The sequence below is a fragment of the Allofranklinella schreckenbergeri genome (assembly GCF_003703475.1).
Classification (GTDB): Bacteria; Pseudomonadota; Gammaproteobacteria; order Burkholderiales; family Burkholderiaceae_C; genus Lampropedia; species Lampropedia schreckenbergeri.
Map to the genome: position 1 here is coordinate 113580 of NZ_RDQM01000008.1, position 46436 is coordinate 160015.

Below are 46436 nucleotides of genomic sequence, written 5' to 3' on the forward strand. Positions count from 1 at the left end.
TCTGGAGCCTGGGCGAGATGCGCAAGATCACCGAGGAAGGCGTGCACTTTGCCAGCCCCGTCAATGGCGACAAGCTGTTCATGTCGCCCGAGATCAGCATGCAAATCCAGACAGCGCTGAACTCGGACATCGTCATGCAGCTCGACGAATGCACGCCCTACGAAACCAAGGGCCACATCACCACTGAGGCCGAGGCGCGCAAATCCATGGAGATGAGCCTGCGCTGGGCGCGCCGCAGCCAGGAAGAATTCGCCCGCCTGAACAACCCCAATGCGCTGTTTGGCATCGTGCAAGGCGGCATGTTCGAGCACCTGCGCCAGGAATCGCTGGAGCAACTGGTGGCGATGGACTTTCCCGGCTACGCCGTGGGCGGCGTCAGCGTGGGCGAGCCCAAGGAGGAGATGCGCCGCATCATGGCCCACACGCCGCACCGCCTGCCCGCACACAAGCCGCGCTATCTGATGGGCGTGGGCACGCCCGAGGATTTGGTCGAGGGCGTGGCCTGCGGCGTGGACATGTTCGACTGCGTCATGCCCACGCGCAACGCGCGCAACGGCACCATCTTCACCCGCTATGGCGACTTGAAGATCCGCAACGCGCGCCACAAGGCCGACCACCAACCGCTGGACCCTTCCTGCACCTGCCACGCCTGCGCAGGCAGCAGCGGCGTGAGCTGGGAAAACGGCGGGCGCGAAGGCTTCTCGCGCGCCTACCTGCACCACCTGGACCGCTGCGGCGAAATGCTCGGCCCCATGCTCACCACCATCCACAACCTGCACTACTACTTGAACCTGATGCGCGAAGTGCGCGAGGCGCTGGAGCAGGGCCGCTTTGCCGCCTTCCGCCAGCAATTTGCCACCGACCGCGCACGCGGGGTTTGAGCAAACAATGGCACAAAAAAAGGCCGCCTGAAATCAGGCGGCCTCCAATCACCAGTCAATCCCCATCAATAGCGGGTGATCACGGCCATGCCGAAATCCGGATTGACGCTGGCCATGCTCTCGTTATTCACGAAACGGACGCGGCCGTTATTGGCAAGGACTTTCTCGATGATTTCATCGACGATGTCCTCATAAGCGTTGTTGTCCTTGGAGGGTGCGGCCAATTCCGCCGACTCCAGCAGCTTGAGCTGGCGGCCATCCTCGCTAACTTCTGCGGGGATGCTCAAATCTTCCTCCACGACCAACACCTCGACACGGCCATCGATCGCTGCCTGCCAGACTTCATTGAGGCCGCCGACGAATAGATGGTTGCTCTTGGCGCTTTCCAGCTCGGTAAAGATTTTCTGACGCTCTTCATCCAGAGCCTCCTTGATTTGCGGCCAGATTTTCTTGGCCAGCTGATGCGCATCCTCATCGTGGTGGCCGCTGTGGATGTAGAGCATGACGTCATCGCTGTTGCGCGCGCCGTCACGGAAATGGCCAATATTGCGATCCACACCCACGACCACAACCGGAGCGGGCGTGTCTTTCTGGGCTGCGGCAATCGCTTCACCGACCTCGCGCATGTTGTCGGTCACGATTTGATCGCGCACATGGCTGATGTCCTGGCTGGGGTTGGCATTTGCCACGCTGCTTTTCAGGCTGAACGGGAAGCCATAATCGTTAATTTCGTTGAGATAATCCTTGCGACCAATAAAAAGGCGTGTGCCGTTCTCGCTCAAAACCACCAGCAGATACAGTGGACTGCGATTCATGGCATAAACCAGATCGCGGGTCAGGAAGTTATCCTCAATGCTCACCCGCTCAGGCAGGCGGAAAGGCAGCTTGAAGGATTGGGCATATTCAGCACTGGCAAAAATCACCAGACCATCCAAGTTGTGCTCGTGATCGACTTCATCGGCCATGCGCCGGATGGCATCTGCAATCTCCAAGGTTTCGCGCTTGCCAAATTGCGACTCCAATTGCTCAATGGCTTGGCTCACCAGGTTTTTCAAGCGGATGGGATCCTTGTCGTTGTCGGGCGAGGTACGGTAAGTAGGCAGCGTAATCGTGACGCTGGGGTTGGATCGCTTGGACTGGATCTCTTTAATAGTATTCAAATTCATGTAATTCCTTTCAAATTCAAGAATAAAAGAAAATTAAATGGATTTCGAAAAGCACAACCAACCCTATTGAGTTATCAGGATGCCAAAAATCCAATTAATCATGCCTTGCACGTTAACAGAAAAATAAACATCAGTCAATAAAATCCACTCAATTATCAAAAAAATTCATCAATCAAAACATAAAAAATCAATACTTTACACTTTATTTTCATTCAGAAATAAAACCGAATTTTCCCCTTATAAGAAGCTCCCCACCGTCTTTTCACGAACCAAACCACACATTGAGTGGCAGCAAGGCTGAGTAATCAGACAGAAAGCGGGGCTCCCGTGGGGCTTGCCCCGCTCAGATACAAACGTGCTTGGGGTTCCAACCACCACGTGGACGTGGCGGTCATCAGCCTTGCCCAAGCACTGCCTCTGAAAAGCTGGATCAACCCTTGAGAAACTCCTCCAGCGCGCTGCGGGCGATGCGGGTAGCGTTGCCGAGCTTGCGCGCTTTCAAATCGCCTGCAGCGATGGCGGCCATCACATCTTCCACGGATACGCTCAAAAGCTGCGCGGCTTGCTCGGGCGTGAGCACTTCCAACCCCGCCGCGCTCGCGCTGGCAGCCGGCGCGGCGGCGGGCGCCACGGCTGCCGATGCACCTGCTGGCGCAGCGCCCGGCGCACCCTGCATGCTGCGCATCATTTCCTGCGCCATGCCAAAGCCCATGGCCATTTGCGCAGGCATGGTGGCAGCAGCGCCAGCCTCGCCTCCCTGGCCCATGGCAACACCCATTTGGTATTTGACGTAGTCGTTGAGGTTGCCAATCACGCTCATGCTGGAGCGTTTGTCGATGGCCTGCTCGACTTCGGGCGGCAGGGATACGTTTTCCAGAATAAAACTGCTGATTTCCAGCCCGTATTTGTCGCGCACCGCCGGGTTGATGATGGGCAACAGCGCATCGCCCAGCTCGCTGTAGCGTTGGGCGATGTCCAGCGCGGGCACGTGGGCGCGCGCCAGCGCTTCGGTAAAAACGCTGACGATGCGCGAGCGCATGGTGTCGTTGAATTCATCGAGGCGGAAGTTCTGGTCCGTGCCAGCCACTTCCTTGAGGAATTTGGGCGCATCGACGATGCGGAAATCGTAGGTGCCAAAAGCACGCAGGCGCACCACGCCAAAGTCCTGGTCGCGCATCATCACGGGGTTGGAGGTGCCCCATTTGTTGCCGGTGAACAGACGCGTGTTGAGGTAGTACACATCGCACTTGAAGGGCGATTGAAAGCCGTACTTCCAGCCCAGGATGGTGGAGAGGATGGGGATGTTCTCGGTGGTCAGCGTGTGCTTGCCGGGGCCGAAATGGTCGGCAAACTGCCCGGCGGCGACGAATTGCACCTGCTGCGATTCGCGCACGATGAGCTGAGCGCCGTTTTTGATTTCCTTGTCTTCGTCGGGCCAGCGAAACGACAGGGTATCGCGTGAATCGTCCGTCCATTCGATGACGTCGATGAACTGGCTGCGGATGTAATTCATGATCATGGCAAGCTCTCCTTTCAATGAGATAGGCAAGGCAAATGGGAATGCGGGTTTGTTGGCAGCGGCCGCGCTCAGCGCTCGGCCTGCTCTTGCAGCACTTCGCGCAATAGCGGGATGGTCAGCGCCCGCTGGGTGCGCAGGGCGTGCACGTCCAGCCGCGTCAGCAAGGCGCTGAGGCTGCTGAGATCGCGCGCAAAACGGTTGAGCAGATATTGCGCCGCCTCATCGCTCAGGTGCAGGCCGCGCTCTTGCGCCTGGCTTTGCAGCACTTGCTGGCGCTGGGCGTCGCTCAAGGGTTGCAGCTCAAAGCTCAGGCCCGAGCCCAGGCGCGTGCGCAAATCCTCGCGCAAGGGCAAATCCACCGGCGGCAGGCTGCCCGCGGCGACGACCCAGCACGGCGCCTCGCCGCTGCTGCGATGGCGCGCATTGATCCACCAGTTGAAGGCGCGCTGCTGGCGCTGGCTGTCGTAAGCCTGCACATCGTCGAGCAGCACCGCGCGCCAGTGGGGGGAGAATTCCTCGCCGCCGCTGGCGGCATCAGCGCCCAGCCAGCCCACCGCCTGGCCCTGGGCCTGCAAGGCGCGCGCCACCGCATGCAGCAAATGGGTTTTGCCCGTGCCGGGGCTTCCCCACAGATAAACCGGCAGCAACGCATCGGACTGAGCCGCCGCCAACGCCGCCACGCCTTGTTGCAAGCATTGCACGGCAGCCTCATTGCCGGCGGGCAGAAAGCGGGCAAAGCTAGGCTCGGGGGCCAGACCGATGTCCAGAACCAATTGCATGATGGTGAGCGCGAGAAGACGTGGAAAGAAAGTGCCAACAAGCCCCCTTACGGGCATTGCCGCAACGGCATAATGCCGCGCATTCTAGTGACAAGACCATGCTGCCCCACGAGGGCGCATGGTCGTTTTTTCCCCCTTTTTCTGTTTGCCATGAGCACCACCACCCCCATTACGTACAAAGACGCTGGCGTTGATATCGATGCTGGCGATGCCTTGGTCGATCGCATCAAGCCGCTGGCGCGCAAAACGCTGCGCGAGGGCGTGCTCGGCGGCATTGGCGGCTTTGGCGCTTTGTTTGAAGTTCCCAAACGCTACCAGGAGCCGGTGCTGGTCTCGGGCACCGATGGCGTGGGCACCAAGCTCAAACTCGCCTTTGAGTGGAACATGCACGACACCGTGGGCATTGACCTGGTGGCCATGAGCGTGAACGACGTACTGGTGCAAGGCGCCGAGCCGCTGTTCTTCCTGGATTACTTTGCCTGCGGCAAGCTGCATGTGGATACCGCAGCGGCCGTCGTGGGCGGCATTGCGCGCGGCTGCGAGCTGTCGGGCTGCGCGCTCATCGGCGGCGAAACAGCGGAAATGCCCGGCATGTACCCCGATGGCGAGTACGACCTGGCTGGCTTTGCCGTCGGAGTGGTGGAGAAATCGCGCATCCTTGATGGCACGCGCATCACCGAAGGCGACGTGCTGCTGGGCCTGGCCAGCAGCGGCGTGCATTCCAACGGCTTTTCGCTGGTGCGCAAATGCATTGAGCGCGCTGGCAGCCAGTTGCCGCAAACGCTCGATGGCAAGCCGTTTCGCGAAGCCATCATGGCCCCCACGCGGCTGTACGTCAAAAGCGTGTTGGCAGCGTTGGCACAGCACCCCGTCAAAGGGCTGGCGCACATCACCGGCGGCGGGCTGCTGGAGAACATCCCCCGCATCCTGCCCGCCCACCTGGGCGCGCACCTGCAAGCGGGCAGTTGGCCGCAAAGCGAGCTGTTCGCCTGGCTGCAAGCCACGGCAGGCATTGACGCGCAGGAGATGAATCGCACCTTCAACAACGGCATCGGCATGGTCGTCATCGTCGCCGCCGATGAGGCCGAAGCCACCGCCCAAACCCTGCGCGCGCAGGGCGAGACGGTGTACCGCATCGGCGCCATCGGCGCACGCGGCGCCCAAGCCGTACAAATCGCCTGAACAATGGCCTCAAGTGTGTTGCCAGTCTTGACGCAAGTGGACGAAAAGGCCTCCGGGCGCGAGCGGCGCTGGCACGTGCTTGCCGCGCCGCGCACCGCCCAAGCAGCGATTGCGAACCGCCATTCAGAGAGCGCAAGCCGCCTCCCACCACCGCTTGAGCAACTTTGCGCATTGACACACTGACGCCCCGCCGCGCGAACGCCCCCCCCATGCCCGCTGCCGACGATCCCGCCGCCCCCATCCGCCTTGGCCCGGAAGTGGCCCAACTCGCCCCGCCCGAAGCCGCGCCCGATGCGCACGTTTCCCTGTCCGTGCGCATCAGCAGCTACTTGCTGATGGCCGCAGGGCTGCTGCTGGTGATGTTTGTCGGGCTGCTGCCGGGGCTGCTGGCCGCCTGCCTGGGTTTTTTGCTCACGCGCTGGATCAATGCCGTGGCCGTGTATGTGTTGCGCCTGCGCTGGAAAAACCCGCCGCACGCCGTGCTGCGCTGGCTGCCCGCCCTGGCGGCCACGCTGGTGGTGTTTGGCCCCATCGTCGCCCTCAGCATCACCTTCAGCCATTACCGCAGCGTATTGCTCACCGCCCCGCACCAATTCAGCGAGTTGACCGATTACGTCGCCCGCACCGTGCTGGAGTTCAAAGACCGGCTGCCGCCCGATCTGGCCGCCATGCTGCCCGCCGAGGCGGAGGAGGTGCAGCGCAGCGTTGCGTTTTATCTGCTCTCCAAGGCCACGGCCATGGCCAATGCCGGGCGGATCTGGCTGGTGGGCTTTTTGTACGCCTACATCGGCCTGCTCATCGGCTCGCTGGCTGCCGTGCGCGCGCAGCACAAATGGAATGCACCGCTGACCGATGCGCTCAAAGTGCGCGTGGCCCGCTTTGGCGATGCGTTTCGGCAAATCGTGGCCGCGCAGTTCTGGATTGCCACGTTCAACACCTTGCTCACCGCCATCTTTTTGTTGGTGGCGCTGCCGCTGTTTCAGCTCAAGCTGCCCTACACGCCCGCGCTGATTACGCTGACGTTTGTGGCCGGGCTGATTCCCATCGTGGGCAACCTGCTGTGCAACGTCGTCATCACCATCGTGGGCCTGTCCGTCTCGCCCATGACGGCGGCCGTCTGCCTGGGCTTTCTGGTGCTCATCCACAAAGCCGAATACTTCATCAACGCCAAAGTGGTGGGCGAAAAAACCCATATCGCCGTTTGGGAGCTGCTCTCCGTAATGTTCCTCAGCGAAGCCGTATTCGGCCCCGCCGGGCTGGTGGCCGCCCCGCTGTTCTACGCTTACCTCAAGAAAGAGCTGGAGGCCGCCCGGCTGGTTTGATTTGCAGTTCAAAAGAAATAAAATCGCCTTATTTCGGCAATATAGGATTAAAGTGATTCTTACTTTGGATTGTAAAATATATTCCAACCCACGCTCACGCCCTGTACCCGCGCGCAGCCAAGCATCACGCCTCATACCGCCCCTCGTGCCCGGCTGCGCCTTGCCCCCTTCCCCTGCATGCCCACACACACCTTGATCGCCCCCTCACCCTGGACGCCGCTGGCCTGGTGGCTTCTGGCCGCCTTCGCCGCCGGCCTCGCGCTGCATCTGCTGCTCACCCTCTGGCTGGCCGCGCGCCAGGCCCGGCACGTCCAGCGCCACCGCGCCAGCGTGCCCGCAGCCTTTGCCAGCGCCATCAGCTTGCAGGCCCACCAGCGCGCGGCCGACTACACCACCGACAGCCTGCGCCTGGGCATGCTGGAGGCCACCTTCTCCACCCTGGTACTGCTGGGCTGGACCTTGCTTGGCGGGCTGGACGCCCTCAACCACACCTTGCTGCACTGGCTGGGCGCAGGCTTTGCGCAGCAATTGGCGCTGCTGCTGGCCTTTGGCGCCATTTCCGCCCTGCTGGGCCTGCCCTGGAGCCTGTACAAAACCTTCGTCATCGAACAACGCCACGGCTTCAACCGCATGAGCCTGCGCCTGTGGCTGGCCGATGCCTGCCGCGGCGCGCTCATCGCGCTGGCGCTGGGCGTGCCACTGCTGGCCGCCGTGCTGGCGCTGATGCAAGCCGCAGGCAATTTGTGGTGGCTGTGGGCCTGGGCGCTGTGGATGGGCTTTCAGTTGCTGATGATGTGGCTGGCGCCCACCGTCATCGCCCCGCTGTTCAACCGCTTCGAGCCACTGACTGACGAAGCCGTCAAAACCCGCATCCTGGCGCTGATGCAGCGCAGCGGCTTTACCGTGCAAGGCCTGTTCGTGATGGATGGCAGCCGCCGCAGCGCCCACGCCAACGCCTATTTCACCGGCCTGGGCGCCGCCAAACGCGTGGTGTTTTTCGACACCTTGCTGGGCAAGCTCACCGCTGGCGAGATTGAAGCCGTGCTGGCCCACGAGCTGGGCCACTTCAAGCGCCGCCACATCGCCAAGCGCCTGGCCGCCTTCAGCGCGCTCAGCCTGCTAGGCTTTGCGCTGCTGGGCTGGCTGATGCAGCAAAGCGGCTTTTACCTGGCGCTGGGCGTGCAGCCCGCGCTGGATACCGCCAGCGGCGCGCTCGATCCCCGCGCCAACAGCGCCCTGGCCCTGGTGCTGTTTGGCCTGCTGGCCGAAGTCTTTGGCGGCCTGCTGCAACCGCTGTGGGCACAGCTCTCGCGCCGCCAGGAGTTTGAAGCCGATGCCTACGCCGCCGAACAAGCCAACGCGCAAGAGCTGGCCTCGGCGCTGCTCAAGCTGTATGAGGACAACGCCTCCACCCTCACGCCCGATCCGCTGTACGCGCGCTTTTACTACTCCCACCCGCCCGCCGCCGAGCGCCTGGCGCGCATGCAAACCCTGCCTGCGGGCGCAGCCAGCTAACGCCATGCGCCGCACTCGCCCCACCCCACCCGCAGCCCCCTTGTCAGATGGCTTGCACGAGGGCCTGATCGTCACCAGCCACGGCCGCCACTACATCGTTGAAAGCGCGGGCGGCCAGCGCCACCTCTGCCACCCGCGCGGCAAAAAAAGCCAAGCCGTTGTGGGCGACCGGGTGCAATGGCAAGCCCCCCGGCCCGGCCAGGGCGACGAAGGCAGCATCGAGCACATCGCCCCCCGGCGCAACCTGTTTTACCGACAGGACGAAATGCGCACCAAGGCCTTTGCCGCCAACATCGACCAAATCCTCATCCTCATCGCCGCCGAGCCGGTGTTCTCCGAGCGGCAACTGGCCAAAGCCCTGATCGCCGCAGAAGCTGCGGGCATCCCCGCGCTCATCGGCCTGAACAAGCAGGATTTAGGCCCAGCCTACGCCAGCGCCTGGCAGCGCCTGGCCGCATACCGCCAAATCCTCCCCGCTGGCGACAGCGCGCACAGCCCGGCCCCGCTCTACCCCGTGCTGCGCCTGCAACTGGACGCCGCGCACGGCGGCGACGACTTCCCCCAATTGCAGGCCCTGCTGCAAGGGCGCGCCACCTTGGTGCTAGGGCCATCGGGCGTGGGCAAAAGCACGCTCATCAACCGCCTCATCCCCGATGCCCAGGCGCAAACCGCCGAAATCTCCCGCGCGCTCAACAGCGGCCGCCACACCACCACCACCACCACCTGGTATTGGCTGGAGTGCGCACGCGGCAGCGCCGTGCTCGACTCGCCGGGCTTTCAGGAATTTGGCCTGCACCACATCGACCGCCAGGCGCTGGCGCGCTGGATGCCCGACATCGCCCGCCACGCCACGGGCTGCCGCTTCCACAACTGCACGCACATCCACGAGCCGCATTGCGTGGTGCGCGCCGCCGTGCTGCCCGAGGAGCCTACGGAGGCAGCACCCAATGCCGCCGAAGCCCCCGGCATCGCCCCATCGCGCTACGCGCTTTACAAGCACATTTTTGAGGAGCTGCCACAAGGGCGCGCCTGAATTTCCAAATCAAAAAACCGATTCCTGCAACACCATCATGCCGAAATCGGTTTTTTTCATGTGTTTTGATTTGTAATTTTCATGTTTCCATCCAGCGCTGGTAGGCCTGGCGCGTGCTGGGACTGACCGAGTCCAGGGCTTTTTCGCGTGTGACCTGATGGCGGAGCACCAGGCGGGCATCGGCCGTATTGCGGGACTTGCAAAACCAATGGCAACTGTGCTGAAACAGCAGCCATTCGGCCATCAGGCAATAGGCGCGATCTTTGGGGCCCAGGTTTTGCACGTTGTCCACCGCTTGGCGAATGCCCTCGGCGTGCAGCTTCAGCAGGGCGCGAAAGTCGCGCGTTGTGCCGGGCACCCAGCTTTCAATGCAGGGGAAATCCAGCGCCAGACGTCCCATGCGGGTTTGCTCGGCTGGCACGCGCGCCAGCGCGCGCGCCAAGTGCTCGGTTTGCGCTGCCAAAGCGCGCTCTGTGGCGGCAAAGGTCGGCCAGATTTGTTCCTGGCGCGCCAAGTCCGGCTCGTGAATGGCGCGCAAATAGCCGGTGGTGAGGGTTTGCATGTGCTGCTCGATTTGCAGGCCGGACAAATTTTCGGCCAGCAGCCGAATGCGTCGCGCCTGGCTGCGCCCGCGCACGACCAGCCACAAGACCAGGATGAGCAAGAGAAGCGAAGCGATATTCATATCTTCTTCAACGCGCTGAGGGGAAACGGAAACTGGAGCCAAAGGGGCGGCGCTGGCAGTGCCGCCGGCCTGAATGTGCGTGCCGCAAAGGCGTATGGGCAAGCGGCTAATGCGGCAGTGCGAACCGCTCGCCCGCCACCATCGCAAAGCCGCTGAGGAATGGCCCGGCTTGCAAACGCTTGCCGCCCGCGCGTTGCAGTTCCGTCAAGCACAGCGCGCCTTGGCCGCAGGCCACCACAATGCCTTGCTTGCGGTCCACCGACAGGATTTGCCCGGGCTGCGCGCCCGCAGCAGCCGCTGCCGCCGCCTCGGGCGCGATGGCGTGGGCGCGCCAGATTTTCAGGGTTTCGCCACGGGCGCTGGTCTCGCCACCTTGTTCTTGCGCGTGCAATGCCCCCAGAAACTCTGCCTGCGCGGCCGGAAAGGGGTTGAAGGCGCGGATTTGGCGGGCCAGGGCCTCGGCGCTGCGGCGCCAATCCAGGGCGCTTTCCGCGCGGCTGATTTTGTGGGCGTAGCTCACGCCCGCTTCGGGCTGCGGCGTGGCGGCCCAGCGCACGCGCACGCCCGTGGGGCCTGTCGGGCATTGCTGCAACACGCGCACGATGCATTGGCCGCCCAGCGTGGCCAGGCGGTCGTGCAGTTCGGCGGTGGTTTCGTCCGCGCCGATGGCCAGGGGCGTCATCTCGATCGTGTCGCCGGTATCCAGCCCTTCATCCATTTGCATGATGCTGATGCCCGTCTGGGTGTCGCCCGCCTCAATGGCGCGGTGGATGGGGGCGGCGCCGCGCCAGCGCGGCAGCAAGCTGGCGTGGATGTTCAGGCAACCCAGGCGGGGCAACTCCAGCACCCAGGCGGGCAGGATGAGGCCGTAGGCCGCGACCACCATCACGTCCAGATCCAGCGCGGCCAGCTCGGCTTGCGCGGCCCGGGCATCTTCGGCAAAGCGGCCATCCAGGCGCAGGCTGCGCGGTTGCAGCACGGGGATGCCGTGGGCTTGCGCCAATTGTTTGACGGGCGAGGGCTGTTCACGCATACCGCGCCCGGCTGGGCGATCGGGCTGGGTGAGCACCACTGCGGGCGTTAACCCGGCCTGCAACAGGGCGGCGAGGGCGGTTTGGGCAAATTCAGGGGTTCCAGCAAAAGCAAGGCGCATGGGGCAAAAATTTTTTCAGTTAATTTTTATTTCAAATCAAAAGAAATATCAATTCATATCAGTTATGCCGAAACAAGTTTATTTATTTTCTTTTGATTTGTAATTAGAAGGAGTTTTGTGGCATGTCTTCCTGGATGTTGACGGCCGTCACCCTTCCGTTCTCGACGGTGAGCACGACGGCGTAGTAGCGCGTGTGCTCCCGAAAGCCATACAGCCAGTGTTTGGCTTGGGCCGTCGCTGGCGGGCGGCTGGCCCGCAAGCGCTCTTGGAGCGCATCGTCGCGCTCTTGCAAGATGGAGCTGCGCGGCGCTTCTTGCCGGATTGGCGGGCCAAAGTGGTGCAGCACCTGCTGGCTATCCCAGCCCGGCTGGACTTGCGCAAAGGCCGCCCGGCTCCATGCAGAGCCTTGCTGCTGCACGCGACCTTGAGCGTCAAACACGATGCGCTGGCGCTGCAACGTCCGCACGCCCGTGTCGTAAAACCAGATGCTGCCTTGTTTGCTGGCATAGACGGCCAGCGGTTCGCCCCAAAGGCTACGCGCTTCGGCCTGGCTGGCGCCCATTGCCAGGCCGGAAGCCGTCGGGGGCTGGTTGGCGCAAGCGGCCAAAGCGGCGGCCACCAGAAAGGCGATGGCACAAGAGCGAGGGGAGTGCATGCAAAAGCCTGATGGGAGCGGAGTTGAACAACGGAGCGAGGCAGGCGCGGGCAGGAGGCCAGGGCAAATTGGGGGCAAATTGGGGCGCGATTGTGCCGCAATTGCGCTATATCTCGCCAAGCCCATCCAAGCTCAGCCCCGTCGCGCCAGAGCGCACTCAAATCACCGACAGGTGCTCCGTGCCTGCGGCCAGGTCTTTCGTGCGCGCGCGGTTGCTGTGCAGCTTGATTTGCAGGCGCAAGTCGTTGAGGGAGTCGGCATTGCGCAGGGCGTCTTCGTAGCTGATGACGTTGGCCTCGAACAGGTCGAACAGGGCCTGGTCAAAGGTTTGCATGCCTTGGTTGCGGCTGAGTTTCATGGCCTCTTTGATCTCGGCAACTTCGCCCTTGAAGATCAAATCGGCCACGCGCGGCGTGTTGAGGAGAATTTCAATGGCGGCAACGCGGCCTTTGCCGTCCTGGCGCGTGACCAGGCGCTGCGACATGATGGCGCGCAGGTTCAGCGAGATATCCATCAGCAACTGCGCGCGGCGCTCCTCCGGGAAGAAGTTGATGATGCGGTCCATCGCCTGGTTGGCGCTGTTGGCGTGCAGCGTGGCCAGGCACAAGTGGCCGGTTTCGGCAAAGACGATGGCGTTTTCCATGGTTTCGCGGTCGCGAATCTCGCCCATCAAGATCACGTCCGGCGCTTGGCGCAGGGAGTTTTTCAGGGCCACGTCCCAGGAATCCGTATCCAGCCCCACCTCGCGTTGGGTGACGACGCAATTCTTGTGGGCGTGCACGAATTCCACCGGATCTTCAATCGTGACGATGTGGCCGTGGGAGTGCTCATTGCGCCAATCCACCATCGCGGCCAGCGAGGTCGATTTACCCGAGCCGGTCGCGCCCACCAAAATGCACAGGCCACGCTTGGTCATGGCAATGTCTTTGAGGATTTGCGGCAGCCCCAGGCCATCAATGGTGGGCAGGGTCAAGGGAATCACCCGCAGCACCAACCCCACATGCCCTTGCTGGATAAAAGCGTTGACCCGGAAGCGCCCGACCCCGGCTGGCGAAATGGCGAAGTTGGCCTCCTTCGTGCGCTCGAACTCCGCCGCCTGCTTGTCGCTCATGATGGAGCGCGCCAGCGCCAGCGTGTGCGCGGGCGTGAGCGGCTGGGGCGATACCTTGGTGATCTTGCCGTCCACCTTGATCGCGGGCGGGAAGTCGGCCGTGATGAACAAGTCGCTGCCGTTGCGGCTGACCATCAGCTTGAGCAAGTCGTTGATGAATTTACTGGCCTGATCGCGTTCCATGATTTCTCCTCTGTGGCCCAGCCCTGGGGCGGCTGAAAATTGCGGTGGCGGCGCTGTCTGCGGTTACTGCGGTTACGAGCCAAGTTTGGCGCTGAGCGAGCGCAGCCGGATGGAGAGCTTGCGCGCCAGCACCAGTATCAAGCGGGCCGCCAATTGCGGTTGATTGTGCAGCATCTCCTCCAGCCCCTCGCGCGTGAGCACGGCCAGATCGCAGGGCGTGAGGCTGACGCAGGAAGAAAAGCGCAAGCCATGATCGAGCAGCGACATCTCCCCGATCAAATCGCCCACGCTGGTCTCGGCCAGGCGCATGTTTTTCCCGGCGGCATCCAGCCGCTCCACGGCCATCGCGCCGGTGAGCTGCACCAGCATGTAATCGCCGTATTCACCTTGCTGGATGACTTCGCGGTCGGCCGCAACGTGAAAGTAATCCCAAAACATCCCCAAGGCGCTGAGTTCCTGGCGGTTAAAAGGCTGATTGGGGCCTTGGTGCGCCCAGGCGGTTTGCAGCAGCATCACGCCTCTGTCGCGGCCTAAGCGCTTGGCGCCCAGATTGTCCGCCCGGGTTTGCCACGGCACGACAAGCCCCGCGCCCGGGCCATTCGGGGCGAGCAGTGATTGAAACAAGACGGATTCGCCCGCCACGCCTGCACGATAGCCCTCCGGCGCATCCATGCCGTCTAACGGCAGCACTGGCGACGCCACGGGCGGGGGCGCAGGCTCCTGCGCCGATTTTTTAGAGCGATTCCACCACACGCGCTGCACTCCCGATTACAGGGGGAAGTTCTCCGGAATCTTGGCTTTCATGCGCGCATCGCGTGCGCTGATGACGTTGCGCCGCACCAGCTCCACCAGGTTTTGGTCCAGCGTCTGCATGCCAATGCTTTGGCTGGTCTGGATGGTGGAGTACATCTGCGCCACCTTGGCCTCGCGGATCAGGTTGCGAATCGCTGGCGTGCCCAACATGATTTCATGCGCGGCCACACGGCCTGAGCCGTCCTTGGTCTTGAGCAGGGTTTGCGAAATCACCGCCTCCAGCGATTCGGACAGCATGGAGCGCACCATTTCTTTTTCTTCTGCGGGGAACACGTCAATCACCCGGTCAATGGTTTTGGCCGCGCTGGAGGTGTGCAGCGTGCCAAACACCAAGTGCCCCGTCTCCGCCGCCGTCAAAGCCAGGCGGATGGTTTCCAGATCGCGCAGCTCGCCCACCAAAATGGCGTCCGGGTCTTCCCGCAATGCGGAGCGCAAAGCGGCCGTGAACGAGTGCGTCATCGGCCCGACCTCACGCTGGTTGATCAGGCACTTTTTCGATTCGTGCACGAACTCGATCGGATCCTCCACCGTCAGGATGTGGCCGTACTCGCTCTCGTTGAGGTGGTTGATCATGGCCGCCAGCGTGGTGGACTTGCCCGAGCCGGTCGGCCCCGTCACCAGCACCAGGCCACGCGGCTTGAGCGCCAAATCGGCAAAAATCTTGGGCGCATTGAGCTGCTCCAGCGTCAGCACCTTGCTCGGAATGGTCCGGAACACCGCCGCCGCGCCGCGGTTCTGGTTGAAAGCATTGACCCGAAAGCGCGCCAAGCCATCGACCTCAAAGGAGAAATCCACCTCCAGAAATTCCTCATACGTCTTGCGCTGGGCATCGCTCATGATGTCGTAAATCATGGAAAACACCGCGCGGTGGTCGAGCGGCTCGACGTTGATGCGCCGCACATCGCCGTTGACGCGAATCATGGGCGGCAGGCCTGCGGAGAGGTGCAGGTCAGAGGCTTTGTTTTTGACGCTGAATGCCAGCAGTTGGGTGATATCCACGTTTACATTTCCTCGCAAGCAGATACGAATGCCTGCAATTATCGCCCTCCAGCCACCGCTTACAGCCACCCGATAGCCCGTTCTGGAAGTCGGCGCGGGCGTCAATTGACAACGATGTTTTCCGTGTCGTCAATAACCAACGATGGATTTGCAAAGCCGTTTTGCAGGGCCACAAAAAAGGCGGCCTATCTTTGCTAGACCGCCTGATCGTCATGGCCCCCAACGGGGCCGCAGTGCGCCAATGGCCGACTGTTCTTACTGTTCCGACAAAGCCTGCATCGTAGCCTTGTCCAAACGCCCGGTGACCGCCAGGCCGTTATCGCGCTGGAACGCGCGCAGGGCATTAACCGTGCGCTGGCCCATCTTGCCGTCCGGCGAGCCTGCGTCGTAGCCCATGTCGTTGAGCATTTGCTGCGCCGAGCGCACGCTCACGCGCGGGCCTTTCACGTGGGTTTGGGAAGGGGCAACGCCGCCATCCACACCCAAGCGCCCACCGCCGCCCAGGCCCTGCCCTTTGACGGTCTGCGCCTGGTAGTTGCGCAGCGAGCGCACCATTTGGTTGTAGGCATCCATGAAAGCGGCCGTCAGCAACTGGCCTTGCGGGGTATTGCTGTAGCCGCCCAAACCTGCGCCAGCGCCGCCGCCGAACAGCGAGCCAAAGCCGCCCAAATCGGTCTTGCCCGCGCTGCCTTGCGAGGCCGAAACCTGCACGCCCGAGCGGTTATCCACCAAAGTCAGCATGGCCGCGGCTTCACGGCGCTTGGTATTGGCGCCAATGGCCGCCAGGGCCTGGCCGCCACCGCCGCCGATGAGGCCGCCCACGGCCCCCATCCAGCCGCCGGTGTTGTCGGAGCTGAACACCACCTCGGGCTGCAAGGCGTAATCAGAGGCGACCATTTGCCCGCCGCCGAAGTTGCTGCCCCCGCGCATTTGGCCGCTTCGCATCAGCGCGCGCTCGCGCTGCATCGCGTTCATGCCCGCAGCGCTGCGCTCGACCACCACAAAGCAGTTCGATTGCTGAATCAACAGGCGCAGCAGGTTGGAAGTGGGCGGCAGTTGGTATTCGCCACGCAAGATGGTGTACCAGCCAGCGTCCTGGTTTTCCACCAGCGACACCGTGCCCAACGGCGCATCGCAACGCTCCAGTTGCGAATTCGCGCCAGCCGCATGGCTGCCAGCCGCCCCGCCCGTGGCCATCGTGTTGCCGCCGCCGAGCTGCAAGCCCGTTGTCTGGCAGCCCGTCAAAGCCATTGCACCCAGGGCCAGCGCGCCCCAAATCGCCGTCTTACGCATGCGAATCACCTCCTTGAAAAACAATAAACGGGCATGGACAGGCTCCGTCCGCCCCATGCCCCGCAGTCAAAGCCGACGATTCTAGCCCTCGCACCCCTTGGCCTTCAGGGGGCTTACCCGATGCAATCGCAACAATTGTTTTCAATGCCCGGCACTTTATTTCATTTCAATAGAAAATCAATTTCATTACAAACATGCCGAAATAGGACAATTTTTATTCTTTTGATTTGAAATAAAAACAGCGCCCCCCATGCGACCCGCCTGACGATGGGGCCCAGCCCCTGATGCGCCAGCCGCACTGCCTATCGCCGCCATTGCCAAACTTCATTGGCTTTCGCCGCCAGCGGGCACGACAATAACGCCACCACCCGCAAACAAGCGCCCCATGACAGGGGCCGGGTCAACGCCAAAGAGGCCGGTCGCCTTCGCGGCGCATTGCATGTTTTCAACCAGATTTCAACCAGAGGAGCCATCCATGCCTAAAACCAGCAAAACCACCAAAGCAGCCACCACCAAGCGCACGGCCACTGGCGTGCCTGCCATCAACATCGGCATCAACGACAAAGACCGCGCGGCCATTGCCTCCAGCCTCTCGCGCCTGCTGGCCGACACCACCACGCTGTACCTGACCACGCACAACTTCCACTGGAACGTCACCGGCCCGATGTTCAACACCCTGCACGCGATGTTCATGGATCAGTACACCGAGCTGTGGAACGCCATCGACCCCATCGCCGAGCGCATCCGCTCGCTGGGCCATTTCGCCCCCGGCTCTTACGCCGAGTTCGGTCGCCTGACCTCGCTGGCCGACGCGCCCGACCAACCGCCCTCTGCGCTGGAGATGGTGCGCATCCTCATCGAAGGCCATGAAAGCGTGGCCCGCACCGCGCGCGATATCTTCCCCCTGGCCGAAAAAGCCAGCGATGAGCCCACTGCCGACTTGCTCACGCAGCGCCTGGCCGTGCACGAGCAAACCGCGTGGATGCTGCGCTCGCTGCTGGTCGAGCAGTGATCCAGCCGCCCCGCCCACAACGCCCGCCCTTGCCGCATATGGAGCTGTGGCATATCGATAGAAGATAAATATCGTTCCCCAGGCCGGGCAAAGGGCACACAATGGGCGCCGTTGTGTTCAAGGGCGCTGCCGCAAGACACTGCGGCAGCGCCCTTTCTCTTGAAGGAAACGCCATGCCCTACCAAAACGTCCTCGAAACCATTGGCCGCACGCCGCACATCCGCATCAACCGCTTGTTTGGCCCCGAGGCCAAGGTCTGGATCAAGGCCGAGCGCACCAACCCCGGCGGCTCCATCAAAGACCGCATCGCGCTGGCCATGGTCGAGGCCGCCGAGCGCAGCGGCGAGCTTCAGCCCGGCGGCACCATCATCGAGCCTACTTCGGGCAACACCGGCATCGGGCTGGCACTGGTGGCCGCCGTCAAAGGCTATCGCCTGATTCTGGTCATGCCCGAGAGCATGTCGCTGGAGCGCCGCCGCCTGATGCTGGCCTACGGCGCGCGTTTTGAACTCACCCCCAAAGCGGCGGGCATGAAAGGCGCCATCGCCCGCGCCGAAGAACTCAAGGCCCAAACGCCCGGCGCGTGGATCGCCCAGCAGTTTGACAACCCCGCCAACATCGAAGTGCACATGCGCACCACCGCTGAGGAGATCGCCGCCGACTTCCCCGAGGGGCTGGACGCCATCATCACCGGCGTGGGCACGGGCGGGCATCTCACCGGCGTGGCGCGCGCGCTCAAGGCGCGTTGGCCGCAACTGAAAGTATTTGCGGTGGAACCCAAAGACTCGCCCGTCATCTCCGGCGGCCAGCCCGCGCCGCACCCCATCCAGGGGCTGGGCGCAGGCTTTATCCCGAAAAACCTCGATGTCAGCCTGCTCGATGGCGTGATCCAGGTCGAAGCCGAAGCCGCCCGCGAATACGCCCGCCGCTGCGCCGCGCAGGAAGGGTTGCTGGTGGGCATTTCCTCCGGCGCCACGCTGGCCGCCATTGCGCAGCAGCTCCCCCAATTGCCCGATGGCGCGCGCGTGCTGGGCTTTAACTACGACACGGGCGAGCGCTACCTTTCCGTCGAAGGCTTCTTGCCCGCCGCATAAAAAGCGCCCCATTATTACCAATCAAAAGGAAAAATAATTCCCTTGTTTCGGCATGATAGGCACGCAGCCAAATTTCCTTTGAAAGAAATATCTTGACACAAAAAGGCGGCCACTACGGGCCGCCTTTTTTCCTATGCGTTCCTATGCGCGCCGGCGCAAGCTCAACGCTTATCCAGCGGGCAAGTGTTGATGCCCAACAGCGGGTACAGCGGGCAGAAGCTGAACAGCCCCGTCACCAGTGGCACGATGCCCAGGTAGCCCCACCAGCCCACGACATTGAACGCAGCCAAGGCAATCAGCACCACGCCGACCACGATGCGCAAGATTCGATCGATACCACCAACGTTCAGCTTCATCTGTCACTCCTTTGGATAGGTTTGTCAAAAAATCAATAGGGCATACGCTATCACACTTTGTCACAACTAGGGGCAATCCCTGACTCCGTGGCGTGCCCCCCGCAGACCTGGCCCCTGCCCAGGCGCCCTTGCTATCATGCCCGGTTGCATTTTTTTCTTGCCTGCACTGGGATGAGTTCCACCACCAATTCCGCCGCCACGCCCGCAGTTTGCGCACCTTCGCATGGGCACGACTGCATCAGCATCCGTGGCGCGCGCACCCACAACCTGAAAAACATCGATCTCGATATCCCGCGCCACAAGCTCATCGTCATCACCGGCATGTCCGGCTCGGGCAAATCCTCGCTGGCGTTCGACACGCTGTACGCCGAAGGCCAGCGGCGTTATGTGGAAAGCCTCTCCGCTTACGCCCGCCAGTTCCTGGGGCGGCTGGACAAGCCCGATGTGGACATGATCGAGGGCCTCTCGCCGGCCATCTCCATCGAGCAAAAAGCCACCAGCCATAACCCGCGCTCCACCGTCGGCACCGTCACCGAGATCAGCGATTACCTGCGCCTGCTCTATGCGCGCGCAGGCACACCCTATTGCCCTACGCATCAGTTGCCGCTGGCCGCACAAACCGTCAGCCAAATGGTCGATGCCATCCTGGCGCTGCCCGAAGGCACCAAGCTGATGCTGCTGGCCCCCGTGGCGCGCGGCAAAAAGGGCGAATTTGCCGATCTGTTTGAAGCCATGCGCGCGCGCGGCTTTGTGCGCTTTCGCGTCGATGGGCAGACGGTGAGCGAAGAAGACCTGCCCACCCTCAAAAAGAACGACCGGCACGATATCGACGTCGTCGTCGATCGCCTCAAAGTTCGCCCCGACATGCGCCAGCGCCTGGCCGAGAGCTTTGAAACGGCTTTGGGCATTGGCGGCGCCAACGCCAGCGGGCGCGTCATCGCGCTGGAGATGGACAGCGGCGTCGAGCACAACTTCAGCGCCAAATTCGCCTGCCCGCATTGCGACTACAGCCTGCCCGAGCTGGAGCCACGCCTGTTCTCCTTCAACTCCCCCATTGGCGCCTGCCCCAGTTGCGACGGCCTGGGCGTCAGCGAGGTGTTCGACCCCGCACGCATCGTCGCCTTCCCCTCGCTCAGCCTGGCCGCTGGCGCCATCAAGGGCTGGGACAGGCGCAACGCCTACTACTTCGGCCAACTCCAAAGCCTGGCCGCGCATTACGGCTTTGACGCCGAGCACACCCCCTTCGAGGAACTGCCCGCGCACGTGCGCGAAGTCATCCTGCACGGCTCCGGCCAGGAAGAAATCCGCTTCACCTTCATCGCCGAAAGCGGCCCCGGCAAAGGCCAGCCCATCGAGCGCCTGCGGCCCTTTGAAGGCATCGTCCCCCACTTCGAGCGGCGCTACCGCGAGACCGACTCCACCGCCGTGCGCGAGGAGCTGGCGCGATACCGCAGCGCACAAACCTGCCCGGCCTGCCAGGGCGCGCGCCTGCGCCAGGAGGCGCTGCACGTCAAAGTGGGCGAAGGCGCGCACGCGCGCCCCATCCAGCACGTCGTGCACGACACGCTGGCCGAGGCGCTGCGCTGGTTCGAGCAACTGCAACTGAGCGGCGCCAAGGCCGAGATCGCCGCCAAAATCGGGCGCGAAATCGCCACGCGGCTGCGCTTTCTCAACAACGTCGGCCTGGACTACCTCAGCCTGGAGCGCAGCGCCGACACCCTCTCCGGCGGCGAAGCCCAGCGCATCCGCCTGGCCAGCCAAATCGGCTCGGGCCTGACCGGCGTCATGTACGTGCTGGACGAACCCAGCATCGGCCTGCACCAGCGCGACAACGACCGCCTCATCGCCACGCTGGAGCATCTGCGCGACATCGGCAACAGCGTGCTCGTCGTCGAGCACGACGAAGACATGATGCGCGCGGCCGACCACATCATCGACATGGGCCCCGGCGCGGGCGTGCATGGCGGCCAGGTCGTTGCCCAAGGCGATTTCGCCGCCATCTGCGCCCACACTGACTCGCTCACCGGGCGCTACCTCTCTGGCGCGCTGCGCATCGACGTGCCCGCCGCGCGCACGCCCTGGCAGGCCATACCCGCTGCCCGGGCCAACGCTGGTGCGCCCTTCCAGGCCGCCACAGCCACTACAGCATCCACCACAGAAGCCCAGCCAAGCCCCCTCGCCTACCAGACCCTGCGCATCGTCGGCGCCCACGGCAACAACCTGCGCCACGTCGATGTGGACATCCCCATCGGCCTCATCACCTGCGTCACCGGCGTATCCGGCTCCGGCAAAAGCACCCTGGTCAACGACACGCTGTACGCCGCCGTCGCCCAACGCCTTTACCGCGCCCACACCGAACCCGCCCCCCATCAGGAACTGCTCGGCCTGGAATGGCTGGACAAAGTCATCAACGTCGATCAAGCCCCCATCGGCCGCACCCCGCGCAGCAACCCCGCCACCTACACCGGCCTGATGACCCCCATCCGCGATCTGCTGGCGCAAGTGCCCACCGCGCAAGAGCGCGGCTACGGCCCCGGACGCTTTTCCTTCAACGTCGCCGGCGGGCGCTGCGAAGCCTGCCAGGGCGATGGCATGGTCAAAGTCGAAATGCACTTTCTGCCCGATGTGTACGTGCCCTGCGACATCTGCCACGGCCGCCGCTACAACCGCGAAACGCTGGAAGTGCGCTGGAAAGGCCACAACATCGCCGACATCCTCGACATGACGGTGGAAAACGCCCTGGCCGTCTTCCAAAGCGTGCCCGCCATCGCCCGCAAACTGCAAACCCTGATGGACGTGGGCCTGTCCTACATCCGCCTGGGCCAAAGCGCCACCACCCTCTCCGGCGGCGAAGCCCAGCGCGTCAAACTCGCCCTGGAACTCTCGCGCCGCGACACCGGCCGCACGCTTTACATCCTGGACGAACCCACCACCGGCCTGCACTTTGCCGACATCGCCCTGCTCGTCCAAGTCCTGCAACGCTTGCGCGACGCGGGCAACACCGTCGTCGTCATTGAGCACAACCTGGACGTCATCAAAGTCGCCGACTGGATCATCGACATGGGCCCCGAAGGCGGCCAGGGCGGCGGCCAAGTCATCGCCCTGGGCACGCCTGAAGCCATTGCCCAGCACCCCGCCAGCCATACCGGACGCTATCTGCGCGACGTTTTGGCGCGAGGACGACGCACAACATAAATACACCTCAAAGGAAAATCATCTTATTAACCAAATTGCCGAAACAAGGCGATTTTATTTCCTTTGATATGTAATTTATTGAAGTAGCAGGCTCTTCCACGGCTGCAAAACAGCCTCAAACCACCCACGACGGGGGCAGAAAGCCATGACCTGGGGGAAAAACAACAAAGGGCGCATCACGCGCCCTTTGTCCATTGCTGCATTTTTGAGAAATCGTGATAAATCAAGCGGCTGTTGCATCAACCCATCCCAAAGCCCATCACACCTTCCTCAAAAAGACAGCCCAGAAAGTCCTTTTATTTCGCAGCCGGCACAAGCCCGCCAGCCACACCCACCACCAGCGTCACCCGGCGATTTTCCGCACGCCCCTCAGGCGTTGCATTATCCGCAATGGGAGCGGAAGCGCCCTTGCCCACTACCTTGAGCTTGTGCACATCCTGGCCAAGGGCCACCATTTCATCGGCCACCGCCTGCGCACGCTGCTCCGACAAACGCTGGTTGTGCTGGTCAGCCCCGCGATTATCGGTATGACCTTCCAGCTTCAGATAGCCAATGCCAATCTCCTTAAACAGCCCCGTGATCCGGGCAATCACTGCTTTGGCTTCCTCACTGAGATCGGACGAATCCGTTTCAAAGAGAATTTTCCCAGCCAAATCGTAGGACATCCCTTTATCGATATGCACAAAGCCGAATTCTTCCAACGCATGAATTTGCTCAGCAGTCAAGCCGCTGGCATGCGTTTGTGGCACCGTTTGGCATGCTGTCAATACCAGGACGGCCAGGGAAAGGAAAAAAGAACGCAAAAAGAAAAGCATGGTACGAAAATCAATTGTGAAGCTGCACCCAACAAGACTCAGGGCTGTTTTTGTGCATCGGGTTGCGCCAGCGTTAATACCCACGGATTCAGCCGCACCCCACTGCGCGCCACCAAATCCAGATTCACCTCAAATGCTGCCGGCATTGCATAGAGATAAATACAAAAAAAAGAAATTTCACTGCAATGCGTTGGATTTTGCCGAATAGTCACCACCGGTTTGCCAACCAATGGCCTGAGCAAATTCTCCGCATAGGCATCGGACAAATTACCCACATACAGCACCTCGCACTCGTCCAAATTACCCGCATCCGTGGTGGACACATGCCGAATATCCAGCTCGCCATGACGCGAACGCAAGGGGTGCTCTCTGAGCGATCGCTCCAGAGCATCATGCCCGGCCACGCAAACCAGCAATGGGGCTTTCATTTGTGGCCATTGAGAATACTCAATCACCCCTGCAACCAGACGACGCAGCTGCAGGGTGACCGAGGCTTCATCGGCCCTCGCTGTGCCGCAAACCCCGCTGAGCACGAGGCTGCATACGCACATCAACCATGTTTTTTTGCCCATGGATTACCCCATATCGACGCCAAACCGCCGCCACTATCCAACCGCAAGCGCAAAACCTATCAGTTCAAGGACAGGCATCTTGCAATCCTCCAACCCTGTTCAAGGCCGCAGATTGTAATGTGCCCTCCTCAAGGCCTGCTCAGCGCTTCTTGCTGTAACGCAAACAACTGTTCAATGCCTTGACCGGCCAAATCCAGCAAAGCATCCATTTGGGTGCGTGAAAATGCCGCACCTTCTGCCGTACCCTGGACTTCCACAAAATGGCCCGACGCTGTCATGACGATATTCATGTCCGTATCGCAAGCGCTGTCCTCCGAATATTCCAAATCCAATAAAGCCTGGCCCTGCACGATCCCTACAGAAACCGCCGCCACTGCTTCGCGGATGGGGTTTTGCGCAATCATTCCCTGCCGAAGCAACCACGTCACTGCATCATGCGCGGCAACATAAGCGCCCGTAATAGCTGCTGTGCGCGTGCCGCCATCGGCCTGCAAAACATCGCAATCCAAATGGATGGAGCGCTCACCCAACTGCTCCAAATCGAACACGGCGCGCAAGGAGCGGCCAATCAAACGCTGAATTTCCTGTGTGCGCCCGGTTTGTTTGCCCTTGGCCGCCTCGCGCTGGCTGCGCGTATGCGTGGCGCGCGGCAACATCCCGTATTCGGCGGTCACCCAACCCTGCCCGGAGCCTTTTTGATGCGGCGGCACACGTTCTTCCACCGAGGCTGTACATAAAACCTGCGTATGGCCAAATGCCACCAAAACCGATCCCTCAGCATGCATGGTATAGCCGCGTTCAATGCGCACGGGACGCAGCGCATTGGCGGCGCGCTGTTGAGCGCGGATAAAAGTTGAATGCATCCAATCCTCTGAAAATCAAAAAAACGAATACGCAAAAACCGATTTCAAGGTTTTGAATAAGGTGCGCGCATAAACCAATAAAAATTTCTCAAAATACTGGCCGTCACGCCCCAAATAAAATATTCCTGCTCTTTTTCCAGATAAGGCATGGAGAGCCAGCGCCGCTCCATGCCATCCATCTGGAACACATGGTGGCGGTGGTTGGCCGGATTCAGCAAAAAACGCAGCGGCACCTCAAAAATCTCATCCACCTCATGCGGGTTGGCCTGCAAGGGCAACCCCGGCGGCACGATTCCCACCACTGGCGTCACCTCAAACCCCGTACCTGTCAGATAGCTGGGCAACTGGCCCAGCACCTGCACCCGCTCTGGCTGCAAGGCGACTTCTTCTTGCGCCTCTCTCAAAGCCGCGGCGACAACGTCCTCACCCGGATCCAAACGCCCGCCCGGGAAAGCCACCTGGCCCGAATGGGTGTTGAGGCGCGAGGAACGCCTCGTCAGCAACACGGTGGGCTGCGGCTGCGCCACGATGGGGATCAGAACGGCCGCGGCAATGGGGGTAAAGCCCGGCGAAAAATCCAGCCATTGGCTTTCCGTCACCCATTCCGGCGTCCACACCGGCTGGCGCTCAAATCGCTCACGCAGCGCTGCGATGGATTGCGCCGCATCGGGCACGGCCAGCAAATGCCGATCCACTTGAATGACAGGCACATCCTGCGGACGCAAGCCTTGCGGCAGCCGAATGCGCGGCCTTTGCGGCGGCCTGAGTTCAGGCAGGGGCTTTTGATCGGGCGACATAAACAAATACAGGCTTGGCAGAAAGAACAAATTTCAATTCAAAAGAAAATCAAATCTCCACCCAACATGCCGAAAAAATATTATTTTATTTCCTATTGAATTAAAATTAAAAAGCCGACGCTCTGTATGCTTGTGCCATAAGAAAACCGCCGCAACGGCCAAAGGGCAGTGCGGCGGTGTTTCACGATTTCGATCGCAAGGCAAAGTTGCGCAGGGTTTAATCTGCAACCTTGACGCGCGAAGGCAGTTTTTCCTTGATGCGGGCAGATTTGCCACTGCGTTGGCGCAAGTAGTACAGCTTGGCGCGACGCACATCACCACGGCGCTTCACAGTGATGCTGGCGATCAAGGGGCTGTAGGTTTGGAAAGTACGCTCAACGCCTTCGCCGCTGGAGATTTTGCGCACCGTGAAGCTGCTGTTGAGGCTGCGGTTGCGCTTGGCAATCACCACGCCTTCGTAAGCCTGCACACGCTTGCGGTTGCCTTCCACCACGTTCACGTTCACCACCACGGTATCACCGGGGGAAAAATCGGGAATGTTTTTGTTCAACCGCGCAATTTCTTCGGCTTCCAGGGTCTGGATCAAGTTCATGTGTTGTCCTATCCGATCTTGCAAGGGCAAGGGTTGTATCAATGCCGGAATTGGCCCCGAGCCTATGCAGCCCAGGTGTATGCGCCCCTGTAGAGGATCGAAAAACCGCTGATTATAACCAGCGCACGCGCGCCTTATACGGTACTGCGTTTCAGCTCAGCCAGCCAATCCCGCTCTTGCTCGCTCAATTGCCCAACTTGCTCGGCTTTGGCCAACAAATCGGGCCTGCGCTGTGCACTCAACGCCAGACTTTGCTGGCGGCGCCAAACGGCAATGCGCGCATGGTCGCCGCTTAACAGCACATCCGGCACGCTTTGACCGCGCCAGTTCTCCGGTCGTGTGTAATGGGGGCAGTCCAGCAGTCCGCCTATATTGGGATGGAAGCTGTCTTGCATATGGCTTTGCGCATCGTGCAAAACTTCCGGCTGCAAACGCAAGACCGCATCCAGAAAAGCCGCCGCCGCAACCTCTCCGCCCGAGAGCACAAAATCACCAAGGCTGATTTGGCAGTCCACGTATGCATCCACAAAGCGCTGATCCACCCCCTCATAACGCCCGCATAACAGCACAGCGCCCTGCCCTCGCGCACCCGGTTGTGGCAGAGCAAAGCGGGCTATCAAGGCGTGCTGGAGCGGGTCGCCCACAGGCGTGAAAAACACCAGCGGCACCCGATCTTCGGCATCGGGCAGAGATTTCACGCCAACGACTTCGCCTCGCGCCAAACGGATGGCATCCACGCATCGGGCCAGCGGCTCAGCCAGCATCACCATGCCAGGCCCGCCGCCAAAGGGGCGATCATCAATGCGCCGGTAAGCGCCATCGGCGAAATCCCGCGGATTCCATAAATGCACCTGTACGCCTAGGGCCAAGGCGCGGCGATTCACCCCGTGCTCCAGGTAAGGCGAAATCAATTCAGGAAATAGCGTAATGACATCAAAACGCATATCAATAATCGGGTTGCCAATCCACCGTGATTTGCCGGTCTGACAAATCAACTGTATCGACATACACCCCCACAAAAGGGATCAAGTGCTCTTTCGGCTTGCCTTGCACTTCGCCCTGCACCACCAGTACGGACTGCGGCCCGTTGGAAAACAGTTTTTCCACTTGCCCCAGCCGAATGCCTTGGCGATTGCGCACCTCCAGCCCTATTAAGTCCACCCAGTAGAACTCCCCTTCGGGCAACACGGGGAAGGCACTGCGCGGCAAGGCAATCGTGGCGCCTCTCAATGCATGGGCGACGTCGCGATCATCCACTCCCTCGAATTTCGCAATCAACCCATCACTTTGGGGTTTCAGTTGTTCGACCCGCACATGCAAATGGGAGGTCAGCCATGGCACACCACGCGCATGGGCGCCTTGGGGAGGCGCAATAAACCATTCCTGCACTTCATGCAAAGCATCTGCATCGGCGCTGAAAGGGCTGATGCGAACCCATCCCTTCACTCCAAAAGCACCTGCGATATAAGCCAGATCAATCAACGCTTCGCTTGGCTCAGGCTCTGCGAGCGAGGCCAACAGCCCTCGGACAGTCTGCTCTTTTTCTTGACTAGGCCAGGAGCCTTTAGACATCTCGGTTGTAGCCTGTTCAGGCAACGATGGTTCGGAGGTTTTATACGCTTTGCTCATTCAGATTCCATACAGAAATCAACACAAAAAAACAGGCATTGCGCCCAAAGCGACAATGCCTGCCTTCATCAGAGCTTGCTACGGGAGTTAGGCCGCAACTTGCTGCTTAGCTGCTTGCTTGATCAAGCGCACCACCGTATCAGACGCCTGAGCGCCAACACCTTTCCAGTATGTCAAGCGATCATGGTCAATACGCAAGCCTTGCTCAGCCCCACGTGCATTGGGGTTGTAATAACCGATACGCTCAATAAAGCGACCATCACGGCGCACACGCTTATCGGCCACAACAATGTTGTAAAAAGGGCGAGCTTTGGAGCCGCCGCGGGAGAGTCTGATAACGACCATTTGTCAGTATTCCTTCAAGGAAAGGGTGAACCACAACAGACCACCACAAAAACAGCGTTTGAGACACGCGACATGACCACCCGGCCAGCGACTACGCTGCAAAGCCGCGCATTATAGCAAACCCTCTTTACCTCTACCCCAGCATCACCCATGAGCCTTTTGATTGTTTTCACCACCGTCGGCAATGAGGCCGATGCACACCGCCTTGCCGAGATCGCCTTAGCCAAGAGGCTCACGGCATGCGTTCATATCGATTCCATAGAAAGCCTGTACGAGTGGCAAGGCGCCATGGTCAACGAGCGTGAGTGGCGTATAGCGTTCAAAACCGATGCAGCCCATTGCACGATGTTGCAATCCGTCCTCGCTGAGCACCATCCCTATGACATTCCGGCCATTTATGCCGTTTCGGCTGTACATGTCGCTGCCCCCTTTGCCCAATGGCTTGGCAGCACCCTCTCCGAAAAACCTTGATCATTGCAATCGCGCTGCTTGCGCTCGGGCTTCCTGCATTGCTCCGCTTACAACACCAGCCCCTACGGAAGCACCCAGCCGTGCCGCCACTTTATCCACCCAGCTTTTATGCGGGCTGTAATCCACCAAGCGCTCGTGTTGAACGACATTACGTGCAACGGCATACATTGACCCGAGTTGATCCGCAAGCCCTAAAGCAATCGCCTCCTCTCCTGTCCATACCAATCCCGAAAACATATCCGGCGTTTCCTTTAAACGGCTTCCTCGCCCTGCTCTTACCACGGCAATAAACTGTTGATGGATCTGACGCAGCATTTTTTTTGCATGCAGCACATCATCCTGATTTTCAGGACTGAACGGATCCAAAAATCCTTTGTGATCGCCAGCCGAAAGCAAACGTCGCTCAACCCCTAATTTCTCCATGGTTTCCGTGAACCCAAAACCATTCATCAACACACCAATGCTGCCAACGATGCTCGCCTTATCCACATAAATACGATCTGCCGCAACTGCCACGTAATACCCACCCGAGGCTCCTATATCGCTGATAACTGCATAAATGGGTTTTTTGTGTTTTTCTTTAAGCCGCAGAATTTCATCATGGATAATTCCCGCCTGCACGGGACTTCCACCTGGTGAATTGATGGCCAAAACAACGGCTTTTGCATCTTCAGCTTCAAATGCCTTTCGTAGCGCAGGCACAAGATAGCGCGCGCTCGCATCCTGACCTTCTACAATAGTCCCATGAACACGGACAAAAGCTGTGTGCTCTTCTACCTTTGAAGGACCACTCACACTGCCCCCCATAGCTTTCCAAGTAATGAAGGCAATATAACTCGCGAACAAAAATAGGAAAAATATTCGCCAACGACGCGCGCGCCGCTGCTCTTTTAAACTAGCGAATGCCAGCTTTTCCAGCATGTCTCGCTCCCAACGACCCTGTTTATTTTTAATTTGTCCTGGGCGCTCTGCCCAAACATCGTCAGCCACAGACTCTTCGTAAGGTTTCACACCGCACCCCTTCTAAAAATCAATTCAATTATTTAAAACTCCCCACCTGAGAGCTGAGCCAAATATCCAAATCAGCAATTGAATCCAGAACAGCCAAGGGCTTCCAAGCTCGCAACTCCTGCTCCGCATGGGCACCATATGTCACACCGAGACTTGGACTATTCGCGTTATAAGCCATTTGCAAATCATGACTGGTATCTCCAATCATTAATAATTGATTAGGCTGAACATCCCACACTTGCATCAGCTCTTCCAGCATCAATGGATTGGGCTTGCCAGCTGTTTCATCGGCGGTCCGACTATCATGAAACAAGTCTTGTAAATCATGGCATTTCAACAAATGGTCTAACCCTCGCCGACTTTTCCCCGTCGCCACCGCCAACAAAAATCCGCGCTCTTTCAAGCCTTGAAGCATCGGAATCACACCATCAAAAAAGACAATATCTTCCTGTCTGCGAAGATAGTGGTAGCGGTAACGATTGGCCAAATCCGCGTAAGCTTTTGGTGATAAATTCGGCGCCACCTTAGCAAGAGCCGAATGCAACTCCATTCCAATAACCCAGCGAGCTTCCTCTAATGTTGGCGGATCCTCACCCAGATCGCGGACAGCATCTTGAATACTCAAAGCAATCAAGGCAGTGGAATCAAACAGCGTGCCATCCCAATCAAAGGCTAACATCTTAAATTGATGCGAGTGACTCATACAATAGAAAATCCATTCAAATCAGAAAGATGGCTCATCTCCAAGAGCCAAATTTTCGAAACGTGTTTGATCTTTCTGAAAATACAAATTCACTGTTCCAGTTGGTCCATTTCGCTGTTTTCCAATAATGATCTCTGCCTGATTCGGAGCCTTGCTGTTTTCTTTATTGTAATAATCATCCCGATAAATAAACATAATTACATCAGCATCTTGTTCAATAGCTCCTGACTCACGCAAATCGCTCATCATGGGGCGCTTATCTGTGCGCTGCTCAACGCTTCGATTGAGCTGTGAAAGCGCAATCACAGGACATTGCAGTTCTTTGGCAAGCATTTTCAAACCACGTGATATTTCTCCCAGCTCGGTGGCTCGATTCTCCTCTGAGGAATTGCCCGAGCCACTCATAAGCTGCAAATAATCCACCACGATTAATCCCAAGCGACCGCATTGGCGCGCCAACCGACGCGCATTCGCACGCAATTCAGTAGGAGTTAACCCCGGTGTTTCATCAATATGCATGGAAACATTACGCAGTCTCTCGACCGCCTCTGTTAAACGAGGCCATTCTTCGTCGCTTAAACGCCCCGTGCGCAATCGCTGCTGATTGATGCGTCCAATAGAACCAACGATACGCACAGCCAACTGTGTCGCTCCCATTTCCATGGAAAAAATGGCTACAGGCAGACATTCATGCAAAGCCACATGTTCTGCAATATTGATTGCAAAAGCCGTTTTCCCCATAGAGGGACGCGCAGCCAAAACAACAAGATCCCCTGGTTGTAGGCCACTGGTCATTCTATCTAGATCATTAAAACCGGTAGGTACGCCTGTAATATCATGTGGGCTTTGCGACATTTCCTCCACATGATCCAATAACTGCACCACAAGACCATCCAAAGACTGGAAGCCCTGCTTCATGCGCGAACTTTCCTCTGCAATGCTGAAAACTTTAGCCTCTGCCTCATCCAAGATCTGTCCGACCTCCTTTCCCTTTGGACTAAAGGCATTAGAGGCAATTTCATCACTGGCAGCAATCAACTTTCGCAGAATGGCCCGCTCACGAATAATCTCAGCATATCGACGAATATTCGCTGCACTTGGAACGTATTGCGCCAACGCATTCAAATACTCGATCCCGCCTATTTCTTCTGCGCTCCCTACGCCTCTCAAATATTCAAATACCGTCACCACATCTGCCGGGCGATCATTCTCTAACAAGGCCGCAATAGCTGCATAAATCTTCTGATGTTCATTGCGATAGAAATCGCTAGGCTGGAGAAGGTCGGAAACCCGCTCCCACATCATATTATCTAGCAACAACCCTCCAAGAACGCTTTGCTCCGCCTCAACCGACTGAGGGGGCAAACGAAGATTGGCAACTTGCGGATCAACAGATTCCGGACCACTAAAAATATTCGAAGTAGAAATTGCATCAACCATAAAAAAACAATAGCGTAAAAAGAAAACCCTGCCGATTTTCATCAGCAGGGCACTCTTCAAAATAAAACCCAGAACACGTTAATCGAATCAGCGACGAATAACGTCTCGAGCACTTTCAGGCACATACTCAAAATTGTGGTGCGGGCGCATGTGGTTATGCAGTTTATTGACAATCCAAATAGACCCAACCAAACAAACAGCCACCGTCAAAACCGTACCAACCAAAGTGATCAATGTCCATCCGTCCTCCGTATTGGGCTTAAGATGCAAGAAGAACACCAAGTGCACAATCATTTGCACTAATCCCAGACCCAAAATCCAGCCTATCGTGGCAGTTTTGCTATCCAGTACATCAGCCATAACCAACCAGAATGGTATGACCGTAAGAATGACCGAAAGCACAAAGCCAACAATATACTCATTTAATGTGCCGTGGCCTGATTTGGCGTGATGACCATGCTCACTCATTCCAAAACCCCCATCAAATAAACAAACGAGAAAACGCAGATCCAAATCAGGTCCAGGAAGTGCCAGAACATCGACAGGCACATCAACCGACGATTATTGGCCTCAATCAAGCCACTTTTACGCAACTGAAATACCAGAGTCAGCAACCAAATGATGCCGAACGTCACGTGAAGACCATGCGTGCCTACCAACGTAAAGAAGGACGACAGGAAGGCGCTCCGGTGAGGACCGGCCCCAACATGAATCAGATGGTAGAACTCATAAATTTCAATAGCCAAGAACGCCAGACCAAAGGCAGCAGTAATCAGCAACCACTTAATGGTTCCTTGCACATTGCCTTTATAGGACTGCAACATCGCGAACCCGAAGGTGATCGACGAAAAAAGCAGCATAAAAGTATTGACAAGAATCAACGGCAACTCAAACAGATCTGCCGGCGATGGCCCGGCCGCATAGCTGCGACCCAGGATTGCATACATGGCGAACAAGATTGCAAAAATCAAGCAATCTGTCATCAAGTAAATCCAAAAGCCCAATCCGGTCGTATTGTTATGACCATGGGAGTAACCATGGTCATGACCGCCAGCATGCGGATCCTCAACGAGATAATAGACTCGCTCCCCTTTTGGCACAGTAGCTGTGACTGTCATGATACTAAATACTCCCGTTAATCAGTTCACACCAGCCGCAGCCAACTGACGCGTGCGATTTTCTTCAACGCGCGCCACATCTTGGGCGGGGATGAAATAGTCACGATCATAGTTGAATGTGTGATAAATGGTGTAACCAATCATCGCAGCAAAAGCAATTGCCGCCAGCCACCACACATACCAGATCAAAGCAAAAGTCATTACGACACCAAGACCACTAATAATCATGCCTGCACTGGTATTTTTAGGCATATGAATAGGCACAAAGCCTTCTTTGGGGCGCTTATAACCATGACGCTTCATGTCCCACCAAGCATCAATATCATGCACAACGGGAGTAAAAGCAAAGTTGTACTCAGGCGGAGGAGAGGATGTCGACCACTCCAGACTACGGCCATCACCCCAGGCATCGCCCGTCAGATCGCGCGTCTTATCACGCTGCAGCCAGCCCACAGCAATAGACATCACGAAAGACAAGATACCCACCAGGATCATGACCCCGCCAATCAAGGCCACGATGAAATAGCCGTTCAACGAGGTATCTTCAAACTGACTGAGGCGACGCGTCACCCCCATCAGGCCCATGATGTACAGCGGCGTAAACGCCACCCAGAAGCCCAGGAACCAGCTCCAGAAAGAGACCCGACCCCAAAAATCGTTCATTTTGAAGCCAAACGCTTTGGGGAACCAGAAAGTCAAACCGGCAAACAAGGCGAACACCACACCACCAATAATCGTATTGTGGAAGTGAGCCACCAAGAACAGGCTGTTATGCAGGATAAAGTCAGCCGCCGGGATAGCCAGCATCACACCCGTCATACCACCAATGACAAACGTGATCATGAAACCAATCGTCCACAACATAGGCACCTCAAAGCGCACCTGCCCTTTGTAGATCGTAAACAGCCAGTTAAAAATCTTCGCCCCAGTTGGTATGGAAATAATCATGGTCATAATGCCAAAAAAGGCATTGACATCTGCACCAGAGCCCATCGTAAAGAAATGGTGCAGCCACACAAGCATGGACAAAATCAGAATAATCATCGTGGCATAAACCATCGACGTGTATCCGAAGAGGCGCTTACGCGTCAAGGCTGGGACAATCTCCGAGAACAAGCCGAAAGCAGGCAGCACAAGCACGTAAACCTCAGGGTGACCAAAAATCCACACCAAGTTCACCATCATCATTGGATTACCACCAAGCTGATTAGTGAAGAAGGCTGTTCCCAGATAGCGATCCATCGTCAGCAGAATATAGGCCGCCGTCAACACGGGATAGATCATCAAAATCAGAATATTGGCCGCAAAGCTGGTCCAAACAAAAATAGGCATACGCATCCAGGTCATACCCGGGGCGCGCATACGGATAATTGTTACAACAATATTAATTGCACCCAGCGTCGTACCCACCCCAGCCAGGTTCAATGACCACAGGTAATAATCCATACCTGTACCAGGGCTGTAATCAATCCCGGAATGGGGAGGATATGCCAACCACCCTGTTTGCGCATACTCACCGACAAACAAAGAGATCATGGTCAGCACAGCACCAGCCGTTGTCAGCCAAAAACCCAAATTATTCAAAAACGGGAAGGCCACATCGCGCGCACCAATTTGCAGAGGCACAAGATAGTTGAAGAAACCCACCAAGATAGGCGTAGCCACAAAGAAAATCATAATCACAGCGTGCACTGTGAAAATCTGATCATAATGGTGAGGGTTGAGATAACCTTCACTCCCCCCCGAAGCCATAGCTTGGTGAATTCGCATCATCAAGGCATCAGCAAAACCACGCAACAGCATGATAATGCCCAAGATGATATACATGATGCCTATTTTTTTATGATCTATGGAAGTAAACCATTCCTTCCACAGATACCCCCACAATTTATATTTTGTGAGCACAGCCAACACCACCAGGCCAAGCAAGACCACACCCACGAAAGTGGCCATGATCACAGGCTCTTGCAGCATTGGGAATGTATGGTGATCCATCGTGATCCGCCCAAAGAGCGGATGCACATCTTCATTAAATATTGCGGCAGCCATTGTTATCCTAACTTTCTGACAGAATCACTCAGAGAACGGGAGAAGTTGCAGCATCGAGACTGACTTTATCCAGTCGAACCTTTCCGGAAGCCGAGCGCACAGCGCCAGCAGCCAAATCGGCATCGATCGTATCCGTCGTACAAATAAAGGCACCCGGGATAATGTCAGAGAATTCAGCCAAGTCGAGTTGAGTCCGGGTAGTCCAGCGACTGTCATAGCGCAAACGCTTAAAGTTTGCCCGCGCTTGCGCCTCATCCTCCACACCACCAGCCAAATCGATAGCCATCATCTCGTCTGCACACATCATGCCCGGCATCACGCACATATTCAGCACGGCGGCATACAAACCCTCTTCAACAGCACCATAGTGACGAATACCAAAGTATTTGATAAAGCCACGCTCATCCGCCTGGTTACGCACATCCAACGCAATGTACTCAGCACGATCAAGCACCTTGGATGAGCTACGCACTTTAGCTACCCACTCATCAAAACCAGCATTGGTTACGCTATGGAAGTTAAAGTACATTTGACTAAAACCATGCCCGGTGTAGTTAGAAGAAAAACCCTTATACACCCCTTCTTTATTCATAACCGCATGCAGTTGCGTCTGCATACCCGGCATAGCGTAAATCTGCCCCGACAAGGCAGGAATAAAAAACGAATTCATTGTCGAGGCCGAGGTAATCTTGAAATGAATAGGGCGATTCACCGGCGCCACCACTTCATTAATAGTCGCAATACCCTGCTCAGGGTACACAAACAGCCATTTCCAATCCAGCGACGCCACCTCAATCACCAGTGGCTTAGTCTCCACAACAGCAGGATTGGTCTCGCGCCCCGGATCAATCACCTTGGTGGTAACACGCTTGACCCAACCCAACTCCTCATCCATGCCAGCAATCTTGGTATTGGTATCGATGCGAACCAATGGGCGATAGGGGTCGAGCAAATGTGTCGAACCCCAAGTCACTGTTGCCAGCACAATAATGATGCAGATAGGGACACCCCAGATCACCACTTCCAATTTATTGGAGTGATAGAACTCGGCGTCATAGTTAGCTGAAGATCCACCACGGCGATACTTCCAGCTAAAAAATAAAATAAGGAAAATCACCGGCACGATGACCAGCAGCATCAACCAGACGGAAAACATCATCAGGTTGCTTTGCTGCTTGGCCATATAGCCGGACGGATTGATCAGCGTCCAGTCGCAGCCCGCCAACAGGGTGGAGGCCAGCAGTGCCGCTGCAAGGAGGGCTAACTTCTTCATACGTACCTCTTGGAAAACACTCCAATATCACAGAAACGACACCTGCACAGAGGACATCCCCCCGGCAGAGCCCCACCCTCTAACCGTTGCCAATTGCAACAAGCTAAAGGAACGGGAAATTGTACCCTTTTACAGTATGGTCATTGAACTTCTCCCAGTCTTTACTTTCAGTTGTATTCAAAGACTTGGCAGACACACTACGCACCACCTCAAAAGCGATTGGCCCCAAGCAAGTTAAGATTCGCATCCCGTAATGCCACCAGCAATGCACGACCGTCAGGCGCCACTTTGAACTCCCCCCAACGCGCTTTTTCATACTGTTGGGCAGTCCCCTCCTGAAAGAAAAAAGCATTCGGCCCCAAACGCGCACCCCATCGGCCTGGGCGAATGCGCACGGACACCACACGAGGCGAAGATACCGCTTGAGCCGAAAGCCGGGCATCCGCCCCACCCCCTGCCCATGACGCGCGGTTTTGCGCATCCAGATGGAGATAAGCAAAACGTGGGCGCTCTTGCAACACGCTTTGGCCAGAAGGCTCCAAATGGGTTTCCAACGCATAACGCAAAGCCATGTAATCGCCTTGCATCAGCGAGCGCGGATCTACGGGCGCCAATTCCAGCAACACGGTTTGCCCCTGCCGTAAAACACGCTCGAATTGCCAGATCGACCAAACCGCCGCCGCCAGCACCAGCAAACAAGCGGCGGCAAGCGCCCAACGTACACCTACAGCACGATTTTTCATCGCATCGTCCTTTCTCAGCACTTCTTACGGTCTCCAGAAACCCACATTGCGCGGTCTGCTCAACCCCGTCACCAACGCCGTGATCGCTCCAGCGGCCATCAAACTCACAGACTTATGCAACAAGCTGACATCCATGGCGTAGTAATAAACGCCCACCAGCGCGATGCACACCAGCAGCGCCACATCCAGCCACACGCGCTGCCTGCGTTCAAACAGCACCAGCGCCAATGCCAGCGCCATCAGGAAAAATGGCATGCTCCAAGCTAGACCACTTAAGGCGATGGCAACCACCATCCACCCGTGCCATGTCTGCTGGCGATGGCGGTACAACGCGCCCAGACACCCAAGCCAAAGCAACGCAGCGCACGCAGGCATGAGCCATTGCGCCCGGGAGCCATCCTCTAGCGGAGAGAAAAACTGCGGCACGCCTACAGCCAGCAGCAGCGCCACAAACGTACTGGCATGCCAAAAAGCGTTCCACCACGTCTGCGCCCTCGCTACATAAAAGCAGAGCCAGCCCGCAAAGCTGACGGCAAACACCATCAGCAGCATCCAGCGCAATTCAACGTCGTAATCGACGAGCAAAGCCAGCAAAAAACACACCCATGCAGCCACCAAGCACAACACTCGGTGCGTCTGCGGGCTGCGCGCCAAACTGCATACAAACGCCACCGCAGCCGCAAAAAAGCACATCACAGACCACGACCCCACCCTATCCGCAAAACCCAGGCTCAGCCACAGCTGCCCCACCACGGAAAAGGCAAAGCCCAGTTGGCGGATAAAAACCCCCTCCTCTCGCTGGCGCATCAGTTTGATGCCTATGGCAATCACCCCTATCCCCGCCAATGAGAAAGGGAGTTGGAGCATTTGGGGCATTAGCCCCGCCAATCCACCAATCCCCAACACTGCGGCCAACCAGGCAGAAAAAGCCATCAAAGCATTCAACCACCAGGGCGATGCGGCCTCTTGGGGCACTTCGGGCGGCGCACTCACCATCGCCACAGCGCATTGCGCACGCTTTTCCCGCCAAACCGCCAACGCATGGCGCAACCCCACACCAGAAACCAGCAAAACCCACACCGCAATCAACAGCGGCTCATTAGACCAATCGCCTAGACGCGGTATGCCCAACGCCATCACGCTGACATACACCGCCGCCAGTACCACGCTGTCTTTATATTGATAGGCCCACCACGCGCACAGCAAGGCGAAAACCACATAAAGCACCTCATAGCTGCCCCTCTCAAACATCGCTGCACCGCAGAGGCACGCCAGCGCCGCCATACAAAGCAGCGTGCGCAACCAGCTCAGAGGATGCATCAACAGGTATTGCCGCCCCAGATGCAACACGGCCAACATGGCGGCATAAAACACCCCCAGCCATGCAAAAGGCTCTGCCCCCACTGCGCCAAACAGCCCCAAAAACAGCGACCAGCGTCCAAACTCCAGCCAGACCCAACGAAACAAAGCCTGACCAGCCACCAACAGCCACAGCAGCCACAGCTCCCGCGTGCGCCCGATCAGCACCACAGGCAATATCAGCGCAGCCCACGCGGCAAACAACTGCCAAATATCAGCGCCTGTCTGGTAAATCTGCCCAATCAGGGCCAGCAGCGCTCCCGTACAAATACACACCAGTAACGCCCCGGCGCGCCACGGCACGGAATGCGGGCGGGTACACAAAGTCAAGACCGTGGCCCCGCATACGGCACTGGCTCCAATGCCCAGCCGCGAAAAGCGATCCAACGCGTCCCAGTTGTAGGCCACAAAAAAAACCACCCCACTGCCCATCAACAGCGCAGCGGCAAACATCCCCAGGGTAGATAAAAACGCCTGCCAGTGCGCGGCCGGGCGCACGGACGGCACGGAGCCAGTACAGCCGGGGGCATCCTGACCATGTTTTTCAGTGCAGGTGCGCATGATTTCTCCCAATTGCCTATCTTGAACAGCAGCACAGCATAACGCTTGCCCCCTTTTGCCCGCGAAGCGCTGCTTCAGGTATCGCCAAACAATTCCGGCAGTACACTCTCAACAAGAATCTCTCTCAAGGATGCTCCATGCCCACTGCGCCCCTTACCGCATCTGCTCCTGCCTGCATCTTCCGCGCCCAGGGACTGGGTAAGGTTTACCGCATGGGCGATGTCGAAGTCCACGCGCTACGCGGCATTGATCTGGAGCTTTACGAAGGCGAATTCGTCGTCATGCTCGGCCCCTCGGGCAGTGGCAAATCGACGTTGTTGAACATCCTCGGCGGGCTGGACGTACCCAGCAGCGGACAAGTCTGGTACCACGGCCAGGATCTCAGCCATGCCAGCGATGCAGAGCTCACCCGCTTTCGGCGCGACAACGTCGGCTTTGTCTTTCAGTTCTACAACCTTATCCCCAGCCTGACGGCGCGGGAAAACGTCGCCATCGTCACCGAAATCGCCCCTGACCCCATGCCGCCTGCCGATGCGCTGGCGCTGGTGGGCCTGGGTGATCGCCTGGACCACTTCCCCGCCCAGCTCTCCGGCGGCGAACAACAACGCGTAGCCATCGCGCGCGCCATTGCCAAACGGCCCGTGGTCATGCTGTGTGACGAGCCCACCGGCGCGCTGGACTCAGGCACCGGCGTGCGTGTGCTGGAAGCGCTGGAGCGCGTCAACGCCGATATGGGCACCACCACCATCATCATCACCCACAACGCCGACATCGCCCGCATGGCCCAGCGCGTGCTGTGGATGCAAGACGGGCAAATCGTGCGCGAACAGCGCAACGCCCAACCCATCCATGCACGCGAGCTGCAATGGTGACGCGCACCTTCATAGATGACGTGAGCCTGCCCCCATGCTGAACGCCCTGCACCGCAAAGCCCTGCGCGACCTTTGGCTGATCCGCGGCCAGGCCCTGGCCATTGCGCTGGTCATCGCGGCAGGCATCGCCATGCTGGTCATGTCGCAAGCCACGCTGGATTCGCTCAGCCATACACGCGCGCAGCTCTACCAGCAGCAGCGCTTCTCGCACCTGTGGGCGCATATCACGCGCGCGCCCCTTTCCGTGGCGCAGCAACTGGGCGAAATCCCCGGCGTGGTCGAAGTCGAGCCACGCATCGTTGCCAACGCCAAAATCCAGGTCCCCGGCTTTGGCGAGCCGGTGCTGGCGCTGATGCAATCCCTGCCCGACGATGCCCACCCACGGCAAAACCTGCTGTACCTGCGCGCCGGCCGCATGATGGCCCCGGGCGCGCAAGACGAGATCCTCATCAGCGACGGCTTTGCCCAGGCGCACCAACTCACCCCGGGTGCAAAGCTGCGCATCACCATCGGCGGGCGCGCGCAGTGGTTCAAGATCGCCGGCATCGCCACCTCTGCCGAGCACCTCAACCAAATCGCGCACGGCGCCCTGTTCCCCGACTACAAGCGCTACGCCATCGTCTGGGCGCCACGGCACGCCCTGGCCGCCGCCATGGATATGGAAGGCGCTTTCAACCAGGCCGTTTTCCGCCTCGGCCCCGGCGCCCACGAGCAAGACGTCATCGACGCGGTCAACCGCACCCTCGCCCGCTACGGCGGCCTGGGCGCCATGGGCCGCATGGAGCAGCTCTCCTACCGCTTCCTGCATGAGGAGCTGCGCCAGCTCTCCACCATGGCGCGGATCTTTCCCGCCATCTTCCTGGCCGTGGCCGCCTTTTTGCTCAACGTCGTCTTCAAGCGCCTCATCGGCATGCAGCGCGACCAAATCGCCATCCTCAAAGCCTTTGGCTACTCCACCTGGCAAGTCGCGCTGCATTACGCCCTCATCGTCAGCCTCATTTGCCTGCTAGGCATCGTGCTGGGCGTTTTATTTGGCATTTGGCTGGGTATCCACCTCTCGGCGCTGTACCAGGAAAACTTCCGCTTCCCCTACCTGGCCTTCTCCCTCAACACCCGCGTCGTGCTCACCGGCGCGGCCATTAGCCTCATCGCGGCGCTGGCAGGCACGGGCCACGCCGTTTTTGGCGCTGCGGCCGAGCCTGTGGCCCAGGCCATGCGCCCGCTGGCGCCCGAGCGCTACCGCCGCACCTGGATGGAGCGCCTGGGCCTGACGCGCTGGCTATCCCAGCCCACGCGCATGGTGCTGCGCCAAATTGAGCGCCGCCCCATCAAAGCCCTGCTCACCATCCTTGGCCTGGCCGTCGCCAGCGGCATCGTCATGATGTCCAAATTCCAGGTCAACTCCATCAACCACATCCTCGCGCTGGAATTTCGCCTGGCGCGGCAGTACGACATCTCCGTCAACTTCACCGAAGCACGCCCGCTGCGCGCCCTTGACGAGCTGCGCGCCATCCCCGGCGTGTACCAGGCCGAAGGCATGCGCATGGTGGCTGTGCGCATCCGCCAAGCGCAGCGCGAAGTGCTCACCAGCATCGAAGGGCTGCCCGCTGGCGGTCTGCTGCGCCGCCCCGTGGACGAGAAGCTGCGCCCGCTGGAGATACCCGCCTCCGGCCTGGTGCTGGGCAGCTACCTGGCGCAAAAACTCGGCGTGGGCCTGGGCGATTGGGTCGAAGTCGAAGTCCTCGAAGGCCGCCAGCCGCGCCTGCGCCTGCCCGTGGTGCGGCTGGTCAACGAGCTGCTGGGCATGAACGCCTATATGGAGCTGGACGCCCTCAACCGCGCCCTGGGCGAAGGCGAGCGCATCAGCGGTGCCTTCCTCACCATCGATACCCGCGCCGAAAACGCCGTGCTGTACACGCTCGATGGCCGTCCGCTGGTGCGCGGCGCGCAATCGCACCGCGAAGCCCTGCGCAACTACCGCAAAAGCATTGGCGAATTCACCGGCCTGTTCACCATGATGGCCGTGCTCATGGGGGTGATCGTCAACTTCGGCGTCGTTTACAACTCCGCACGCATGTCCCTCTCCGAGCGCAGCCGCGAGCTGGCCAGTCTGCGCGTGCTGGGCTTTTCCAAAGGCGAGGTCAGCTACATCCTCATCGGCGAGCTGGTCTTGCTCGTCATCGCCGCCCTCCCCCTGGGCGTGGCCGCAGGCTACGCGCTCACCCTCTTCATCACCCAAAGCATGCAGTCAGAGCTGTTCCGCATCCCGCTGGTGATGAGCGCCGCCACCTACGCCTTTCCATCGCTGGTCACCGTCATCAGCGCCGCCCTCTCCGCCCTGGCCGTGAACTGGCGCGTGCGCCGGCTCGACCTCATCGGCGTGCTCAAAACGCGTGAATAGCCCCATGCAAACAGCCCTAGCATTACAAATCAAAGGAAATTTCAAAAATCGATTTAGGCAACATGCAAATCAAATTTTGAAACCATAAACATCCTATTGAATTATAAAAGCCGTTACCGAAGAGACCTCCGCCATGACCCGACGCAAGTTCCCGACAAGCAAAATCCTCACCACCGTGCTGGGCCTGGGCGCCGCATTCGCCTTGGTTTTCTTCACCCTGCGCGAAGACGCCCAACTCGTCACCACCGCCAAAGCCGTGCAAGCGCCGCTGGAAGTCACCTTCACCGAAGAAGGCAAAACCCGCCTCAAGCAGCGCTACCTCATCGCCGCCCCCGTCTCCGGCACCCTGCGGCGCATCGCCTTGCAGCCAGGCGAGCGCGTGCGCGCGGGCGATGCCCTGGCGTACATCGAACCGGCCAGCGCCGCCTTGCTGGATGTGCGCTCGCGCAGCCAGGCCCAAGCCCAGGTGCGCGCCGCCCAGGCCGCCCTGACCGCCGCCCAACAACACACCGCCGCCGCCCAGGCCGCCCAGCGCCTGGCCCGCGCCGACCTCGACCGCCTCACCCCGCTGCAAGCCGCAGGCGCGGCCTCGCGCGAGCAGCTTGACCAGGCCCGCACCCGCGCCGACACCACCCGCGCCAACCTGGCCGCCGCCCGCGCCGAAGAACGCAGCGCGCAAGAGCGCATCCGCATCGCCCAGGCGCAACTGCTGGAAGGGCAAAACCCAACCCCAGCCACCAACGCCCAACCCCGCGCCCTGCCCATCACCGCCCCCGCCGACGGCCTCGTGCTGCGCCGCCTGCGCGAAAGCGCCGCCCCCGTCGCCGCAGGCGAAACCCTGCTGGAAATCGGCGACCCCGCCGAGCTGGAAATCGAAGTCGAAGTCCTCTCCGCCGACGCCGTGCGCCTGACCCCCGGCATGCCCGCGCGCATCCTGCGCTGGGGCGGCCCTCACACCCTGCACGCGCGCGTGCGCAGCATTGAGCCAGGCGGCTTCACCAAAGTCTCCGCCCTGGGCGTGCAAGAGCAGCGCACCCGCGTCATCCTCGACTTCGACAGCCCCCGCAGCCAATGGGCCGCGCTGGGCGACGCCTACCGCGTGGACGTGGAATTCATCACCCACCAACTGCCCAGCGCCCTGCAAGTGCCCGGCAGCGCCCTCTTTCGCACCCCCGGCGCAGGGCGCGCCAGCGCCGAAGGCGATGCGGGCGGCTGGAGCGTCTATCGCGTGGACGGCCCCCAATCGCGCGAACCCCGCGCCCGCGCCACCCCCGTGCAAATCGGCCTGCGCTCGGACACCAGCGTCCAAATCACCCAGGGCCTGGGCGAAGGCGAGCTCGTCATCCTCCAGCCCGACGACCAAATCGCCGAAGGCACCCGCCTCACCATCACCGGCCAGGACTGAGCGCCACGCCATTACATTTACACAACAAAGTAAAAATCACTTGAACACCAACATGCCGAAAAAAGGCAATTTTATTTCCTTTTGAAATATAAAATGCCCTCATCAGACGCACACTGGATGCGCCTGGCGCTGCAAGAGGCCCAACGCGCAGCCGATATGGGCGAAGTCCCCGTCGGCGCCGTGCTCGTGCAAGACGGGCAACTGCTGGCGCGCAACCACAACCGCACACGCCAACTGGGCGACCCCACCGCCCACGCCGAAATGCTCGTGCTGCGCGAAGCCGCCGCGCGGCTGGGCCAGCACCGCCTGGGCGGCTGCACCCTCTACATCACCCTGGAGCCTTGCGCCATGTGCAGCGGCGCCATCTTCCAGGCCCGGCTGGCCCGCATCGTCTATGCCGCCAGCGAACCCAAAACCGGCGCAGCAGGCTCCGTCATCGACCTGTTCGCCATGCCCCAGCTCAACCACCACACGCAGGTGGAGCGCGGCCTGCTCGCCGAAGCCGCCAGCGCCCAACTCGCCCAATTCTTCCAGCACCGCCGCCAGCAACAGCACCAGCAGCGCCGCCAAGCCCCCACGCTGCGCCTGCGTGAAGACGCTCTGCGCACCCCCGAAGCCTGCTTCGCCCACAGCCCCGCCGCAGGCCATTACTTCGCCAGCAGCGACGGCTGGCGCGTGCACTACCAGCAAACCCGGCCTGCATCGCCCCCATCATCTCCCGCGCCTGCCCCCACCTTCTTGCTGCTGCACCCCCTCTGGCACTGGAGCGCGTGGTGGCAGCCCCTGCTGCCCACCCTGGCCCAACAAGGCTGCCACGCCCTCGCCCCCGATCTCCCCGGCTGGGGCCGCAGCGACAAACCCAAGAAAACCGACTGGCACACCCTGCCCCAGCACGCCCGCATCCTGGCCGAACTGCTGGCCGAATGGTTGGCCGACTCGCTCGCAGCGCCCAACGCAGCGGATGGCGCCCCAAACAGCGCCTCCAACAACGCCTCCAACAACGCCTCCAATACGCACCCCATCATCCTCGTCACCGAGCGCAGCGCCCTGCCGCTGGCCCACCATCTGGCCCATCACCTAGCCCACACCCCAACCCAGACTGAATCGCCAGCGCCTACCGCACGCGCTCCGCAGCCTGTATCGCTGCGCCCGGCCATCACCGCCATCGCCGTACTGGCGCCTGTTCATGATCCCAGCGCGAGCGGGCCAGCCGCGCTTGGCAATGGGCGGCAAGACGCCACCGTGGACACCTCTTGCCGCCATAGCCCCAGCCATGACGAGGCTTGGCCACACCGCGCAAAAATCGCAAGCAAGCGCTTGGACAGCCCCGCGCTGCAGCCCTGGCCCGCCAACCCCGCCTTGGCAAACCACAAACGCTGGAGCCTGCGGCAACATTGGCAAACTTGGTGCACCCAGCACGCGCCTGCGCCAGCCGCGCTGGAACTGGCCTGCGCCCCCTACCCCGATGCTGGCCACGCCCGCGCCTGGTTTGCCCAAGCCCTGGCCCCAGCATCCGCCAATCCCGCTGCGCACAACCACTTCGCCGACAATCCCCCAACCCTGCACGCCCTGCCCATCGCCACCCGCCCGCCCGAGCCACCCACTGCGGCCGACGCCCAAGCCCTGGCCAGCGCGTTGCGGCAGCTCCACTCCCCATAAGGGCATCGCCCCCCAGCGCCATGAACCTATCGATGGACTACTTCCTAGCCGCAGCCTGGGTGCTGTACCTGCTGGTGCTCACCATCTGGGTTGTGCTGCAAAAACGCGCTCCCGAGGCCACCATCGGCTGGATCCTCATGCTCGCCTTCGTGCCCTTTGCCGGTTTTCTCATCTTCTACTTCCTCGGCCCCAAACGCCTGCGCAAACAGCAACGCAAGCGCCTGCGCCACCACGCCAAAATCGCCAGCCACGACGACTTGCAAGCCCTCAAACAACGCGCGCACCACAACCCCGGCATGTTTCGCCAACTGGTGCAAATGGGCGCGGCCACCACCGGCATGTACCCCTGCAGCGCCCAGGCCGTCGATCTGCTGCCCAGCGGGGCCGACACCTTCGAGGCCATCCTCGAAGCCGTGGCCCAGGCCCAAAACCACATCCATCTGGAGTACTACATCTACGAGCCGGACCAGACCGGCACCCGGCTGCGCGACGCCCTGATTGAAAAAGCGCGCCAAGGCGTGCAAGTGCGCCTGCTGGTGGACGCCCTCGGCTCCGCACGGCTGCGGCGCTGCTTCATCCAGCCCATGCTCGATGCAGGCATCGCCTTCGCCCGCTTTCACGACACCCGCCTGGGCCGGCGCTGGCGGCCCATGACCAACTACCGCACCCACCGCAAAATCGTCGTCTGCGATGGCCGCATCGCCTTCACCGGCGGCGTCAACATCACCGATGAAGAAGACCTGCGCATCCGCCCCGACGCCTACCACGACGTGCACGTGCGCCTCGTCGGCGCCCCCGCCTTCTGGCTGCAAGTCGTCTTTCTGGAAGACTGGGCCTACGCCACCGGCACCCTGCCCGGCGACTGCCTCAACGGCTACCTGCCCATCAGCGAAACCGGCCCCCACAACGTGCAGATCTGGACCTCCGGCCCCGACAACCCCCACGAGCCCATCCACCGCAGCTACGTCAAAGCCATCTCCGAAGCGCGCCAGCGCGTGCTGCTCACCACCCCCTACTTCGTGCCCACCGAAGCGGCCATGATGGCCCTCACCAGCGCTGCGCTGGGCGGCGTGGACGTCCACGTGCTGGTGCCCCAGCGCTCGGATTCGCTGCTCGTCACCCTGGCGGCACGCTCGTACTTTGACGAACTCATCGCCGCTGGCGTTCACATCTGGGAATACAGCGACCGCATGCTGCACTCCAAAACCCTGGTGGTAGACGACGACTACAGTTTCATCGGCACCGCCAACTTCGACGTGCGCAGCTTTCGCCTCAACTACGAAGTCGGCGTCGCCGTCTTTGGCCCCCAATTCAACCAGGCCCTGGCCCAGCAGTTCGAGCGCGACCTGAAAAACGCCCGCGCCGTCCCCACCCTGCGACGCCTCCCCTTTCCCCAGCGCTTGGCCGAAGCCGCCACCCGCGTGCTCTCGCCCATGCTGTAAAACCCGCCATCAAAATCGCCGCACATAGCGCAAGCTGCCTCGAACGCCACACCACCAGCGCTAACCACCAGCATCAGTGGCGATCTACGCCCCCAAACACCATCCTGCGTGACAGAAAACAACCGTCAAGACCCATAATTTACAGATCAATAGAATATGAAACCACCCCTTTATGGCAATTTGTTATTGGCTTGAATTTTCCTGATGATTTGCAATATAAAAAAACAGCGCCCGCAGGCGCTGTTTTTTTATATCGCATGCCCCAGCGCTGTTGGCGCTGAGGCCAAGCCGAGCATCAACGCTGGCGTTTGCGCTGGCGGCGCAAGCCCGCAGCGCCCAGCAAGGCCGCCAAGGCGCCCAGGCCCAGCCC

42 protein-coding genes (1 of these 42 only partly in view) are annotated in these 46436 nt (G+C 59.7%); 14 read left to right on the plus strand and 28 right to left on the minus strand.

The genetic code is table 11. From position 1 onward, the window contains the following. Nucleotides 1-881: the 3' portion of a tRNA guanosine(34) transglycosylase Tgt gene (gene tgt, locus EBQ26_RS07705; RefSeq protein ID WP_122238431.1), read on the plus strand. Its footprint begins 292 nt before the window's first position; the window shows 881 of its 1173 coding nt (coding positions 293-1173); its start codon lies beyond the left edge, outside the window; the stop codon is at nt 879-881. Between the two features lie 65 nt (nt 882-946). On the opposite strand, the gene EBQ26_RS07710 is transcribed toward tgt, so the two are convergent. From EBQ26_RS07710 to hda, 3 genes are all read right to left on the minus strand, one after another. Beyond that, entirely contained in the window at nt 947-2047 is a 1101-nt protein-coding gene (locus tag EBQ26_RS07710) for an AOC03_06830 family ribosome hibernation factor (RefSeq protein ID WP_122238432.1), read from the minus strand. 430 nt (nt 2048-2477) lie between these two features. After that, entirely contained in the window at nt 2478-3566 is a 1089-nt protein-coding gene (locus EBQ26_RS07715) for an SPFH and helix-turn-helix domain-containing protein (RefSeq protein WP_122238433.1), read from the minus strand. A gap of 68 nt (nt 3567-3634) precedes the next feature. Continuing rightward, nucleotides 3635-4348 carry a DnaA regulatory inactivator Hda gene (gene hda, locus EBQ26_RS07720; protein ID WP_238944235.1) on the minus strand — a complete coding sequence of 238 codons (714 nt, stop codon included), beginning with the start codon at nt 4346-4348 and terminating at the stop codon, nt 3635-3637. A gap of 147 nt (nt 4349-4495) precedes the next feature. Here hda and purM point away from each other — a divergent pair, with 147 nt between their 5' ends. The 4 genes from purM to rsgA all read left to right on the plus strand — a co-directional run bounded on the left by purM (nt 4496) and on the right by rsgA (nt 9397). Beyond that, nucleotides 4496-5527, plus strand: a complete 1032-nt coding sequence (gene purM, locus EBQ26_RS07725; RefSeq protein WP_122238435.1) for a phosphoribosylformylglycinamidine cyclo-ligase — start codon at nt 4496-4498, stop codon at nt 5525-5527. 209 nt (nt 5528-5736) lie between these two features. Continuing rightward, on the plus strand, nt 5737-6849 hold the full coding sequence (locus EBQ26_RS07730; RefSeq protein ID WP_122238436.1) for an AI-2E family transporter: 1113 nt from the start codon (nt 5737-5739) through the stop codon (nt 6847-6849). Between the two features lie 177 nt (nt 6850-7026). Beyond that, complete coding sequence (locus EBQ26_RS07735; RefSeq protein ID WP_122238437.1) at nt 7027-8364, plus strand: M48 family metallopeptidase; 1338 nt, start codon at nt 7027-7029, stop codon at nt 8362-8364. A gap of 4 nt (nt 8365-8368) precedes the next feature. Further along, a complete protein-coding gene (rsgA, locus tag EBQ26_RS07740; protein WP_122238438.1) occupies nt 8369-9397 on the plus strand; it encodes a ribosome small subunit-dependent GTPase A in 1029 nt (342 codons plus the stop codon). A gap of 79 nt (nt 9398-9476) precedes the next feature. Here rsgA and EBQ26_RS07745 read toward each other — a convergent pair whose 3' ends face one another. From EBQ26_RS07745 to EBQ26_RS07775, 7 genes are all read right to left on the minus strand, one after another. Further along, entirely contained in the window at nt 9477-10082 is a 606-nt protein-coding gene (locus EBQ26_RS07745; RefSeq protein WP_122238439.1) for a hypothetical protein, read from the minus strand. Nucleotides 10083-10188: 106 nt separating this feature from the next. Further along, nucleotides 10189-11235, minus strand: coding sequence for a methionyl-tRNA formyltransferase (gene fmt / locus EBQ26_RS07750; protein WP_122238440.1), 1047 nt, complete (start codon nt 11233-11235; stop codon nt 10189-10191). A gap of 103 nt (nt 11236-11338) precedes the next feature. After that, complete coding sequence (locus EBQ26_RS07755) at nt 11339-11890, minus strand: hypothetical protein (protein WP_122238441.1); 552 nt, start codon at nt 11888-11890, stop codon at nt 11339-11341. A 157-nt stretch (nt 11891-12047) separates the two neighbouring features. Next, nucleotides 12048-13184 (minus strand): PilT/PilU family type 4a pilus ATPase, encoded by a 1137-nt coding sequence (locus EBQ26_RS07760; RefSeq protein WP_122238442.1) that lies wholly within the window; start codon nt 13182-13184, stop codon nt 12048-12050. 72 nt (nt 13185-13256) lie between these two features. After that, nucleotides 13257-13937, minus strand: a complete 681-nt coding sequence (locus EBQ26_RS07765; protein ID WP_124779339.1) for a cyclic nucleotide-binding domain-containing protein — start codon at nt 13935-13937, stop codon at nt 13257-13259. 15 nt (nt 13938-13952) lie between these two features. Next, entirely contained in the window at nt 13953-14996 is a 1044-nt protein-coding gene (locus EBQ26_RS07770) for a type IV pilus twitching motility protein PilT (protein WP_122238444.1), read from the minus strand. A 255-nt stretch (nt 14997-15251) separates the two neighbouring features. Continuing rightward, nucleotides 15252-16289, minus strand: coding sequence for a peptidoglycan-binding domain-containing protein (locus EBQ26_RS07775; RefSeq protein ID WP_122238445.1), 1038 nt, complete (start codon nt 16287-16289; stop codon nt 15252-15254). A 475-nt stretch (nt 16290-16764) separates the two neighbouring features. Here EBQ26_RS07775 and EBQ26_RS07780 point away from each other — a divergent pair, with 475 nt between their 5' ends. Both EBQ26_RS07780 and cysK read left to right on the plus strand, forming a co-directional pair. Continuing rightward, nucleotides 16765-17301 carry a Dps family protein gene (locus EBQ26_RS07780; protein WP_122238446.1) on the plus strand — a complete coding sequence of 179 codons (537 nt, stop codon included), beginning with the start codon at nt 16765-16767 and terminating at the stop codon, nt 17299-17301. A gap of 173 nt (nt 17302-17474) precedes the next feature. Then, the gene (gene cysK / locus EBQ26_RS07785; protein WP_122238447.1) at nt 17475-18395 is read left to right on the plus strand and encodes a cysteine synthase A; all 921 of its coding nucleotides are present in this window, start codon (nt 17475-17477) and stop codon (nt 18393-18395) included. 161 nt (nt 18396-18556) lie between these two features. Here the strand turns inward: cysK and EBQ26_RS07790 are convergent, their stop codons facing one another. Beyond that, nucleotides 18557-18751, minus strand: coding sequence for a YgaP family membrane protein (locus tag EBQ26_RS07790; RefSeq protein WP_122238448.1), 195 nt, complete (start codon nt 18749-18751; stop codon nt 18557-18559). A gap of 171 nt (nt 18752-18922) precedes the next feature. Here EBQ26_RS07790 and uvrA point away from each other — a divergent pair, with 171 nt between their 5' ends. Continuing rightward, complete coding sequence (gene uvrA / locus EBQ26_RS07795) at nt 18923-21946, plus strand: excinuclease ABC subunit UvrA (RefSeq protein WP_122238449.1); 3024 nt, start codon at nt 18923-18925, stop codon at nt 21944-21946. Nucleotides 21947-22242: 296 nt separating this feature from the next. On the opposite strand, the gene EBQ26_RS07800 is transcribed toward uvrA, so the two are convergent. The 8 genes from EBQ26_RS07800 to rpsP form a co-directional block, all read right to left on the minus strand. Continuing rightward, nucleotides 22243-22761 carry an OmpA family protein gene (locus EBQ26_RS07800; RefSeq protein WP_122238450.1) on the minus strand — a complete coding sequence of 173 codons (519 nt, stop codon included), beginning with the start codon at nt 22759-22761 and terminating at the stop codon, nt 22243-22245. A gap of 38 nt (nt 22762-22799) precedes the next feature. Beyond that, nucleotides 22800-23333, minus strand: coding sequence for a YfiR family protein (locus tag EBQ26_RS07805; RefSeq protein ID WP_122238451.1), 534 nt, complete (start codon nt 23331-23333; stop codon nt 22800-22802). Nucleotides 23334-23461: 128 nt separating this feature from the next. Then, nucleotides 23462-24196, minus strand: a complete 735-nt coding sequence (rph, locus tag EBQ26_RS07810; protein ID WP_122238452.1) for a ribonuclease PH — start codon at nt 24194-24196, stop codon at nt 23462-23464. 44 nt (nt 24197-24240) lie between these two features. After that, nucleotides 24241-24993, minus strand: a complete 753-nt coding sequence (locus tag EBQ26_RS07815) for a CoA pyrophosphatase (protein ID WP_122238479.1) — start codon at nt 24991-24993, stop codon at nt 24241-24243. A gap of 217 nt (nt 24994-25210) precedes the next feature. After that, nucleotides 25211-25585, minus strand: coding sequence for a 50S ribosomal protein L19 (gene rplS / locus EBQ26_RS07820; RefSeq protein ID WP_122238453.1), 375 nt, complete (start codon nt 25583-25585; stop codon nt 25211-25213). 134 nt (nt 25586-25719) lie between these two features. Then, nucleotides 25720-26529 (minus strand): tRNA (guanosine(37)-N1)-methyltransferase TrmD, encoded by an 810-nt coding sequence (gene trmD, locus EBQ26_RS07825; RefSeq protein ID WP_122238454.1) that lies wholly within the window; start codon nt 26527-26529, stop codon nt 25720-25722. Nucleotide 26530: 1 nt separating this feature from the next. Next, nucleotides 26531-27214, minus strand: coding sequence for a ribosome maturation factor RimM (gene rimM / locus EBQ26_RS07830; protein WP_238944231.1), 684 nt, complete (start codon nt 27212-27214; stop codon nt 26531-26533). Nucleotides 27215-27301: 87 nt separating this feature from the next. Then, on the minus strand, nt 27302-27559 hold the full coding sequence (rpsP, locus tag EBQ26_RS07835; protein ID WP_122238455.1) for a 30S ribosomal protein S16: 258 nt from the start codon (nt 27557-27559) through the stop codon (nt 27302-27304). A gap of 150 nt (nt 27560-27709) precedes the next feature. On the opposite strand from rpsP, the gene cutA reads away from it, so the two are divergent. Next, nucleotides 27710-28030 carry a divalent-cation tolerance protein CutA gene (gene cutA / locus EBQ26_RS07840; protein ID WP_122238456.1) on the plus strand — a complete coding sequence of 107 codons (321 nt, stop codon included), beginning with the start codon at nt 27710-27712 and terminating at the stop codon, nt 28028-28030. Here cutA and EBQ26_RS07845 read toward each other — a convergent pair whose 3' ends face one another. The 9 genes from EBQ26_RS07845 to EBQ26_RS07885 form a co-directional block, all read right to left on the minus strand. Beyond that, a complete protein-coding gene (locus tag EBQ26_RS07845) occupies nt 28031-29041 on the minus strand; it encodes a S49 family peptidase (RefSeq protein ID WP_238944232.1) in 1011 nt (336 codons plus the stop codon). Between the two features lie 28 nt (nt 29042-29069). Then, nucleotides 29070-29744: an HAD-IA family hydrolase gene (locus EBQ26_RS07850; protein ID WP_122238457.1), complete on the minus strand. Its 675-nt coding sequence runs from the start codon at nt 29742-29744 to the stop codon at nt 29070-29072. Nucleotides 29745-29765: 21 nt separating this feature from the next. Then, nucleotides 29766-31184 carry a replicative DNA helicase gene (gene dnaB, locus EBQ26_RS07855; RefSeq protein ID WP_122238482.1) on the minus strand — a complete coding sequence of 473 codons (1419 nt, stop codon included), beginning with the start codon at nt 31182-31184 and terminating at the stop codon, nt 29766-29768. 87 nt (nt 31185-31271) lie between these two features. Then, nucleotides 31272-31652, minus strand: a complete 381-nt coding sequence (cyoD, locus tag EBQ26_RS07860; RefSeq protein WP_122238458.1) for a cytochrome o ubiquinol oxidase subunit IV — start codon at nt 31650-31652, stop codon at nt 31272-31274. Further along, the gene (gene cyoC / locus EBQ26_RS07865; RefSeq protein WP_122238459.1) at nt 31649-32302 is read right to left on the minus strand and encodes a cytochrome o ubiquinol oxidase subunit III; all 654 of its coding nucleotides are present in this window, start codon (nt 32300-32302) and stop codon (nt 31649-31651) included. The genes cyoD and cyoC overlap by 4 nt, the downstream gene beginning before the upstream one ends. 21 nt (nt 32303-32323) lie before the next feature. Beyond that, nucleotides 32324-34351: a cytochrome o ubiquinol oxidase subunit I gene (cyoB, locus tag EBQ26_RS07870; RefSeq protein WP_122238460.1), complete on the minus strand. Its 2028-nt coding sequence runs from the start codon at nt 34349-34351 to the stop codon at nt 32324-32326. 28 nt (nt 34352-34379) lie between these two features. After that, nucleotides 34380-35624, minus strand: coding sequence for a ubiquinol oxidase subunit II (locus tag EBQ26_RS07875; RefSeq protein ID WP_122238461.1), 1245 nt, complete (start codon nt 35622-35624; stop codon nt 34380-34382). A 209-nt stretch (nt 35625-35833) separates the two neighbouring features. Continuing rightward, entirely contained in the window at nt 35834-36367 is a 534-nt protein-coding gene (locus tag EBQ26_RS07880) for a GDYXXLXY domain-containing protein (RefSeq protein ID WP_122238483.1), read from the minus strand. A 24-nt stretch (nt 36368-36391) separates the two neighbouring features. Further along, entirely contained in the window at nt 36392-38287 is a 1896-nt protein-coding gene (locus EBQ26_RS07885) for a DUF2157 domain-containing protein (protein ID WP_147474027.1), read from the minus strand. Nucleotides 38288-38424: 137 nt separating this feature from the next. On the opposite strand from EBQ26_RS07885, the gene EBQ26_RS07890 reads away from it, so the two are divergent. The 5 genes from EBQ26_RS07890 (at nt 38425) to cls (ending at nt 46066) form a co-directional block, all read left to right on the plus strand. Then, nucleotides 38425-39159, plus strand: coding sequence for an ABC transporter ATP-binding protein (locus EBQ26_RS07890; protein WP_122238463.1), 735 nt, complete (start codon nt 38425-38427; stop codon nt 39157-39159). Nucleotides 39160-39193: 34 nt separating this feature from the next. Next, the gene (locus tag EBQ26_RS07895) at nt 39194-41560 is read left to right on the plus strand and encodes an ABC transporter permease (protein ID WP_122238464.1); all 2367 of its coding nucleotides are present in this window, start codon (nt 39194-39196) and stop codon (nt 41558-41560) included. A gap of 133 nt (nt 41561-41693) precedes the next feature. Beyond that, the gene (locus EBQ26_RS07900; RefSeq protein WP_122238465.1) at nt 41694-42965 is read left to right on the plus strand and encodes an efflux RND transporter periplasmic adaptor subunit; all 1272 of its coding nucleotides are present in this window, start codon (nt 41694-41696) and stop codon (nt 42963-42965) included. 93 nt (nt 42966-43058) lie between these two features. Continuing rightward, complete coding sequence (tadA, locus tag EBQ26_RS07905) at nt 43059-44624, plus strand: tRNA adenosine(34) deaminase TadA (protein WP_122238466.1); 1566 nt, start codon at nt 43059-43061, stop codon at nt 44622-44624. 20 nt (nt 44625-44644) lie between these two features. Then, entirely contained in the window at nt 44645-46066 is a 1422-nt protein-coding gene (cls, locus tag EBQ26_RS07910; RefSeq protein ID WP_122238467.1) for a cardiolipin synthase, read from the plus strand. Nucleotides 46067-46436 lie beyond the last annotated feature (370 nt).

What these genes read in the sequence shown, in the direction of transcription:
- EBQ26_RS07880 (WP_122238483.1), bottom strand. Translation starts at nt 36,367, where the DNA reads ATGAAAAATCGTGCTGTAGGTGTACGTTGGGCGCTTGCCGCCGCTTGT.
- EBQ26_RS07780 (WP_122238446.1), top strand. Translation starts at nt 16,765, where the DNA reads ATGCCTAAAACCAGCAAAACCACCAAAGCAGCCACCACCAAGCGCACG.
- EBQ26_RS07850 (WP_122238457.1), bottom strand. Translation starts at nt 29,744, where the DNA reads ATGAGTCACTCGCATCAATTTAAGATGTTAGCCTTTGATTGGGATGGC.
- EBQ26_RS07815 (WP_122238479.1), bottom strand. Translation starts at nt 24,993, where the DNA reads ATGTCGCCCGATCAAAAGCCCCTGCCTGAACTCAGGCCGCCGCAAAGG.
- EBQ26_RS07735 (WP_122238437.1), top strand. Translation starts at nt 7,027, where the DNA reads ATGCCCACACACACCTTGATCGCCCCCTCACCCTGGACGCCGCTGGCC.
- cysK (WP_122238447.1), top strand. Translation starts at nt 17,475, where the DNA reads ATGCCCTACCAAAACGTCCTCGAAACCATTGGCCGCACGCCGCACATC.
- cyoD (WP_122238458.1), bottom strand. Translation starts at nt 31,652, where the DNA reads ATGAGTGAGCATGGTCATCACGCCAAATCAGGCCACGGCACATTAAAT.
- EBQ26_RS07890 (WP_122238463.1), top strand. Translation starts at nt 38,425, where the DNA reads ATGCCCACTGCGCCCCTTACCGCATCTGCTCCTGCCTGCATCTTCCGC.
- EBQ26_RS07800 (WP_122238450.1), bottom strand. Translation starts at nt 22,761, where the DNA reads ATGCTTTTCTTTTTGCGTTCTTTTTTCCTTTCCCTGGCCGTCCTGGTA.
- EBQ26_RS07755 (WP_122238441.1), bottom strand. Translation starts at nt 11,890, where the DNA reads ATGCACTCCCCTCGCTCTTGTGCCATCGCCTTTCTGGTGGCCGCCGCT.
- dnaB (WP_122238482.1), bottom strand. Translation starts at nt 31,184, where the DNA reads ATGGTTGATGCAATTTCTACTTCGAATATTTTTAGTGGTCCGGAATCT.
- EBQ26_RS07900 (WP_122238465.1), top strand. Translation starts at nt 41,694, where the DNA reads ATGACCCGACGCAAGTTCCCGACAAGCAAAATCCTCACCACCGTGCTG.
- cyoC (WP_122238459.1), bottom strand. Translation starts at nt 32,302, where the DNA reads ATGACAGTCACAGCTACTGTGCCAAAAGGGGAGCGAGTCTATTATCTC.
- EBQ26_RS07885 (WP_147474027.1), bottom strand. Translation starts at nt 38,287, where the DNA reads ATGCGCACCTGCACTGAAAAACATGGTCAGGATGCCCCCGGCTGTACT.
- trmD (WP_122238454.1), bottom strand. Translation starts at nt 26,529, where the DNA reads ATGCGTTTTGATGTCATTACGCTATTTCCTGAATTGATTTCGCCTTAC.
- EBQ26_RS07875 (WP_122238461.1), bottom strand. Translation starts at nt 35,624, where the DNA reads ATGAAGAAGTTAGCCCTCCTTGCAGCGGCACTGCTGGCCTCCACCCTG.
- rplS (WP_122238453.1), bottom strand. Translation starts at nt 25,585, where the DNA reads ATGAACTTGATCCAGACCCTGGAAGCCGAAGAAATTGCGCGGTTGAAC.
- purM (WP_122238435.1), top strand. Translation starts at nt 4,496, where the DNA reads ATGAGCACCACCACCCCCATTACGTACAAAGACGCTGGCGTTGATATC.
- EBQ26_RS07895 (WP_122238464.1), top strand. Translation starts at nt 39,194, where the DNA reads ATGCTGAACGCCCTGCACCGCAAAGCCCTGCGCGACCTTTGGCTGATC.
- cyoB (WP_122238460.1), bottom strand. Translation starts at nt 34,351, where the DNA reads ATGGCTGCCGCAATATTTAATGAAGATGTGCATCCGCTCTTTGGGCGG.
- rsgA (WP_122238438.1), top strand. Translation starts at nt 8,369, where the DNA reads ATGCGCCGCACTCGCCCCACCCCACCCGCAGCCCCCTTGTCAGATGGC.
- EBQ26_RS07805 (WP_122238451.1), bottom strand. Translation starts at nt 23,333, where the DNA reads ATGGGCAAAAAAACATGGTTGATGTGCGTATGCAGCCTCGTGCTCAGC.
- EBQ26_RS07710 (WP_122238432.1), bottom strand. Translation starts at nt 2,047, where the DNA reads ATGAATTTGAATACTATTAAAGAGATCCAGTCCAAGCGATCCAACCCC.
- uvrA (WP_122238449.1), top strand. Translation starts at nt 18,923, where the DNA reads ATGAGTTCCACCACCAATTCCGCCGCCACGCCCGCAGTTTGCGCACCT.
- fmt (WP_122238440.1), bottom strand. Translation starts at nt 11,235, where the DNA reads ATGCGCCTTGCTTTTGCTGGAACCCCTGAATTTGCCCAAACCGCCCTC.
- EBQ26_RS07790 (WP_122238448.1), bottom strand. Translation starts at nt 18,751, where the DNA reads ATGAAGCTGAACGTTGGTGGTATCGATCGAATCTTGCGCATCGTGGTC.
- EBQ26_RS07760 (WP_122238442.1), bottom strand. Translation starts at nt 13,184, where the DNA reads ATGGAACGCGATCAGGCCAGTAAATTCATCAACGACTTGCTCAAGCTG.
- EBQ26_RS07775 (WP_122238445.1), bottom strand. Translation starts at nt 16,289, where the DNA reads ATGCGTAAGACGGCGATTTGGGGCGCGCTGGCCCTGGGTGCAATGGCT.
- rpsP (WP_122238455.1), bottom strand. Translation starts at nt 27,559, where the DNA reads ATGGTCGTTATCAGACTCTCCCGCGGCGGCTCCAAAGCTCGCCCTTTT.
- rimM (WP_238944231.1), bottom strand. Translation starts at nt 27,214, where the DNA reads ATGAGCAAAGCGTATAAAACCTCCGAACCATCGTTGCCTGAACAGGCT.
- tadA (WP_122238466.1), top strand. Translation starts at nt 43,059, where the DNA reads ATGCCCTCATCAGACGCACACTGGATGCGCCTGGCGCTGCAAGAGGCC.
- cls (WP_122238467.1), top strand. Translation starts at nt 44,645, where the DNA reads ATGAACCTATCGATGGACTACTTCCTAGCCGCAGCCTGGGTGCTGTAC.
- EBQ26_RS07715 (WP_122238433.1), bottom strand. Translation starts at nt 3,566, where the DNA reads ATGATCATGAATTACATCCGCAGCCAGTTCATCGACGTCATCGAATGG.
- rph (WP_122238452.1), bottom strand. Translation starts at nt 24,196, where the DNA reads ATGCATTCAACTTTTATCCGCGCTCAACAGCGCGCCGCCAATGCGCTG.
- EBQ26_RS07730 (WP_122238436.1), top strand. Translation starts at nt 5,737, where the DNA reads ATGCCCGCTGCCGACGATCCCGCCGCCCCCATCCGCCTTGGCCCGGAA.
- cutA (WP_122238456.1), top strand. Translation starts at nt 27,710, where the DNA reads ATGAGCCTTTTGATTGTTTTCACCACCGTCGGCAATGAGGCCGATGCA.
- EBQ26_RS07745 (WP_122238439.1), bottom strand. Translation starts at nt 10,082, where the DNA reads ATGAATATCGCTTCGCTTCTCTTGCTCATCCTGGTCTTGTGGCTGGTC.